The organism is Rhodococcus olei, assembly GCF_039540555.1.
Classification (GTDB): domain Bacteria; phylum Actinomycetota; class Actinomycetes; order Mycobacteriales; family Mycobacteriaceae; genus Rhodococcus_G; species Rhodococcus_G olei.
Map to the genome: position 1 here is coordinate 112658 of NZ_BAABFB010000075.1, position 57671 is coordinate 170328.

The following is a 57671-nucleotide window of genomic DNA, read 5'->3' on the forward strand; positions in this document are numbered from 1 at the left end:
TTGCGGCGATCCTCGCGCTGCAACTCGATGGTCACGACGTCGCCGTCCCTGCTGGTCCCGATCATGGATGTGACCGTACCGTCCGGAGCTGGCAGGCTGCCACCATGCACGAGTCCGTCGATGTCGCGGTGATCGGGGCCGGCCAGTCCGGGCTGTCCGCCGGGTACCACCTGCGCAGGCTCGGCGCCGACGCGGGCATCGGGTTCGTGATCCTCGACCACGCGCCCCGCCCGGGCGGGGCCTGGCAGTTCCGCTGGCCGTCGCTGACGCTGAGCACCGTCAACCGGGTGCACGATCTGCCCGGCATGCCGTTCACGGACGTCCTCGACGCGTCGGCCCCCGAGCAGGTCCCGGCGGCCGACGCGGTGCCGCGGTACTACGCCGAGTACGAACGGCGCTTCGCGCTTCCGGTGCGCCGGCCCGTCAACGCGCGGGTCGTGTGCGACGCGAACGATCGCAGTGGGCCGCTGACAGTGGAGACCGACGACGGGCCGCTGACGGTCCGCGGCATCGTCAACGCGACGGGCACCTGGGAACGCCCGTTCGTCCCCCGGTACCCGGGGGCGCAGCGGTTCCGGGGTCGGATGCTGCACACCCGCGACTACCGCACGGCCGACGAGTTCGCCGGCCGGCACGTCCTGGTCGTCGGCGGCGGCATCTCCGCGGTGCAGCTGCTCGACGAGATCTCCCGGGTCACCACGACGACGTGGGTGACGCGCCGGCCGCCGGAGTTCCGGGACACCCCGTTCACCGCCGAGGAGGGCCGGGCCGCGGTCGCGATCGTCGAGGACCGGGTGCGGCGCGGCCTGCCACCCGGGTCGGTGGTGTCGGTGACCGGGCTGCCGTTGACGCCGGCGCTGCGCGCCGCCCGCGAACGCGGGGCCCTGGACCGGCTGCCGATGTTCGACGAGATCACCCCCGACGGGGTGCGGTGGGCCGACGGCACCGTGCGGAGGGTCGACGTGATCCTGTGGTGCACCGGGTTTCGCAGCTCGCTCGACCACCTGGCCCCGCTGCGGCTGCGCGGTCCGGGCGGCGGGATCACGATGACCGGACGCCTGGCGACGCAGGTGGCCGCCGACCCGCGGGTGCACCTGCTCGGCTACGGCCCGTCCGCGAGCACGATCGGCGCCAACCGGGGCGGCCGGGCCGCGGCGAGCGAGTTGATCGCCCACCTCGCCGGTCGCTGACCGGAGGCGCCGCATCCGGCGTGTGGGTCAGCTCAGCAGTGCCACCCCGACGAACCACCCGATCGTCGCCAGGACCACCAGCAGAGTGGTTCCCAGGGCAACCCAGACCCAGGTCGGCCATGGCGCCGGGTCGGCGGACTCCGCCGCGACCGGCACCGCCGCGTCCACGGCCTCCGGCGTCGTTGCGTCCGAGGGAAATTCGGGTCCGATCACCGGCGAGGTCACGGCCTCGAGCGCCGCGACGACCTCGGCCGCGGTGACCTCCGCGGGCCCGGCAGCCCGCACGACGACGCCCGACAGTGCTGCAGGAAGGTCGGGCCGCGCGGCGCTCGGCGGCAGCGGCCGCCCGGGGCCGGTGTGATGCATGCCGGCGAGCAGTTCGCTGAGCACGGCGCCGAGACCGCGAACGTCCTGCCGGGCGGTCGCGTGCGCGGGCACCCCCGGGAACGCGAGGTACGTGATGCCGCCGTCGGTCACGCGCACCCGCCCGGGTTCGTCGACCGCGACGACGCCACCGTCCCGGTGCGCGTCGCGCACCATCCGAGCGAGGGCCGTCACGGACACCGCCGCATCCGACGGCCGGGCCGCCCTGGTCCGGTCGAGGGGCCGGCTCGCCTGCCACTGCGCGACGACCACGGCGCGCCCGTCGACCTCGATCATGTCGAGGATCGGGGTGAGGGCCTCGGACCGCACCCGGGACAGTCGGCCGGTCCGGGCGAAGAAGTCGGCGATGCCCTTCGAGGTGTCACCGCCGCGCAGGTCGGCGACGGTCAGCGCGACGTCGCGGGCCAGCGTCGTGTCGTGGGCGCGCCAGAACTCGGTCTCGGCGCTGCCCCCACACCGTTCGAGCAGCCGGTACCGGCCGGCCGCGAAGACCGAGCCCGGCATCATCTCCCACCCCGGTGGAGCGGTCTCGGCGCCGGGGGCGGGGGGACCGGACTCGACCCGGGCCACCGGCGGCACCGGCATCGGACGCAGCGGCGTCGCCGGGCCCGGCCGCGGACGAGGCGCCGCCGCACGAGGCGGCTTCGTCTCCGGCGACTTGGCAGTCGTCGGCTCGCTCTCGGTCCGCATGTGTCTCCACCCCCATTGTCGTCGGCCGTGTGCGACGCGCGTTCGGGCGGCGCGCCTCGGCTCGGGTCACCACCCCCTATCTTCGCACTGCGAAGTACCGGATGACCCGAACCAGCGGCGTCACACTCGTCACACAGGACTCAGCCGAAGTCGAAGGTCGCCGGGTCCGGTCCGAGCCGCGTGTCGGTGTCCAATGCCGCGATCGCGGTGAGGTCCTCGGCGTCGAGCTCGAAGCCGAACACGTCGAGGTTCTGCCGAATCCGGTACGGCGTCACGGATTTCGGGATCGCAACGGTGCCGGACTGGATGTGCCAGCGCAGCACCACCTGGGCGGCGGTGCGCTGGTGCTTGAGGGCGATGCGGGAGAGCACGGGATCGTCGAGCAGTCCCCTGCCCTGCCCGAGCGGGGACCACGCCTCGGTGACGATGCCGAGCTCGGCGTGCACGGCCCGCAACTCGGTCTGCGCGAAGTAGGGATGCAGCTCGACCTGGTTGAGCACCGGTGCGACACCCGTGTCGTCGATGATCGTCCGCAGCTGCGCGGGCTGGAAGTTCGAGACGCCGATGGACCGGACACGGCCGTCGGCCCGCAGCTCGGTCAGTGCCCGCCAGATGGTGCGGTAGTCGTCACGCATCGGCCGCGGCCAGTGGATCAGGTACAGGTCGAGGTGGTCGAGACCGAGCCGGTCCAGGGAGGCGTCGAACTCGAAGAACACCGCGTCCCGGGTCCACGGCTGCGCGGAGTTGTTCCACAGCTTGGTGGTGACGAACAGTTCGTCGCGCGGCACCCCGGACGCGGCGATCGCCCGCCCGGTGCCGACCTCGTTGCCGTAGACGGCGGCGGTGTCGATGCTCCGGTAGCCGATGCTCAGGGCACTGGTGACCGCGGTGAAGGTGTCGTCGTCGGGCACCTGCCACACGCCGAAACCGATCTGCGGGATGGTGTTGCCGTCGCTGAGGGTGACGTTCGGTATCGGGCTCACGGGTGTCATGCAACCGCCAACCGCTCCCGAACGGTGGTTGTTCCCGCCTCCGGCGTGTCGCGGCGCGATTGAGACAATCTCCTCCATGAGCGCCACCCTGCACGCCGCCGACGTCTCCGCCGCCCGCGGCGAGCGCACCCTGTTCACCGGTCTCGACCTGGTTGTCGCGCCCGGCGACGTGATCGGTCTGGTCGGCGCGAACGGCGCGGGCAAGTCCACCCTGCTCTCGATCCTCGCGGGCGATCACACCGCCGACGTGGTGGGGAGCGTCACACTCAGCCCGCCGGACGCGACGGTCGGGCACCTGGTGCAGGAACCGGAGCGGATCCCCGGCGAAACCGTGGAGGCGTACCTGGGCCGGCGCACCGGGGTCACCGCAGCCGAGGCGGAGATGAACGCCTCCGCCGAGGCCCTGACGGAACCGGGCGGCGACGACCGCTACGCGCACGCTCTCGAGCGGTGGCTCGGGCTCGGCGGCGCAGACCTGCACGAGCGGGCCGGGCAGGTCCTCGACGACCTCGGCCTGACCGTCGGCCTCACCGCCGACATGACGTCCCTGTCCGGTGGGCAGGCCGCCCGCGTCGGGCTGGCGTCGCTGCTGCTGTCCCGATACGACGTCATGCTTCTCGACGAACCCACCAACGACCTCGACCTCGACGGCCTCGAACGCCTGGAACGATTCGTCGCCGAGACCCGTACCGGGATCGTCGTCGTCAGCCACGACCGCGAATTCCTGGCGCGCACCGTCACCGGCATCGTCGAGCTGGACCTGGCCCAGCAGCAGATCGCGGTGTACGACGGCGGCTACGAGTCGTACCTGGCCGAGCGGGCCGTCGCCCGCAGGCACGCGCGGGAACGCTACGAGGAGTTCGCGGACACCAAGGCGGGCCTCGAGGCCCGCGCACAGATGCAGCGCAACTGGCTCGAACACGGCGTCCGGAACGCGCGCCGCAAGGCCAAGGGTGCCGACTCGGACAAGATGGGCCGCAAGGCGCGCGCCGAGTCCACCGAGAAGCAGGCCGCGAAAGCCCGTCAGACACAGCGCCGCATCGAACGGCTCGAGGTGGTCGAGGAGCCACGCAAGGAGTGGGAGCTGCGGATGTCGATCGCCGACGCACCCCGCAGCGGCGCCGTCGTCGCCACCCTGACCGGCGTCGTGGTTCAACGTGAAACCTTCCGGCTCGGCCCGATCAACGCCCAGATCGACTGGGGCGACCGCATTCTCGTCACCGGCCCCAACGGATCCGGCAAGACGACGCTGCTGCGGGTTCTGCTCGGCAAGCTGAGCCCCGACGCGGGGACCGCGAACCTGGGCACGGGAGTCGCCGTCGGAGAAGTGGATCAGGCCCGAGGGCTGTTCGAGGGCGATCAGACCCTCGCGGCCGCGTTCGGCGCCCAGGTGCCCGACTGGCCCGACGCCGAAGTCCGCACCCTGCTCGCCAAGTTCGGCCTCAGGGGCCACCACGTGCTGCGGCCCGCGAACTCCCTCTCCCCCGGTGAACGCACCCGGGCCGCGCTGGCCCTGCTGCAGGCCCGCGGGGTGAACCTCCTCGTCCTCGACGAACCCACCAACCACCTCGACCTGCCCGCGATCGAGCAGCTCGAGCAGGCGATGGACTCCTATCCCGGAACCCTGCTGCTCGTCACCCACGACCGGCGGATGCTCGACACGATGCGCAGCACCCGCCGGTGGCGGATGGACGGCGGCCTGCTCTCGGAGGACTGAGCCCGCGATCGGTGGGTCGTCACCGCAACTCGCTGCGTCGCAACGTCACCCGGTAGGTGTAGTGCTCGGGCAGGAAGTGGCTGACCGAGACCTCGACGACGGACCCGGACGTGTCCGAGTAGACGCGGTCGATCCGCAGCAGCGCGTGGCCCGGCTCGCATCCCAGCGCCTCCGCGACGGTCACCGACGCGGCGGCGACGGTGACCGACTGTGCGGCCTCCGCGATCGGCCGACCGAGGTGCGGCTCGACCAACCCGATGATCGTCGACGTGCCGCCGGCCCCGGCCGCCAGCTCCGGCGCCGCGGCGACGTGTGCGGCCACCGCCTCCGGAAGGTGTACCACGGTGTGCACGAAGGGGATGCCGTCGTGCAGCCGGCGGAACTCCACGGTGTGGACGAGGTCGGTGTCGGTGCGCAGCCGGGCGGCGGCGTCGATGTCGACCCGGCGGCGGATCGGTTCGAGCACCTCCATCGTGGTGTCGTGGGAGAGGTTGAGCAGGTCCTCGATCGACCCGTGGTGCCGCAGGTACCGACCGTGCTGCTCGGTCGCGAACGTCCCGCGCCCGGGGACGCGGTACACCCGGCCCTCCGACACGAGGTCGTGGAACGCGCGGCGAATCGTCTGCCGGCTCACCGAGAACCGCTGTTCGAGTTCGAGTTCGGTCGGCAACTGGACGCCGCCCGAGTATCGCCCGGCGTCGATCTCCGCACGCAGCGCGTCCGCGACACGCCGGTAGGCCGGTAGGCCGTCCTTTGCCCTGGTATTCACGATGTCGTCATGATAGCGGCGGCGGCGTGCCCTCGGCCGTCAGATCCCGCCCCGGGCAACCAGTTGCGAGGCGATGACGTTGCGCTGGATCTCGTTGGTGCCCTCACCGACGATCATCAGCGGCGCGTCGCGGAAGTACCGCTCGACGTCGTACTCGGTGGAGTACCCGTAGCCGCCGTGGATGCGGACCGCGTTCAGGGCGATCTCCATCGCGACCTCGGACGCGTACAGCTTGGCCATGCCCGCCTCCATGTCACAGCGGTCGCCCGCGTCGTAGCGTTCCGCCGCATAACGCGTGAGTTGGCGTGCCGCAGTGAGTTTCGTGGCCATGTCCGCGAGGTGATTGCCGACCGACTGGTGCTTCCAGATCGGCTGCCCGAAGGTCTCCCGTTGCTGCGCGTAGGCGAGGGAGTCCTCGAGTGCGGCCGCCGCAACGCCGAGCGCGCGGGACGCGACCTGGATGCGGCCCGTCTCGAGGCCCTTCATCATCTGCCCGAAGCCCGTGCCGGGTTCACCGCCGAGGACCGCGGTCGCCGGGATCCGGTAGTTGTCGAATGCGAGCTCGCAGCTCTCGACACCCTTGTAGCCGAGTTTGGGCAGGTCCCGTGAGACGGTCAGTCCCGGGCCGTGCTCGACGAGCACGATCGAGATCCCCCGGTGCCGTGGCCGCGCGTCCGGGTCGGTCTTGCACAGCAGCGCGATGACACCCGAGCGCCGGGCGTTCGTGATCCAGGTCTTCGCGCCGTTGATGACGAGGTCGTCGCCGTCGCGGCGGGCCACGGTCGTCATCGCCTGCAGGTCCGACCCCCCGCCCGGCTCGGTCAGCGCCATCGTGGCGCGCAGCGCCCCGGTCGCCATGTCCGGCAGGTAGCGCCCCTTCTGCTCGTCGGTTCCGAACAGCGTCAGCAGCTTGGCGACGACGGTGTGGCCGCCCATCGCCCCGGCCAACGACATCCACCCGCGGGCGAGTTCCTCCGTGACCTGCACGTAGCAGGGCATCGACACCGGTGTCCCGCCGAACTCCTCGGGCACCGCGAGACCGTAGATGCCGATCTGCTTCATCTGCTCGATCCACTTCTCGGGGTACTCGTTGGCGTGCTCGACCTCCTGGACGGTCGGCTTGACCTCGCGATCGACGAACTCGCGCACGGTCGTGACCAGGAAGGCCTCCTCGGCGTTCAGGTGGGCGGACATGGCACTCCTCGGGGCAACTCGATTTGTACGGCCAAATGTGTACATATGTCATACACCATCGTGCGGGCCCGGTGCACCGCCCCACGAGACGGCGACGGCCGGCGGACGCCGGACCCCGAGGGTCGTGCATCCGCCGGCCGCGTGTCGCCGACAAGACCGGTCGTGGGCGGTCAGGCCGCGAGCAACGCCTGCCCGAGGTACTCCCCCTCGCGCGCACCGGGCGGGATCGCGAACACCGCCGAGCCGATCGGCGTGGACCACGTGTTGAACAGGTCCGCGTCCGAAAGCCGTTGCTGCACCGGCACGAACTGAGCGACCGGATCCGCCTGGTACGAGACGAAGATCAACCCGGAGTCGGAAACCTCCTCCCCCGACGGTGCCTCGTCGTAGTTGAACGAGCGGCGGTGGAACCGCTGCCCCGGGTCCGCCGACCGCGCGAGCGCGATGTGCGAATTCGGCGCGATCACCGTCAACCCGCCGACACCGCGCGCGGCGAAGTCCGGCTCGTCGTGTTCGGCGTCCCCGGTCAGCGGCGCCCCGTCGGAAAGCCGCCGACCCATGACGATCTCGCGGCCCGGGCGGTCGAGCTCGTCCCAGCCGTCGAGGTCGAGACGGGTCCGGCGGATCACCACGGAGGTGCCACCGGCCAACCAGGACCCGTCGGCGATCCACACCAGGGCGTCGAAGTCGGCGGTCCCGGCGCGCGGGTTGACGGTGCCGTCCACCTGGCCCATCAGGTTGCGCATCGTGGTGCCGTCGGGCTCGCTGCCGCGGGCCCGACGGAATCCGCGCTGCGTCCAGCGCACCGTCGCGGCCGACCGGGCCCCCTTGAGCAGGACCCGCAGCGAGTGCGCGACCGTGACCGGGTCGTCGGCTCCGACCTGCAACAGCAGATCACCGTCGCTCCACCGGGATTCGAGGCGGTCGACACCGAACGGCGGCAGCGGCGCCAGCCACGGCGGCCGTCGGTCGCCGCGCCCGGTGGCCGCGAACACACCCGGCCCGAAACCGACCGTGACGGTCAGCGCGGCCGGCACCGTCGCCAGGTCCGGTTCGGTGTCGGCGAGCGCCGCCCGGCCCGCGGTCAGCCGGGCCGCGTCGTCCGTCCACACCCGCAGCAACCGGACCACCGCGTCCCGGTCGACGCCGGGACGCAGGTCCAGCCCGACGAAGGTGGTGTGCGCGGGCGGCGGCGTCGCGACGCCGGCCTGGTGGGGGCCGTGGAACGGGACCACGGCGACCGGAGCCGCGTCGGCCCGAACGCCCCCGGTCAGCAGGCCGGCGCCCCACCCGGCCGCGGCGCCGCCGACCGCGGCCGCACCGGCGCCGAGCAATCGCCTCCGGCTCAGCTCAGCCACCGTGCGCGCCTTCGTCGTACGACTCCCGGGCACCGGTGAAGTCGCGCACCTGGGAGGTGAACTCGACGTCACCGGCGTCCGCGAATCGGAACGTGAACGGCACCTCGCCGCCGGCCCGGATCGGGGCGGGCAGTTCGAACAGCATCACGTGGTCTCCGCCGGGCTCGAGCGTGTACGACCCGTGCGGCGGCACCGTGATGCCGCCCTGCTTGCGGCGCATGACCGTCGTGCCGCCGCTGTCCGCCATCTCGTGGAGTTCGACGCGCGGCGCGGCCGGGCTGCTCACCTCGGTGAGCAGCAGCTCGACATCGGAGCTGTTGTGCAGGGTGCCGAACATCGCGGTCATCCCGGAATCCGCCGCCTTCACCCACGACTCGTCGAGGGTGATCGCGGTCGCGGCCGAAACCGACCGGGACGGAGCGGTATCCGCGCCGTTCGCGCATCCGGCGACGGCGAGTCCGACGGCCGCAACGACTGCGGCCGCGACGCGGGAACGGGTGAACGTGGTCATGATGCGATCTCCTTCTGCGTGGGTGTCTTCGTCCGGGAACGGGAGACAAGTCCGAGGACCACGTCGACGGCCAGGAAGGCCGCGAGGGACAGGCCGAGCAGCGGCGCGAACAGGGCGACCGGCACCGTGATCACCGCGATCGCGAGGAGGGCCGGCCACGGCAGCGCGCGCAGGGCACCACGCCGCGGCAGCGGCCCGAACCGCACGCCCTCGGCGCGGACCGGGCGGCGCTGCCACCACATCCGGTAGCCGCGCACGATCACGGTGATCAGCGCGACCGCGAGGGCTGCGAGCACCACCTGGTTGGCGAGTCCGAACATCGTCCCCATGTGCAGGGCGATGCCCCAGGTCGTGAGTTTGGCGGCGAGGGGGACGTCGGCGAAGTCCACGCGGTCCACGACCCGCAACGTGTAGCCGTCGACGGCGATCGAGTCACCGCCGGTCTTCGCGGTCTCCTTCACCGTCCACGCCCGGGTGACGGGGGCCGGGATCCCCACCGACAGCTGCCCGGTCAACCCCTGAGCACGGGCCACGTGCAGGACGCCGTCGATCGCGGCGACGTCCACCGGGTCGGCACCGGCCGCCGCGGAGCCGCCGTGCCCGTCGCCGTGCCCGTCGTGCTCGCCCGCGGCGGCGGTCGAGCCGCCTGCCACCGCGGTGTTCAGTGCCGGGGCGTTCCAGCTCATCTCGTTGCGCAGCGACTTGATGTTCGCACCCGCGTGGTCGGACCAGGACAACCCGGTGGCCGAGAGGAACAGCAGGCCCAGCGCCGCCCACGCGCCGACCGCACCGTGCCAGTTCAGCGTCCTGCGGCGCCCCGTGACCGACCGGTCGACGCTCAGCAGGCGCGCCCGCCTCCCGCGATCCCGATCCCGGCGTGCCTTGTTCCACCACAGGAACAGGCCGCCGAGCACGATGACGAACAGCCACGACGCCGCCATCTCGGTGTAGAGGTTGCCGAGGTCGCCGAGGTGCAGGTTCTTGTGCAACGCGGACAACCAGGCCCGCAGCGGCAGATCACCGGAGTCGGTCTCCAGCGCGCCGAGCACCTTTCCGGTGCCGGGGTCGACGAACACGGTGGTCTGCCCGGACGCGACCGTCGGATCGGCGACGACCACGCGGGTGGTGCCGCCCGGTACCGCGGTCTGCAGGGACTGCACCGTCGCCGGGTCGAGGCCCTCGAGCGCGGCCTGCAGCTGGCGGGATTCCGGCAGCGGATCGGTGACGGCCGGCGCCGCGAGGTAGCGCCCGTAAACCAGCTTCTCGAGTGTCGGGGCGAACGCGTAGACGAAGCCCGTCAACGCGGCGATCAGGAGGAAGGGGCCCACGAATACGCCCGCGTAGAAGTGCAGTCGCAGCGCGAGAGCTCGCGGCGGCGCGGTCCGCGGGACGGTTGACGATGCCGGCGGCGAGGTTTCGCGCACGCCGGACTGGTCGGTGATGGTCATGACATCGCTTTCGTCGATCAGACAGGGCGAGGGGCCACGAGGCACCCTCGAGCAGCGGTGATCCCGGCACGGGAACCCGCGAAGGGAGCGCACGACCAAGACGGCACGTCCCCTCCCTCGGTGACTCACCCGGCGGGCGAGCGACGGCAGGCGCGGATTCCACCGGCACGACGGCAGGCGAGTGCGGCGTGCCGGATTCACCGAAACGGGATGTGGGGGACGCGAACCGGGGGCCGGTGCGCGTGAGATGAACCGATCAGACGAGAACGGGCGGACCACGCCGCGGCTCGGCGCCACGGCACACGGGTGCCGTCACCGGGTGTACGTCGGTTACGGGCAACCAGACTCGGGGCCGCTCGACGACGGGCGGTGTCGCGAGCAGTGCGGCGACGACGGCGCGCAGGGCGGCCTCGGTGCGTGGACCGACACGTTCGGCCGCGGCGATCAGCGCGGCGCACACGATGAGGGCCAGCGCGTGGGCGCCGAGCATCGGCGCCCACGCGGCGAGCGGACCGACCGCGGCGACCGCCGCGTGATGGCCGTGTCCGACCGCGAGTGCGAGGTGGGCGGCGAGCTGCCCGACCGCGAGCACCGGGACGAGCGCGATCACACCCCGGCGCAACACCGGTACCGCCGTCGTCAGACTCGCGAGAACCGTCGCGACACCGGCGAGCAGCAGCAGCGACGAACTGGTCGGCAGGCCGCCACCGGCGGCGCCGTGCGCGGCGATCGCGACCGTGACGGTGCTCGCGCCGACGGATGCGGAGCGCACGCGGCGAGAGAGCTTCTCTCCGGGTGCGGCGCGCATGCCCGAACGGTACTACGGGTGGTCGTACCGTCCGACGAGCACCCTCCGAGGTGGGGACGACTTGACTCATCGTTGGGTTTTCACAACACTTTGTTGCATGAGCCCGGTACGACGCGGGGAATCCCGCCCGATCTTCAACCGCATCGGGGTGCTGCGGGCCGAACGGTCACTGAGCCGGGTGCGGTTGGCCGAGCTGATCGAGGTCAACCCGCAGACGGTCGGCGCGCTCGAACGCGGCGACCACTACCCGAGCCTGGACCTCGCGATGCGGATCTGCGAGGTGTTCGGGCTGCCGATCGAGGCGGTGTTCTCCCGCACCGAGTTCGGGCCGCTGTCCACCGAGCTGTACCGCCGCGAACCACGACAGGAGGGCGACGAACGTGGCTGAGACGACCATCATCGAGCGCTACCAGGCCCGCCGCACCCGGAGATTTCTCGCCCACTCCGAGAAATGGGGGCGGATGCTGCCGGGCTGGCGCAGCCGTCGCCGCCGCCGGGCCCTGGTGCTGGCGCTCGGCGCGACGTTCGTGTTCATGCTCGGGGTCGGGGTGCTGTGCCACTTCTTCGACCGGGCGCCGATCCTGTGGCTGCCGGCCTGCCTGCTGTTCTTCCCGATCTGGACGTCGCTGCAGATCGTCTCCGGCCGCCTCGGCGACGCCCCGACGACCACCCTGGACGAGTGGGAGGTGCAACAGCAGAACGCCGCCCGGTCCGCGGGCCTGACGATCACGCAGTTCCTGGTGATGATCCCGGTGTTCTACCTGATCGTCGGAAGTGTCCTCGCCGACGGCGACGGCGCGCGGATCGCCTACGCCGGCGGGCTGCTGACCCTGACCACGCTGATGATCGGCGGCTGCTCGCCCGCCATGATCCTGGCCTGGACGCGACCCGATCCCGACCCCGAGGACCACGCCGAGGAGGCCGCGTGAACACACCGACCCTGACCATCGACCGGATCCGCAAACGCTACGGCGACGTCACAGCGCTCGACGACCTGAGCTTCGACGTCCGCCCGGGCGAGATCTTCGGCTTCGTCGGCAGCAATGGCGCAGGCAAGACCACCACGATGCGCATCGTGCTCGGTTACCGAACTGTTCCGAGAGGTGGTGTCCGGACGAGCACCGTGACCGAGCCCCACGCCCTAGCCCGGCACGCGCGATCGCCCTCGTCGCCGGGCGTGAGTTCAACGCCCAGGTCCACAAGCGCAGCTTCGTGATCAGCAATCTGATCGTGCTGCTCGCGATCGTCGGTGCGGTGGTCGGCTACTCGATCTTCTCCGCTCACGCCGACGCGGACGGCTGGACGGCCGCCGGACTGACTCCGACATTCGAACCCCGCTCCGGGCGCGAGCTGTCCGCCGCCGCCCGCCGGCTCCCGGGTGCTGCCACCGCGATCCCAGGCACGGCGTGAGGTGCACCAGTCGGCCAGTCACCGCATCGACAGCGGCCGCCGATCGTGAGTAGTCAGCACTTCTACGTGGCAGCCCTGGCCACCAGACTCGTCGCGCACCTCAGGCGCCTCACGGTCGAGACCGACGAGCTCGCCGCCGAGACCACCTCGCGGACCACCGCGCTGGCGCCGTCCTTGCTGGCCATCTGCGGATGCGGACCCCTGACAGCGGCCAAGTTGATCGGCGAGACCGCCGGCGCCGACCGGTTCCGCTCCAAGGACTCCTTCGCCCGCCACAACGGGACCGCACCGTTGCCGGTGTAGTCGTCGAACCACGCCCGACATCGTCTCTCGCGCACCGGGAACCGCAACATCAACGCCGCCATTCACCGTATCGTGCTCACCCAGGCCCGGTGACATCCCGAGGCACCAGCACTGCTGTCACGGCGCAAAGCCAACGGAGACGGCGGCATGGAAGCGCTGCGCATTCTCAAACGTCGGCTCTCCGACGTCGTCTACCGCGCCATGATCGCAGACCAGTCATCAGCCGCCGTTCCTACCGCTGCTTGACAGAGGAGCTAGGGACAGTCCCGGATTGGCCGGCCGATCGGGACCTTCCCATCGGTCAGCGTTCGGTCACAGGCACAAGCCTTTCAGGGGCCCGGTCATCTCGAAACCGACAGTGCCGCAACTTGGTCGGCGAAACTTCTGGTCGTCGGTCAAGAATGACTGAGCTTCGCGGCGGCTTCCCTGATCTCACGGATGAGGCGGTCTCGTTCGGCTTTGTTCACATTCGGTTGCAGCGGCCCGAGCTGGAGATCATAGACAGCGCGGTTGGTGTGATCGAAAATCGGCGCGCTCAGGTAGCTGACAGGTAATGGTTCGTCCTCGTCGAGAACACCGGATTCGTATGGTGGGCCGCCGAGTTCGCCGAGGAGATCGAGTGCTCTATTTCCCAAGGAGTCGCGTCGTGGGTGTTCGGCGAGTAGACCGACTACCTCACCTATCAAGCTGAGCACCAGCGGGTCGGTATGCCCCAGCTCGTAGACCACGACTCCGGCTTCCCGGGCCTGAGCCAGCGCCGCCTCGAACGACTCTCTTGTCTCAATCGGCGCGGTGCTGAGCCACGCCCGCTGCTGTGCCGCGGGACGGTGGGCGATCACAGATGTCCCCATCGGCGCACGCAGAGGTAGCCGCATGCCCACGCGCACGGCCGTGGCCAGGTCGTCCTCACCACGCGCGATGCCGACGAACGTAGCGTCTGTCACCCCGATAAGGGCAAGCGCGACACCGCATCCCGCCCGCTCCGCCAGCGTATCGAGCGCTCGGCCATAGTTGAGTACCGGATACTTGTCGCGGATCGCCTCGGTCACACCGATGAGACCCGACCCGAGCACATACCGGCGATCGGCCTGTCTGCTCACCCACCCCGCTCGCTCAAGCGACGTCAGGATCAGTGTCGTGGTCGACCGGCTGAGTTCGAGCTCCTCAGTAATCTCCTTGATCGTGATCGACGCTGACCTGCCGGCTAGCAGTTCAACGATCGCAACTACTCGATCGGTTGGTGGGGACCCGCCTCGATCGACTTCGTTTGGGGTATTGCCCTCAGTCATCGTCACCTCTAGCATTCCTCGACGCCTAATACCAGATACATCGCAACTAATATTAGACATGGTTGCACCCTGGTTGTGGTTGGCATCACTTCGATGCTGGGGCTGCGTGCAGGTCACCCAGACGCTGTCACACACCCCGACCGAACTGAAGGAGCGTGAAGAACCCACATGCCTGTTCCCCACCGAATCCACCAGCGCAGCGTGCGGCGCTCGATCGCGCGAATCGGATCCCTCGCTTGCGCGGTCACTCTGGTCACGGCCGCCGCTGGAACTGCGACGGCCACCGCGCAACCAAGTGTGCCGAAGGCCGAAAATCCCCTGGCCAGTACAGACATCATCGCGGTGATGAAGGAGGCTGAGAGCCTTATCGACACCCAAGTCGTTGGCGAAGCAAAACAGCAAGCTCGGCAGTACCTTGTCGGGACGCCCGCGGCAACTACCTACTCAGGCAAGGAGAAGAACCTCTCGGATCTCCCGCGCTACGTCGATGAGATGTCTCTCGCGCAGTGCATCCAGGTCGTCAACAGCGACCCTGACCGGCCACGGATCTCATCTACCGCAATGTTCGGAGCGCGGTACGCTCAGGACAATCCGGACACCGCCTACCGTGGCGCGGCACTCGCTGGCGATTCTGCGTACAAGATCCACGGAAAGCGAAACACCACAACGTACCTCGCCTTTCAGCTGGTCGACGGCATCTACGGCGAAAACGGGCAGACTCCAGCATCACTCGCGGTGATCGATGGGACGCAACTTGACGTGTCGCCGGACGGTACGTTCGACATCACGTTGGATGCGAGCCCGGCAGAAGGGCGGCGCAACCACATTCAACTCCCGGCCGACTCCCGCAAGCTCAAGCTCATTGTTCGCGACACGTACACCGACTGGAACGCCGTGCCGGCCGAGCTCACCATCGACCGCATCTCGGGCCCACCCAAGCAGCCCGAAGCCAGCAAGCAGGACAAGGCCCGTCGGTGCGCGGATCTGATCAGGGCAGCGACCCCATACTGGGACGGCTTCATGCAGCGCTTCCATGCGCCAGTGCCGGCGAACACCCTCCTTCCGATCCGCCCCAGCACGCCGGGAGGCCTCACTGGACAGACATCGACGGTCGGCCGGTTCGATCTCCGACCTGACCAGGCGTTGGTCCTGACCGTGGACCCGCATGGAGCCGAGTACATGGGATTCCAAACCGGAAGCGACTGGTACATGTCAATCAACTACGCGAATCACACCTCAAGCCTCAACAACAAGCAGGCTCGGCCGAATCCAGATGGGTCGATCACGTATGTGCTCTCGGCGTCGGACCCGGGCGTTGCCAACTGGATCGACACGGCCAACCACCCAACCGGGCTGACCCAGATCCGCTGGCACGGGCTTCCTCAGCCGATCCCCGCCGGGTACCAGCCGACGGCGCGGGTCGTGAACCTGTCCGAACTGTCCAGCGCACTGCCCGCAGACACCCCGACCACGACCGACCGGGCGGCGCAGATTGCAGAGCGCCAATCCCAGGTCAGGGCACGGTTTGACGGCATCCCCCCGCGGCTTGTCCCGTTCGACCTCGCGACGTTCGAACCCCTGCCCTGACTCCACCTTTCCAGGACTGTTCGAGTGTTGGGAACCCTGGACCGCATCACGTGTGCGCGTCGCAACGTTGTGTGCCTCAACGGCGGCAGGGCATCGCCCCGATGCCCTGCCGGGCGACCGCAGCCCGGCCGGCCCACAACATCCGAATGGGGCCGGCCGGCCGGGCCTGTTGTCCGGGGTCTTCGCTCGCGCCGTGTAGGGAGGGTCGGCCCAATACGAACTGCCTCAGCGAACCGCGCCACTGTCACAAATGCTTAGTGATTCGAGCACCCTCTCAGATGGCAGTTAATGCGGTCGCCGCTGCGCACGCACCGGACATCACACGTTGCGCACGCAGTCGGCGGGCGCTGTGCTCGAGGCACGCGCAGCGGCCAAGATCACGGCGGGCGGCGGGAATCTGCCGCAGCAGCAGCCTCGTTCGGCACAGGAGTCACCCTCCACCGTGACCTTCTCACCCACGATCCGTGGTGTCAGTCCCCCGCAGAGCATTACCCGAAAACATGTCGACCGTGCCGCGGAACCGAGGTTCACGGGCTCGATCCAAACCACGATCGGTGGCACCTGATGCTGACAGACAGGGGCACCTGTCCCCTTCTGTCTGAGCCGCCGACCCCGATGTCGGCACGAGTAGCCCACTGCCTGTTCTGAGCCCCCGGTGACGCGAGGGAGTATGCAGCGGCCGGGATGTGGTGGGCCGTGACAGTGGAACAGTGACCCGTTCGAGGACACGACACCGAATCGCCGCTGCTTGACCCGGTTTTGGAACGTTCGGCTCGACTACCACCCCAGGGAGACTCGACTGTATTAATACATCTGTGCAACAACAGGTTTAGCTGCTACGTAGCCGAAAGCTGCTCTCGACCCTGCGTCCCCTGCAGCTGCTGCGGGGGGCAAGATCATCGGCATCGGCATCGGCACCGTCGGGTTGCTGCAGCTGACCGCGTACGGGATCGCCGGAGTCACCGCCGGCGTCGTGACCGGGGTGCTCACGGTCACCGGGACCGCACTCCGGTGTTCGCCGGCACCGTCGGCTGGTTCGTCCTCGGTTTCGCGTTCTTCGCGGTGCTGTACGCGGCCGCCGGCTCGATGGTGTCCCGGCAGGAGGACGTCAACTCGACCGCGATGCCGCTGATGCTGCTGATCATGGCGATGTTCTTCACCGCCTTTTCCGCGGTCGGCAACCCGGACGGCACGGTGAGCAACGTGCTCAGCTGGATCCCGCCCTTCTCCGCGATCCTGATGCCGCTGCGGATCGCCGCCGGCGTCGCCGGCCCCGGACAGGTGCTCGCCACCATCGCGATCATGCTGGCCGCCACCGTCGCCGCCTCGCTGGTCGCGGCGAAGATCTACCAGCGGTCGATCCTGCGGGTCGGCAAGACGGTCACCTGGAAGGAGGCACTGGGCAGATAGGGTCGGCACATGGCCGCGCGACTGTCCGCCCACGACGTTCTCGACCTGGTGCTCGATGCCGGCAGCTACCGGAGCTGGGACACCGCACCGATCCCGGTGGACGCCGATCCCGCCTACCGCGCGGACCTCGCCGCCGCCCGCGCCAGGACCGGGCTCGACGAGTCCGTCGTCACCGGGGAGGGCACCGTGCGCGGGCGGCGCGTCGCGGTGATCGCCTGCGAGTTCGGATTCCTCGCCGGGTCGATCGGCGTGGCCGCCGCCGAACGCATCGTCAGCGCCGTCGAACGCGCGACCGCACAGCGGCTGCCGCTGCTGGCCTCCCCCACCTCGGGCGGCACCCGGATGCAGGAGGGCACCCTCGCGTTCGTGCAGATGGTCAAGATCGCGGCCGCGATCACCGTGCACAAGGCGGCCGGCCTGCCGTACCTGGTGTACCTGCGCCACCCGACCACCGGGGGCGTGTTCGCGTCCTGGGGGTCACTCGGACACGTCACGGTCGCGGAGCCGGGCGCGCTCGTCGGGTTCCTCGGGCCGCGCGTCTACCAGGCGCTGTACGGCGAGAAGTTCCCCGAGGGCGTGCAGACATCGGAGAACCTGTACGCCAACGGCGTCATCGACGGGGTCGTGGAACCGAAGTGGTTGCGCCACCTCGTTCCCCGCGCGCTGCGGGTCCTGACCGGCGAGGCCGACGAGTTCGTCGACGCGAACCCCGAACCCGCGGACATCCCGGACGTCCCGGCCTGGCAGTCGGTGATGTTGTCCCGGCGCGCGGACCGTCCCGGCATCCGGCAGCTGTTGCGGTACGCCGCGACCGAACAGGTGCCGCTGTCGGGCACCGGGCAGGGCGAGGCCGACAAGACGGTGCTGGTGTCGCTGGCCCGTTTCCGGGGCCAGCCGTGCGTGCTGTTCGGGCAGGACCGCAGCGGCCAGTCCCCGGAGACCACGATGGGTCCCGGTGCGCTGCGGGAGGCACGCCGGGCGATGAAGCTCGCGGAGGAACTGCGCATCCCGCTGGTGTCGGTGATCGACACGCTCGGTGCGTCGCTGTCGAAGGAGGCCGAGGAACGCGGTCTGGCACCAGAGATCGCCCGGTGCCTGGCCGATCTCGTCACCCTCGACACCCCCACCGTGTCCGTGCTGCTCGGACAGGGCACCGGCGGCGGCGCGCTGGCGCTGCTGCCCGCCGACCGGGTGCTGGCCGCGCAGAACGGCTGGCTGGCCCCGCTGCCGCCGGAGGGCGCCAGCGCGATCGTGCACCGTGACACCACCCACGCCCCGAGAATGGCCGAAGCGCAGGGGATCCGGTCACTGGACCTGCTGCGCGACGGTGTGATCGACGCGATCATCCCCGAACTCCCGGACGCCGCCGACGAGCCCATCGGGTTCTCCAAACGCGTCGGCGAGGCGATCGCCCGCGAACTCGTCGCACTCGCATCGGTTCCCGCCGACCGGCGTGCCACGACCCGCGCCGGCCGCTACCGCACCCTCGGCCTGCCGCGATGACCGCGGACCCGTGCGACCACGACTCGGCGGCCCTGGCGCGCTTCGAGTTGTTCCTCCTCGCGGCGGTCGCGACGGTCCTGATCACACGGGCCTACCTCGCCGCGACCGGCTATCCCCAGATCGGCGGCGGAGCGCTGCACGTCGCGCACGTGCTGTGGGGCGGGCTGCTGATGGCGGTGGCACTGGTGGCGGTCGAGATCGCCTACGGCACACGGGTCCGGATGCTGTCCGCCCTCGCCGGCGGCATCGGCTTCGGCCTGTTCGTCGACGAGATCGGCAAGTTCGTCACCGCCGACGTCGACTACTTCTTCCAACCCGCGATCGCGATGATCTACGTGGTGTTCGTGCTCTTCTACCTGGTAGCGCGCGAGGCGGTCACCCGGGCCGGACTACCCGACCGGCGACGGCTGGCGATCGGGGCCGGCGCGGTCACGGACCTCGCGTTCGGGCGTCTGGACGACGTCCGGCGCCGGGCGGTGCTCGCGGTGCTCGACGGGGTCGGCGATCCGGGACTGCACCCGACGGCCGCGTCCCTGCGGGACGCCCTCCTCACGCAGTCGGTGCCGCCGCGCGATCTCGGTTCCCGGGTGACGCGGGTGCGCGGGTCCGTCGCCCGGCGTGCCGATGCGGTGCTTGGCCATCGGGTGATGCGACGCATCGTGCTGACTCTGTTCGTGGTCCAGGCGTTGCTGACCATCGCGGCGGTGGTCACCGCGCTGGTCTCCGACAACGACAGCGCGGTCGACGACCTGTCCGACACCCTCGTCCAGGTGTCGAGCACGGTCTCCGGCGCGCTGGCCGTCCTCGGCGTGTGGTTCCTGTGGCGTGGCCCCTACCGCCGGGCACTGCGCCTGCTGCGGGCCTCGATCGTCGTCGATCTCCTCGTGACACAGGTCTTCCTGTTCGCGCAGGAACAGTGGGACGCCCTGGCGGGATTCGTGGTCTCGCTGCTGATGCTCGGCTGCCTGCGACTCGCGATCCGGGCCGAGGAGGGCGACGCCCCGGCGGTCGAGGTCGCGCCGCCCGACGCCCTCGAACGGCACTGAGCGCACTCGACTCTCGGCGCGACGGAGTCGAGCAGCACGCACGTCGCCGACCCCGCTGCACGGCGCGCGACCGGATGCGGCCTCGATCGAATTGTCGGAATCGACCGTTATGCTCTGCCACCGATGTCAACTAGAGCCGACGGCAGCAGCCGTCCATTCCAGGTACACCTCGGCGGGATCATCGAGTTGCTCAGCGCGAGCATCTACACCGGGCCGCAGGTTTTCATCCGTGAGCTCCTGCAGAACGGGTGCGATGCGATCTCGGCCCGACGCGAGCACGAGCCGGGCCACGTCGGCACCATCAGGGTGCTGCCCGCGGACGGGGCCGGGTCCGTGTTCGCGGTCGAGGACGACGGGATCGGCCTGACCGCGGCCGAGGTCGGTGACCTGCTCGCGACGGTCGGCCGCTCCTCCAAGCGCGACATCCTCGACCTGCCCCGCACCGACCGCCTGGGCCGGTTCGGGATCGGCCTGCTCAGCTGCTTCATGGTGAGCGACGAGATTCGGGTTCGATCCCGGTCGGCCACCGGCGCACCCGCGGTCGAATGGATCGGACGCATCGACGGCACCTTCACGGTGACCGAACTCGCCGGCACCGTCACGGCGACGGAGCCCGCCGGCGACCGGCCGGTCGGAACCCGGGTCGAGCTGATCCCCCGCCAGGCCGCCGCCGGACTCGTCTCGCCCGCGGGGGTGCGCGAGCTGGCCGACCGATTCGGCCGGCACCTGCCGGTGCGGGTGACCGTCGCCGGCGAGACGGTGACCCGGGCGGCACCGTTCCTCGAGCGGACGCCGGTCCCGTCGCCCGAGCTGCGCGAGCTGGGCCGGGACGTCGTCGGCGCCGAACCGTTCGCGACGATCCCGTTGCACGTGCCGTCGACCGGCACCCGGGGCACCGCCTTCGTGCTGCCGTTCCCGCTCTCCCCCGGCCAGCGCCAGTCGAGCCGTGTCTACCTGGGTGGGATGCTGCTGTCCGAACGCACGGACGACCTGCTGCCGGACTGGGCGTTCTTCGTTCGGGCCGTGGTGGACACCACCGGGCTGCACCCGACCGCCTCCCGGGAGGCCCTGATCGAGGACGACGCGCTCGAGTCGACCCGCGCGGAGCTGGGCGCGGCGGTTCGCCGCTGGGTCATCGGGCTGGCCGCTCAGACCCCGCACCGGCTGGCCGCGTTCCTGTCCGTGCACCACCTCGCCCTGCGGGCGCTCGTCGTCCACGACGACGAACTGGCCCGCTTCATCGTCCCCCATCTGCCGATCGAGACCACCGAGGGTCCGACGACCTTCGGTGAGGCCGCGCGCCGCGGCGTCGTGCGGTACACCCGAACCGTCGACGAGTTCCGGCAGTTGGCCGGCATCGCCCGCCCCGGCGCGCCGATCGTCAACGGCGGCTACGTCTACGACGCGGAGATCGCGGGCCGGCTACCGGAATTCGTGCCCGGCGCCGAGGTCGAGATCGTCACCGTCGCCGACGAGATCGACCACCTGGACGTGCCGCCGCTGGCCGAGCGGGCCGCCTCGCGCCGACTGCAGGAGCGCGCCGACGCGGCGCTGACGGACCTCGACTGCGCGACGGCGGTACGGGCATTCGAGCCGGAGAGCGTCCCGGCCCTGTACGTCGCCGACGAGGCGGTGCTCCGGAGCCTGCGCCGCGAGCAGGCGAGCGAGGCCGGAGGGTTCTGGGCCGACGTCCTCGGCCGCGCGGACGAGGCGGCCGCGGCCCACGGCACGGACACCGCGGGCCGGCTGGCCCTGAACTGGCGAAATCGGCTGGTGCACACCCTCGCCACGATCGACGACGAGGCCGTGCTGTCGCGGACGGTGCGGGTCCTCTACGTCCAGGCGCTCCTCGCCGGGCACCGGCCGCTGCGGGCGGCCGACCGCACGGCCCTGACCGACGCCATGACCGACATGGTTCACCTGTCCGTCGGTCTCGACGCACCCGTCACCACCGACTCCGAACTCCGACACCCCGCCCCCACCCACAAGGACGACCATGCCGAGTGAGACCACTGTCGCCGCATTGATCGGCGAGATCGACGCGACGCCGTACGGACCGGCCGAACGCGAACTCATCGAACGGGCGATCACCCTCGCCGAGGACACCGGCGACGACGCCGCCGCCTACGCGGTCCGGATGCGTTTGATCCAGTCCGCCTCCCTGACCGGGGACACGGACGCGCTGCTCACCGCGTTCGCGTGGTGCGTCGGACGGAACGCCGCCGATCCGGCCACCTTCCCCACCCAGATCGACGACCACGACCTGCTGTGGTTCCACAAGTGGGTCGCCGACGCGCTCGCCTCCAACCCGGTGTTCCCGCGGGCGACGATCGCCGAGTCGATCGAACAGATGGAGACCGCGTACCGCCAGGCCGGCGTCGGCCTGTCCGGGGTGGTGCAGACCCGGTTCTGGCAGGCGTTCGAGGAGGGCCGGATCGACCAGGCCGCCCGTCACCTCGAGGAGCTGGGCAGGACCCCGCGCGACGAGTACAGCCACTGTGAGGCGTGCGTGCGGTCCGAGGAAGCCCGATTCCGGCTCGCCACCGGGGATCTGGAGGCGGGGATCGCCCTCGTCCAGGAGATGCTCGACCAGGATCTGGAGTGCGCCGAGGAACCGGAACGGGCGATGGCCCACACGCTGGTACCACTGCTTCGGGTGGACCGTCCCGGGGACGCCGAGCGGATGCACGTGCGCGGCTACCGGCTCGCTCGCGGGAGCGCCGCCAAACTCGACATGGTCGGGCTGCACCTGATCTTCCTGTCCGTCACGGGCAACCACCAGCGGGCGCTCGAGCTGCTCGAGCGGCACATCGGCTGGCTGGCACACGACAACCTGAACGCGACCGCACACCTCGACGCACTGACCGCCTTCGCGGTGACGTGCACGGCGGCCGGGACGGCGGGGCTCGGTCACGAGCACGTCCGCGGCGCCGAGGGCGCACCGCTGCACCGATTCCTCGGTACCCGCCCGGACCGGTGGACCGTCGACGCGCTGGCGCAGGCCTGTTGGCGCGCCGCCGACGAGCTCGCGGCCCGCTTCGACGAGCGCAACGGCACCACCTGTCGCAGCGAAAGGGTTTCCGCTGCAAGAGTTCTCGCCGACCGACGCTGGGACCTGCCGATCGGCGTCGCACACCGCGTGCCGGCACCCCCGGTCGCCGTGGACCCGGCCGCGGCCGCGGCGTTCGTCGACGAGGTGGAGGACGCGCGGACACTCGCCGAGCGGGTCGACACGATCCGTGGCACCGAGGACGCGGACGCGGCACTGACCTGGGTCGAGGCCGAACTGGTCGCAGCGAGGGCGCCCGGCCGCCGCGCGGTGTTGCTGCGATTGCGGGCCCAGCTGCTGGCCGGCGGCGGCCGGGTCGAGGAGGCCCTGACGACCGTCGACGAAGCGCTCGACCTGGCGGTCGCGCACACGGCACGATCGCTCACCACGTCACTGGCCGCCCTGAGCGCCCACATCTGCGACGACCTCGGCCGGCTCGACGAGGCGGCCGGACGACTGAGGCTGGCGACCCGGGAAGCGGAACTGGGCGGCGCCGAATCGACCGTCCTCCGTTACCGGCTCGGCGTCGTGCTGGTCCGGTCCGGGCGCCCGGACGAGGCCGTGGACGAGCTCGTCACGGTCGCCGAGACCGAGGAGGCGCAGGACGCGACGGCCGCGGACCGCGCCCTGACCCTGTTGTGGCTCGGCTGCGCGAGACGCGACGCGGGCGAGCCGGGAGCGGCGTACGCGGCGTGGACCGAGGGTCGGGAACTCGCCCGGGCCGGCGAGAGCCACGACGTCGCCACGCGGATCGGCCGGGAACTCGGGCAGATGATGATGCGCTTCGACGACGACGAGGCCGTCGAGGTCCTCGACGAGGCGGTCGAGGACGCCCGGCGGCTCACCGATCGACCCGACATGCTCGCCGACGTCCTGCACACGCGTGGACGGGCCCGGTGCCAGTTCGGCGACGCGGGCGGGCTGGACGACCTGCGGGCCGCAGCCGAACACACCGACCCGTGGACCCGTGCGGACATCCGGGACTCGACCGCCCGCGCCTTGGCCGAACTGGGCCGGTTCGACGAGGCGGTACAGGTCGGGCTCGCCGCGTCCGACGCCTACGCCGCCGCCGAGGACGTCGTCGGTTCCGGCAGCACCCTGATCGTCGTCGCGCAGGCGTTGCTGGCGACCGACCGCCACGAGGAAGCCCTGGGCATTCTCGCCGACGCCGCGCCGCGCGTGTCGGAGGTGCCGCAGCTCGCGGCCCGGGTGGCGCTGATGGAAGGCGACGCCAACGAGGCCCTCGGCAGGCACGACGCCGCAGCTGCGGCGCGGGCACGCGTCGACAGGTGACCGAGCCGACCGGGGCAGGCCGTCACGGGCCCTGCCCCGGTCGGGATCCGATCACCCAGATCCGTTGGAGCGGAAGGCTGTCGAAGAAAATGCATGCCAGGTGTGGCTGGACGTGCCCGAGGAGAACGAGGGCGGTCGGCGCATGCACGAGCGGCACGGCTTCACGGTCGTCGCCGCGGTGCCCTTGGCGACCGATGTGCGCGAGATCGGGTTCTGGGTGATGACGCGACCGACCGCGGATCGTTGACCGGCCCTAGCTTCCCCCGGCCGCGACGGCGGGCACGATCACCGCGGCGATGACGGCCGCGTTGACCGCCTCGACGGCGTGCCGGACCGCGATGCCGGTCCACTCGCCCTCGGCGATCTGCTTGGCGCGCTTGCGAATCGCCTTCTTACCCGCATCGGGGAACACCTTCGGCGTCGCGTCGACCGCGGACAGCAGCGACACCAGGGCCGCCGTCCGCGGCTCCGGGGTCTCGCCGTCGACGAGGGCCGCCCACAGCTTCTCGCGCACCACCCGCTCGTGGGTCGCGTCCACCGCCGGCCACGTCTTCGTCGGGAAGATTCCGAGCACCTTGCCCTTCGCCTCGTGCACCCACCCGCGGTCCACGACGCGTCCGAGCACCGCCTCCTTCAACCCGTGACCGAGCTTCTCGATCGCCCGCTCCGGCTTCATCGGCTTCGACCCGCGCAGCTGCGCGACGGCGTGCGCCAGGATCGGGTCCAGTGGCGCGGTGCGATTGGTCAACAGCAGGCGGCCCTTCTTCACGTCCCCGTCACCGGTCGCGGGTTCGACGATCCCGTCCATCGCGAGATCCAGCAGTACCGCGCCGGACAACACCCGCGGCAGCGACGCGGCGTCCACCACGGGCTTGCCGGTGTCGTCGTCGAGCAGGAGCAGCAGCAGATCCTCGGCGAGCAGCGTCATGGCTCCCACGGTACGGCCAACCCCGCCCACGAAACCACGCAGCACGTCCGGCCGCTCACCGACGATTCACCACCGCCCGGCGCATCGCCCGGCAGGGCCCGCCTTCGCGGCCTGCGAACCCGGGCAGATCCCTTAGGGTGTAGTGCGCATCACAGCAGCGGGGGCACAGGGCACGAGAGGACACGAGTCGATGAGTTCAGCCGAGCACCGCAGCGGCGCCTACGCCGAGGCGTTCAGCGAGAGCATCGAGCACCCGGAACGGTTCTGGCTGAAGGCCGCCGAGGCCGTCGACTGGGTCGACGCCCCGACCAGGGCCCTCGACGACTCCGCGGCGCCGATGTACCGCTGGTTCCCCGACGCCCGGGTCAACACCTGTTTCAACGCTCTCGACCGGCACGTCGCCGCCGGCCGCGGCGACCAGGCCGCGTTGATCCACGACTCGGCGATGACCGGCGTCACCCGCACGTACACGTACGCCGAACTGCTCGACCAGGTGTCCCGGTTCGCCGGTGTCCTCGCCGCGCAGGGCATCACCGCCGGCGACCGCGTCGTCGTCTACATGCCGATGATCCCCGAGGCCGCGATCGCGATGCTCGCGTGCGCCCGGATCGGTGCCGTGCACTCGGTCGTGTTCGGCGGGTTCGCCGCCGCCGAGCTCGCCGCCCGGATCGACGACGCCGAGCCGACGGCGCTGATCACCGCGTCCGGTGGGCTCGAGCCCGGTCGCACCATCGAGTACCTGCCGATCGTCGAGCGGGCCCTCGGCCTGACCGACCGGGCGCCGGCGACGATCGTCGTCAAGGACCGCGCGCAGATACCCGGCAGCGCCGCCGACCACGACGGCTGGCTGGACTGGGACGCCGCGATCGCCGACGCCACCCCCGCCGACTGCGTCCCGGTCGCCGCGACCGACCCGCTCTACATCCTGTACACCTCCGGCACCACGGGTAAGCCCAAGGGCGTCGTCCGCGACAACGGCGGCCACGCGGTCGCACTGGCGTGGTCGATGCGCAACATCTACGACATCGGCGCCGGCCAGGTGATGTGGACGGCCTCCGACGTCGGCTGGGTCGTCGGCCACTCCTACATCGTGTACGGGCCGCTGCTGGTCGGTGCGACGACGGTCATGTACGAGGGCAAGCCGGTCGGCACCCCCGATGCGGGCGCGTTCTGGCGGATCGTCGCACAGCACGGGGTGCGGGCGCTGTTCACCGCTCCCACCGCGATCCGGGCGATCCGCAAGGAGGACCCCGACGCCGTCGAACTCGCCAAGTACGACATCTCGACGCTGACGACGCTGTTCGCGGCCGGCGAGCGCCTCGACCCCGACACCTACGAGTGGGCGTCCACCAAGCTGGGTGTCCCGGTGATCGACCACTGGTGGCAGACCGAGACCGGCTGGGCGATCTGCGCGAACCTGCGCGGACTCGAACCGATGCCGATCAAGGCGGGCTCCCCCACCGTCTCCGTACCGGGCTACCTGGTGCAGGTCGTGGACGCCGAAGGCACCGAGGTCGAGGCCGGCGCCGAGGGCAACATCGTCATCAGGCTGCCGCTGCCGCCCGGCACCCTGGCCGGGCTGTGGCGCGACGAGCAGCGCTACGTCAAGTCGTACCTGTCGACGTTCCCCGGCCACTACCTGACCGGCGACTCCGGCTACATCGACGCCGACGGCTACGTCTTCGTCCTCGGCCGCAGCGACGACGTGATCAACGTCGCCGGGCACCGGCTGTCGACCGGCGCGATGGAGGCCGTCGTGGCCCGGCACGCGGCGGTCGCCGAGTGCGCGGTCGTCGGCATCAGGGACGAACTCAAGGGCCAGCGCCCCAGCGGGTACGTGGTGCTCAAGGCCGGCGCCGACATCGACCACGAGGTGCTCCGCACCGAACTGGTGGCGATGGTCCGCGACCAGATCGGCGCGGTCGCCACGTTCCGGGACGTGACGGTGGTCCAGGCCCTGCCGAAGACCCGCTCCGGCAAGATCCTCCGCAAGACGATGCGCCAGATCGCCGACCACGAGGACTACACGGTGCCGTCGACGATCGAGGACCCGGCCGTCCTCGACGCCCTCGCGAAGCTCCTCGGTCCCGGCGCGTGACCGCGTGGGTGCCTGCCACCCCGCGGGCACCCACCGGGAGCGGGGCGGTTCACCCCCTTCGCCCGAAATCGGCCGTAACTCAAAGGAATTACACAGCTGCGCCTCAGCTCGGCGGCGTCGACCCGTCCTAGCGTGAGGGCATGACCACCACAGCCCGGACCCGCGGCGCACTGCTCGCCGCGGGCGCCGCCGTCACCGCCGCCCTTCTCGCCCCCGGCCTCGCGTCCGCCGACCCGGCACCGTCGAACCCCCTGCTCGACAGCACGTGCAGCTTCGCCCAGATCGATGCCGCGCTGCAGCAGACGGCCCCGAAGCTCGCCGCCCGTCTCGACAAGCACCCCCGTGCCGAGGCCGCGCTGACCGACCTGTTCAACCGGCCCGCCGACCAGCGTCAGCAGGCGATCGACCAGTTCCGTGCCGAGCACCCGAAGCTCGCCGCCCGACTCGACGCGGCCCGCACCGGCCCGCACGCCGACCGGATCCACGCCGAGCTCGCCACCGTCGCGGACACCTGCCACGACCACTGACCTGCGCCGAACCCGGATCAGGGCACAATGTCGGGGTGACCGAGACCGCATCCGCCACCGTCCTCGTAGTCGACGACGACGAGGACGTGCTGTCCTCGCTGCGTCGCGGACTGCAGCTGTCCGGGTTCACGATTCTCACCGCGTCGGACGGCGCGCAGGCGTTGTCGGTGGTCACGGACCGCTCCCCCGACGCCGTCGTGCTGGACATGAACATGCCGGTGCTCGACGGGGCCAGCGTCGTGACGGCGTTGCGGGCGATGGGCAACGACATCCCGATCTGCGTGCTCAGCGCCCGGTCGTCGGTCGACGACCGGGTCGCCGGGCTCGAAGCCGGCGCCGACGACTACCTCGTCAAACCGTTCGTGCTGGCCGAACTCGTGGCGCGGATCAAGGCGATGCTGCGTCGCCGGGCGGTCGCGACGCCGCCACCCGCGGCGGGAACGGCTCAGGGCGGCATCACCGTCGGGCGGCTGACCGTCGACGTGCCGGGGCGGCGCGCGCTCCTGGACGGATACGAGATCGAGCTCACCAAGCGGGAATTCGAACTGCTCGCCACGCTGGCCCGCAATCAGGGCGTCGTCCTGACCCGCGAACGCCTGCTGGAGTTGGTGTGGGGATACGACTTCGTCGCCGACACCAACGTCGTCGACGTGTTCGTCGGGTACCTGCGCCGCAAGCTCGAGGCACATGGCCACCCCCGCATCCTGCAGACCGTCCGGGGAGTCGGATTCGTCCTGCGGGACCCGGCGTGAGGGCCCGCCCGTGAGGGCGCGGCGGTCCTACTCGCTGCGCGCCCGGGTCGCGGCGGCGACCGCGCTCGGCGCCACCGTCGTCGTCGGCCTGCTCGGCATCTTCATCTCGCTCGCGATCTCGCGGAACAACATGGCGCAGTTGGATCGTCGCCTCGACACCGCGTCGAACGTGATCATCGCGAACGCACCGACCGCGGTGTCGTTCCTGCCGACCTTCGGCGACGGCGGCGCGTTCGCCGTCACCATCCGGTCGGTCGGCACCCGCGACGTCATCGCCAGCACCCCCACCCAGCTCCCGCAGCTTCCGCCCGGCGCCGCGACGGTGCGGGTGGACGGCACCGACTACCGGGTCGCGACCACCGCGATCGGCGGGTCGCAGCTGCTGTTCTCGCTGGCGGTCCCCGCGTCGGAAGCGCGGGACGTGACCACCGACCAGCGCAAGTGGGTGCTGATCGCCGGACTGCTCGCGGTGGCCGCCGCGACCGGGCTCGGCTGGGTCTTCGGCGGTCGCGCGGTCCGGCCCATCGTGCAACTGACCGACCAGATCGCCAGCGACGCACCGGAACCCGCGAAGGTGTCCGGGGTGCGCGAGGCCGAGGAGCTCGCGGAGGCGATCGCCACGATGCTCGGCCGGATCGCGGAGGCACAACGCCAGACCGGGGCCGCCCTCGACACCGCCCGCGATTTCGCGGCCGCGTCCGCGCACGAGTTGCGGACCCCGCTGACCGCGATGCGCACCGACATCGAGGTGCTCAGCACCCTCGAACTCGACGAGGCCCAGCGGACCGAGATCCTCGCCGACCTGGCCCGCACCCAGGGCCGCGTGGAATCCACCCTGCGCGCGCTCGAACGCCTCGCCTCCGGTGAGCTGTCCAGCGAGAAGGACCACGTCCCCACCGATCTCGTCGACCTGTGCGACGCCGCCGCACGCGACGCCGCCCGGCAGCACCCGGACGTCGCGGTGCGGGTGGAGGCCGACGAGTCCGTCGTCATCTCCGGCCTGCCCGCCGGGATGCGGCTGGCCGTGGACAACGCCGTCGCGAACGCGGTCCGGCACGGGCGGGCCACCGAGGTCGTGCTCGCGGTGCACCGGACCGGTGACTCCGTCCGGCTCACCGTCGACGACAACGGCCGCGGCATTCCCGAATCCGAGCGGGAGGTCGTCTTCGAACGGTTCCGCCGCGGCACCGGCGCGGCCGCCGGCGGCTCGGGCCTCGGCCTCGCCCTCGTCGCGCAGCAGGCCCAGTTGCACGGTGGCCGTGCCTGGTTCGAGGACGGCCCTCTCGGCGGCGCCCGCCTGGTGTTCGAGTTCCCGAACCGCCCCTGACCCCCGTCGCGGGGCGGGGCGACCGCAACGGCGAGGGCCCCGCATCCGTTCGGATGCGGGGCCCTCGCCGGGAACCTCTAGTTGGTGCCGAGCAGGTCGATGATGAAGACCAGGGTCTTGCCACCGAGCGGGTGCCCGGAACCGGCGGCGCCGTAGGCGAGCTCCGGCGGGACGGTCAGCTTCCGGCGACCGCCGACCTTCATCCCGGGGATGCCCTCCTGCCAGCCGGGGATCAGCCGGCCGAGCGGGAACTTCACCGAATCGCCACGCTGGAACGAGGAGTCGAACACGTCGTTCGTGTCGTACTCGACGCCGTGGTAGTGCACGTCCACGACCCCGCCGGGCTGGGCCTCGGCGCCGTCACCGACGGTGATGTCCTCGATGACCAGCTCGGTCGGCGCCGGGCCGGTGGCCGGCTCGACCGCGGGCACCGGCGGCGGCACCACGACGTCGTGGAGGTCGATCACGAAGATCAGGGTCTTGCCGGCCAGCTGGTGACCGGACCCGGCCGGGCCGTAGGCCAGCTCCGGCGGGATGACCAGCTTCCGGCGGCCGCCGACCTTCATGCCGGGGATGCCCTCCTGCCAGCCGGCGATCAGGCCGGCGAGCGGGAAGGTGATGGACTCGCCGCGCAGGAACGAGGAGTCGAACACCTCGCCGCTGTCCAGCTCGACGCCGTGGTAGTCGACCTCGACCTTCGAGCCGGGCGTCGCCTCGACGCCGTCACCGACGGTGACGTCCTCGATGACCAGCTCGGTCGGTGCGGGGCCCTCCCAGGGCTCGATCTCGGGTGCGTTGCTCATGATTTCCGGTTCCCCAGCTCGACGTAGTTGCGTTCGGTGTATCCGGTGTAGATCTGCCGCGGGCGGCCGATCTTCGTGGCCGGATCCTCGTGCATCTCGCGCCAGTGCGCGATCCAGCCCGGCAGCCGGCCCATCGCGAACAGGACGGTGAACATGCGCGTCGGGAAGCCCATCGCGCGGTAGATCAGTCCGGTGTAGAAGTCGACGTTCGGGTACAGCTTGCGCTCGATGAAGTAGTCGTCGGTGAGCGCGGCCTCCTCGAGCGCCTTCGCGATGTCGAGGAGCTCGTCGTCGCCGCCGAGCTTGCTCAGGATGCTGTCGGCGGTCTGCTTGACCAGCGCGGCGCGCGGGTCGTAGTTGCGGTAGACGCGGTGCCCGAAGCCCATCAGCTTCACGCCGTCTTCCTTGTTCTTGACCTTGCGGACGAACTCCTTGGTGTCGCCACCGTTCGCCTTGATCTCGTCCAGCATCTCCAGGACGGCCTGGTTCGCGCCGCCGTGCAGCGGACCCCACAGCGCGTTGATGCCGGCGGACACCGAGGTGAACAGGTTGGCGTCCGACGAGCCGACCATGCGCACCGTCGACGTCGAGCAGTTCTGCTCGTGGTCGGCGTGCAGGATCAGCAGCATGTCGAGGGCCTTGGCGATCTCCGGGTCCACCGAGTACGGCTCGGCCGGGAAACCGAAGGTCATGCGCAGGAAGTTCTCCACCAGAGACAGCGAGTTGTCCGGGTAGAGGAACGGCTGACCGACCGACTTCTTGTACGCGTACGCCGCGATCGTCGGCAGCTTCGCCAGCAGGCGGGTGGTGGACAGCTCGACCTGCTCCGGGTCGTCGGGATCGAGCGAGTCCTGGTAGTACGCCGAGAGCGCGTTCACCGCGGACGAGAGCACCGGCATCGGGTGCGCGTTGCGCGGGAAACCGTCGAAGAACCGCTTGAGGTCCTCGTGCAGCAGGGTGTGCCGCTGGACGCGGGTCGTGAAAGCGGCCAGCTCGTCGGCGGTCGGCAGCTCGCCGTAGATCAGCAGGTAGCTGACCTCGATGAAGGTCGAGCTCTCCGCGAGCTGTTCGATCGGGTATCCGCGGTAGCGCAGGATGCCCTTGTCGCCGTCGATGTAGGTGATCGCCGACTTGGTGGAGGCGGTGTTGACGAATCCGGGATCGAGGGTGGTGTACCCCGTCGCGGAAAGGAGCTTGCCCAGCTCGATGCCGTCATTGCCTTCGGTCGCTTTGGCAATCGACATCGAGTGTTCGCCACCCGGGTAACTGAGTGTGGGCGTGGTGTCATCGACAGCGGGCACGGAAGATCCCTCTCAAACTCGAGGCTTTGCGAGTTGCAATAGTCAGTCGCTTAGAGAACCTAGTCGCAGTTGCCCGCGGCTGCCCAGGGAGGTCGTCGTTCGCGCCCGGCCGCTCCCCGCCGAATTGCCCTGACCAGCAGGTTCCGTCACACCGTCCCGATACCCCAGGTGCCCGACCACTCCCCGTCCGGCGCCAACACGACCTGGTCGATGCCGGAGTTGAACGCGTCCGGCGGGCACGTCATCGGTTCGACGGCGAGCGCGCGGCCGCGCTCCGGGTAGCCCTGGCCGCGCGCCGGATCGGCGGTGAACACCTGCACCCACGCGAACCTGCGGTCGGTCCACAGCACCGTGCCGGACCCGTCCGGGGCGCGCAGCGTGTGCCGGGCACGCCCGTCCGGATCGGGGACGATCGAGCTGAACGGCGTGTCCAGCCACACCCCGTCCAGGGTGCGCGGCGAGGTGAAGTCGTACTCGGTGCCGAACACCGACCGGGAAGGCCCGCTCGGCAGCATCCGTTCGGGGTCGAGCGGCAGCCGGGTGCCTGCGGTCAGGTGCAGCGTGCACTCGTCGAGCGGGACGTCGCCGACCCGCAGGTACGCGTGCACCCCGAGCCCGAACGGGGCCGGCATCGCGCCGATGTTGGTGGCGGTGTGGGTGACGACGAGCCCGTCCGGCCCGAGTTCGTGGACGACCCGCAGCTGCAGCGGATACGGCCACCCCTTGTGCAGCCCGACGCGGATGGTCTGCTCGACCCGGTGCTCGTCGTGCGCGACGAGTGCCCAGATGTCGCGGCGGACCAGTCCGTGGATGGCGTTCTCGCGGGCGGGTTCGGTCAGCGACAACTGGTGGTCGACGCCGTCGAAGCGGAACCTGCCGTCGCGGATCCGGTTCGGCCACGGCGCGAGGACCAGGCCGGCGGACAGTGGCGGTTCCTCCTGCGCGGGCCACGTCTCCGTCAGGGCCCGACCGCCGCGAGTGAGTGCGCGCAGACCGGCCCCGCGCGCCACCACCTCGGCCTTCCAGTCACCGAACCGAATTTCGTACCCGGGCACACGCATGGCGCCCAGTCTCCACGAATCACGAAATCTGGCAAGTGCTTTCGCACTCAGACTTTGCCCACCCGGTAGCGCAGGAACGTCGGGAACACGAGGCACGCGATCGCGACGCCGACGACCACGAGCACCCCGCCGCCGGCGGCGGCGACCGCGGTGCCGAACGCGTAGGCGGCCGCGCCGTGCAGCACGTCGCCGATCCGCGGGCCGCCGGCGACGACCACGATGAACACGCCCTGCAACCGGCCACGCATGTCGTCGGGGGCGACCTGCTGCAGCATCGTCGAGCGGAACGCCGCCGAGATCATGTCGACGGCGCCGCCGAACGCGAGGAACGCCAGCGCCACCCACAACAGCAATCGCCCGCCGCCCCCGCCGCGGCCGAACGGGCCACCCGGATCGGCCAACCCGACCGCGACACCGAAGCCGATCATCGCCAGCCCCCACAGCGCGATGCACACCACGACCGCGCGCCCCTGATACCGGACCCGGGGCAGCCATCCGGAGAACACGCCCCCGATCACCGCACCCGCGGACATCGCCGCGAACAGCAGTCCCAGCGCCACGCCCCCGGACGCCGGGTCTCCGAACGTCTCGTTCGCGATCTGCGGGAACAACGCGCGCGGCATGCCGAACACCATCGCCACGACGTCGACGACGAACGACGCCAGCAGCACCTTCTGGGTGGACAGGTACGCGAATCCGTCGAGCACCGACCGCAGCCCCGCGCGGGTGGTCGGCCCGGTCGGCGGCAGCACCGGCAGCCGCAGCACCGCCCACAGCGTCGCCAGCAGGGCGATCGAGTCGATCAGGTACAGGCTCGGCAGGCCGATGGTCGGGATCAGCACCCCGGCCAGCAGCGGGCCGGCGATCGCCCCGAACTGCACGACGGTCATGTTCAGCGAGTTCGCCGCCGGCAACTGCTCACCGGGCAGCAGTCGCGGGATGATCGCCGCCCGCGTCGGCTGGTTCACCGCGAAGAACGCCTGCTGCAGCGAGAACAGCCCGAGCACCAGCCACACGTTGCCGACACCCGCCGCGGCCTGGCCCCAGAACAGCAGCGACGTCACGACCAGACCGACCGTGGTGATCGTGATCAGCCGCCGCCGGTCCATCACGTCCGCCAGCGCACCGCCCCAGAGCCCGAACACGACCAGCGGCACCAGGCCGAACACACCGGTCAACCCGACGTACGCGGAACTGCGGGTGATCTCGTACACCTGCTGGGGCACCGCCACGACGCTGAGCTGGGCACCGATCACGGTCACGATCCCGGCCACCCACAGTCGCCGGTAGTGCGGTTCGCGCAGCGGTGTGGTGTCGGCCAGCAGCCGCCGCCTGTGCACCGTCGCCTCGGGTCTCGCGCGGTTCGCGTCGGGCCTCGTGTCGGTCACGGTTGCAGTCGCTCCGCGGTCCATCCCGTCGCGGTGCGGGTCACCAGCACCCGGTTGTGCATGCGGTTGGCGCGGCCCTGCCAGAACTCGACGGTGCTGGGCCGCAGCAGGAAGCCGCCCCAGTCCGGCAACCGCGGCACCCGGTCCAGGTCGGCGAAGCGTTCGGTGACCTCGACGAGTTGCGCGTCGAGTGCGGCACGCGAGGAGATCGGGGTGGACTGCGCGGACGCCCACGCCCCGAGCTGCGAGCCGCGCGGCCGGGTGCGCCAGTACTCCTCGGTGACCTCGTCCGGCACCCGCGACACCTCACCGCGGACGGTGACCTGGTGTGCGAACGCCGTCCACGCGAACGTCGCCGAGGCGTACGGGAAACGTTCCAGGTGCCGGGCCTTGTTCGAGCCGTAGTTCGTGTAGAAGACGAGACCGTCCTCGGACAGGCCCTTGCACAGCACGGTGCGGGACGCCGGCCTGCCGTCGGCGTCGACGGTCGCCAGCACCATCGCGTTCGGTTCCGCGGTACCGGCCGCGGAGGCCTGGTCGATCCACCGCTGCAGCAGCGGAAGCCAGCCACCGGCGACGGTGCTCACGTCCAGGTTCAGTTCGTGCGCAGGAGAATTCACCTCCTGCACGGCATACGCCACCCGCATCGCGGCCAGGTCGACGGGTTCCACGGTCGGGGGTTCGGCATCGGGCGACACAGGCGAACACGTTACTCCCGGGTATGCCCTGCTCACGTGCGACGCCGCACGGGATAGAGTTCTCGAGTGACCGCGGCGACACGTGCCTGCACCACACGCACGCGCGCCCGACGACGGTGATGGCTAGTGCGGCCCGGACCGGCGGCACTCGGATGAGGAGAATCCACGAGAAATGGCATCGAGCGCGGCAGTACCCGAAGGTTTCGTCAGTGGACTCGAGGGCGTTGTCGCCTTCACCAGTGACATCGCCGAACCCGACAAGGACGGCGGCGCGCTGCGTTACCGCGGTGTCGACATCGAGGACCTCGTCGAGCAGGGCGTGACCTTCGGCGACGTCTGGGCGCTGCTGGTCGACGGCGAGTTCGGCCAGGGCCTGCCGCCCGCCGAGCCGTTCCCGCTCCCCATCCACACCGGCGACGTCCGCGTCGACGTCCAGGCCGGCCTCGCGATGCTCGCCCCGATCTGGGGCTTCGAGCCGCTGCTCGACATCGACGACGAGACCGCCCGCGAGAACCTCGCCCGCGCCGCCGTGATGGCCCTGTCCTACGTCGCGCAGTCCGCGCGCGGCATCTACCAGCCCGCGGTGCCGCAGAAGCGGATCGACGAGGCGAAGACCGTCACCGAGCGGTTCATGGTCCGCTGGAAGGGTGAGCCGGATCCGGCGCACGTCGCGGCGATCGACGCCTACTGGGTCTCCGCCGCCGAGCACGGCATGAACGCCTCCACCTTCACCGCCCGCGTCATCGCCTCGACCGGCGCCGACGTCGCGGCGTCGCTGTCCGGCGCGGTCGGCGCGATGTCCGGCCCGCTGCACGGCGGCGCCCCGGCCCGCGTGCTGCCGATGATCGAGGAGACCGAGCGCACCGGCGACGCCCGCGCACTGGTCAAGGGCATCCTCGACCGCAAGGAGAAGCTGATGGGCTTCGGGCACCGCGTGTACCGCGCGGAGGACCCCCGGGCCCGGGTGCTGCGCAACACCGCCAAGCGCCTGAACGCGCCGCGCTACGAGGTCGCCGCCGCGCTCGAGCAGGCCGCACTCGCCGAGCTGCGCGAGCGTCGCCCGGACCGCGCCATCGAGACCAACGTCGAGTTCTGGGCCGCGGTGATCCTCGACTTCGCCGAGGTTCCGGCCGCGATGATGCCCGCGATGTTCACCTGTGGCCGCACCGCGGGCTGGTGTGCGCACATCCTCGAGCAGAAGCGCCTCGGCAAGCTGGTCCGTCCCGCCGCCATCTACACCGGCCCCGAGCCGCGGACCCCCGAGTCCGTCGCCGGCTGGGACAAGATCGCCCGCTGAGCCACCCGCGCACGGCGCCGGCACACGTCCGGCGCCTGGGGCCCGGGCCCTCCGGCCCATCCGCACGTCTCGTCACATCAACGCAGAAGGACACCCGATGAGCACCCCGATCATCCCCGCCGACCTCAAGCCCGTGGACGGGCGTTTCGGTTGCGGACCCTCGAAGGTCCGGCCGGAGCAGCTGCAGTCGCTGGTGGAGGTGGGCGCCTCCGTGTTCGGCACCAGCCACCGCCAGAAGCCGGTCAAGGACGTCGTCGCGAATGTGCGGTCCGGCCTGCGTGAGCTGTTCTCGCTGCCCGACGGCTACGAGGTCGTGCTCGGCAACGGCGGGTCGACGGCGTTCTGGGACGCCGCCGCGTTCGGCCTGATCCGTGAACGGTCGCAGCACTTCACGTACGGCGAGTTCTCGTCGAAGTTCGCGTCCGTCGCCAAGGGCAACCCGTTCATCGGCGACCCGGTCGTCGTCTCCGCCGACCCCGGCAGCGCGCCGGAGATCGTCGCGGACCCGTCGGTCGACCTGATCGGCTGGGCGCACAACGAGACCTCGACCGGTGTCGCGGTGCCGGTGACCCGTCCGGCGGGGTCGGAGAACGCGCTCGTCGCGATCGACGCGACCTCCGGTGCGGGCGGTCTGCCGGTCACGATCACCGACGCGGACGTCTACTACTTCGCCCCGCAGAAGTGCTTCGCCGCCGACGGTGGCCTGTGGATCGCGCTGATGAGCCCGAAGGCGCTCGAGCGGGTCGCGGAGATCAAGGAGTCGGGTCGCTGGACGCCCGAGTTCCTGTCGCTGCCGATCGCGGTCGACAACTCCACCAAGGACCAGACCTACAACACCCCGGCGCTGGCCACGCTGCTGATGTTCGCCAACCAGATCGACTGGATGAACGGCAACGGTGGACTGGAGTGGACGACCGCCCGCACGAAGGACTCGTCGTCGCGGCTGTACGAGTGGGCCGAGGCGTCCGAGTACGCCACCCCGTTCGTGACCGACCCGGCGCTGCGCTCGCAGGTCGTCGGCACGATCGACTTCACGGACGCGGTGGACGCGGCGGCGGTCGCGAAGGTGCTGCGCGCCAACGGCATCGTCGACACCGAGCCGTACCGCAAGCTGGGCCGCAACCAGCTGCGCATCGGCATGTTCCCGGCGATCGACCCCGAGGACGTCAGCCAGCTGACCAAGTGCATCGACTGGGTCGTGTCGCAGCTGGGCTGAGCCCTTCGCCGGCACGACACCGCTGACACGACAACAGCCCCCGATCGCAGGATCGGGGGCTGTTGTCGTGTGCGTGGGTCAGCTGCCGAACTGGCCGAGCAGGCCCGCGAGGAGCCCCTGCACGGATCCCAGGTCGCTCGAGCCGCCGTCGGTGGCGGCCCCGCCGGTGACGGTGACCCGGACGGGCTCGATCGGGTCCTGGTAGTCGGTGTCGCCGTCCTCCTTGCACTTGGTCCGCACCTGGTACTCGCCGTCCTCGAACGTCTTCGAGGTGCCGGTGCCGGAGGCACCGGTCAGCACCTGGCCCGCGACCATCGACTCGCCCAGCACCAGGTAGCTCTCGCCGACCTTGGTGGTCTTGTCGAGGACGGTGGCGTCGCCGCGGTAGACGGTGCCCTCGCACTTGACGAAGGGCTTCGTGGTGGCGAGGCCGGTGATCGTGGTCGTGATGGTGCCCGTGCCCGGGTTCGCGACGACGGTGGCGCCGCCGGTGACGGTCGCGGAACCGACGGCCGGGTTGGCGAGCAGTCCGAGTGCGGTGAGGCCCGCGACGGTGGCGACGCCGGCCATGCGACGCGCGGTGGAGGTGGATGCCACTGGTGGGTCCTGTTCTCGAAATTGGTAAGCCTGCCCTTGTTTAGGGCGGCCTTAGTAAATACTTTTACCAAGGAAGAGTCAAAAATCGGTTTCGACCGCGGGGCGGGGCCGCACGCGCGACGAACCGCGGGAGACAATCCTGGAGTTCGGCCACATGGCGGCGAAAAGTGTGCGCTACTGTCGTTCACAGACACATGCCAGGAAGAAGGTTGCCCGATGACCGCCGACCATCTCGACGTCCTGATCGTCGGAGCCGGCCTGTCCGGCATCGGCGCCGCCCACCACGTGCAGGACGCGTTCCCGGGCCGGAGCTATGCGATCCTCGAGGCCCGCGAGGCGATCGGCGGCACCTGGGATCTGTTCCGTTACCCCGGGATCCGCTCCGACTCCGACATGCAGACCCTCGGCTACCGGTTCCGGCCGTGGACCGACGAGAAGTCGATCGCCGACGGACCCGCGATCCTCGAGTACGTGCGCTCGACCGCCGCCGCGGCCGGCATCGACAAGCGAACCCGATTCGGGCACCGCGTGATTCGCGCCGACTGGTCGTCCGCGGACCGACGGTGGACGGTGACGGCCGAACACGGCGGCGAGACCGTGACGCTGACCGCCCGATTCCTGTACACGTGCACCGGGTACTACCGCTACGACGAGGGCTACACCCCACACTTCGAGGGCACCGACCGCTTCCACGGGCGGATCGTGCACCCCCAGCACTGGCCGGAGGACCTCGACTACGCCGGCAAGAAGGTCGTCGTGATCGGCAGCGGCGCCACCGCGGTGACGCTGGTGCCGTCGATGGCGGCCGACGCCGGACACGTGACGATGCTGCAGCGCTCCCCCACCTACATCGCGTCGCTGCCGGCGAAGGACCCGATCGCGAACTCGCTGCGCCGTGTGCTCGGCAACCGGCTCGCGTACCCGATCACCCGCTGGAAGAACGTCGCGTTCTCCACGGCCACCTATCAGCTCAGCCAGCGCCTGCCGGGACTGGTGAAGTCGGTCCTGCGCAGGGCCCAGGAGCGGCAGCTGCCCGCCGGTTACGACATCGACACCCACTTCACGCCGCGCTACAACCCATGGGACCAGCGCATGTGCCTGGTCCCGGACGGCGACCTGTTCCGGGCCATCCGCCGCGGCACGGCGTCCATCGTCACCGACCGGATCGAGACGTTCACCGAACGCGGTCTCGCGCTCGAATCCGGCGCGGAACTCGACGCCGACGTGATCGTCACCGCGACCGGCCTGAATCTGCTGGCGTTCGGGGGCATCGAACTGTGCCTCGACGGGACGCCGGTGTCGCTGCGGGACACCCTGGCGTACAAGGGAATGATGCTCGGCGGCGTCCCGAACTTCGTGTTCACGATCGGCTACACGAACGCGTCGTGGACGCTCAAGGCCGACCTGGTCGCCGAGTACTTCTGCCGGCTGCTCGCCCGCATGGACGAACGCGGCGAATCGGTGTGCGTGCCGGTCAACGACGACCCCACCCTGACCACCCGGCCGCTGCTCGACTTCGACGCCGGGTACGTGCAGCGCTCGCTCGACGCGTTCCCCCGCGCAGGCGCCCGGGCGCCCTGGCAGCTGGGGATGAGCTACGTCCACGACCTCGTCACCCTGCGGCACCGCTCCCTCGACGACGGGGCGATGCGGTTCAGCTCCTGACCAGCGGGGTCCCGAACCGGACCACGCCGCCGCGGGGAAACGGGTCGGCCCCCGACGACACGTCGGGGGCCGAGCTCCGGCAGCTGCGGGGCTCTACTCCGCGACGATCGCGTCGGCCTCGATCTCGATCAGCAGGTCGGCGTCGATGAGCTTGCTGACCTCGAGAATGGTGGTGGCCGGGCGGATCTCGCCGAACACCTCGCCGTGGGCGAGACCGGCCTCCTCCCAGCGGCTCATGTCGGTGAGGTACATGCGGGTGCGGATGACGTCCTCGGGCGCGGCGCCGGCCTCGGCGAGTGCAGCGACGATGCGGCGCAACGCCTCCCGGGTCTGCTCGGCGAGGCTGTCGCCGCCGACCGGGCCGTCCGGGCCCGACGCGGTGGTTCCGGACACCGACACCTGCTGCCCGATACGGACGGCACGCGAGTACCCGATCTTCGCCTCCCAGTCGGAGCCGGAGGAGATGTTGTTTCGATTCGACATGGCGACGATTCTGTCAGGCCCCGCCGCCCGTCAGGGACGGGCGTGCTCTTCGGCGACGAAGCGACGGAACGGCTCGAGCGCCTCGTCGCCCAGGTACGGTCCCCCGACCTCGACCACGGCGTCCGCGGACGCGATGACATCCGCGCAGCCCAGCGCGAATCGTGGTCCGCCGCTGAGGATGTCACCGAACTCCGCGGCCGCGGCCGCGAACACGACCCGCCGCACCCCGGCCCACACCATCGCGGCAGCACACATCGGACACGGCTCTCCGGACGCGTACACCGTCGCCCCGACCAGCCGGTCCGTGTTGCCCTCCGTGCACGCGGTCGTGATCGCGTCGAGCTCGGCGTGCTCGGTCACGTCGCCCGAGGTTGCCACCGAATTCGCACCCTCGCTGACGACCGACCCCGACGCGTCGACGATCACCGCACCGAACGGCCTGTTCCCCGCGTCCCCGGTCTCGACCGCCAGCGTCAGCGCCCTGCGCAGATACCGCTCGTCGTCCGGGCCCAGCTCGGTCACGCCGCCACCTCCGTACTCGTTTCCTTGTTGCGCAGCACGATGTCCGATGCGACACCCGCCACGATGAAGGCGATCCCCACCCATGTCGGGGCGCCGTCGAGGACCAGGGTCACGATACCGATCGGGACCAGCCAGGTGGTCAGCGGCGCGAGCAGGTCCAGCCACCCGGGCACCGGCTCGGGCGGTGTCGTGCCGGCGCCGCGCGCCCGCGCCACGTCCGAGTACCACTGTGTGAACTGCAGGGCGCACACGATCGCCGCGGTCGGCAGCACCCACGCGGTCCACATGTTGTCGCTGTCGCTCAGCACCGCGTCGCCGACGAAGCCGACGACGGCGGCGACGAGGAACGCCAGTGCCCACGCCCCGGTGATCACCTGGTTCACCCGGAGGAACTGCGGATCGGCCCAGTACTGCTCGTCGACCTCCTCGCGCGCGTACTGCAGCGTGAACGGTCTCCGGACCGCCATCGACCCGACGGCGATCAGGAACAGCGTGACGTTGGCGATCTCCCCGATCCAGGTCTCCATCCAGTCCTGGCCGGCCGGAGAGAGCGCGAAGTGCAGCGCGACCAGCCCGCCGAAGAACACGACGTCCACGACGCCGAGCAGCTTGAGGGACCGCCCCCGCGCCAGGTCCACGGCGAGGAACAGCACCGAGATCGCGAGCGCGACGCCCGCCGCCAGGACCAGCCGGCCCGGACCTTCGAGCACGGCGAGCACGATCCACGGCGCCAGGCCGGTGAGGGGACCGTCGAGCAGCGCCGCGAACGCCTCGAACGCGCGGCGTGCCGGGGACCCCGGCCCCGATCTCGCGGTTGCGGATTCCTCGGTGGTTCCGTCGGCGTTCTCGACCATCGCTCTGCCCTCGCAGCGTCGACCACTCGGTCCGTCGATCGTATCGCCGCAGGGCAGGGATACACGCGCGATCGCAGAGAGGAACCCTCAAGAAGAACTAGAGACTATAACCCGCAGCCATTCCGGTACCACCACCCGCCGTGGCGTGTCGCCGCCACATGGCATCACGGGTCCATTACAGTCGGCGCGGGCAAGGTCGCGAACTCGACGCGATGAGGAGGTCAATGTGCGAGAACTCTCCGTGATCGGACTCGAGCCCGGCGGAACGCACGTGGTGTGCGCCGACACCGAGTCCGGCGAACGGTTCCGGATCGCCGCCGACGACAAGCTGCGGGCCGCCTCCCGCGGCGACGTCGCCCGCTTCGGCCAGATCGAAATCGAATCCGAGAGCCAGCTCCGACCCCGCGAGATCCAGGCACGCATCCGCGCCGGCGCGACCGTCGAGCAGGTCGCCGAAGAGGCGGGGATGCCGCTCAAGCGTGTCGAGCGCTTCGCCCACCCGGTCCTGCTCGAACGCGCCCGAGCCGCGGAGATGGCCCAGGGTGGCCACCCGACTCGGGAGAACGGCCCGACCGTGCAGACGCTCGCCGAGATCGTGACGATGGCCTTCCGGGCACGCGGCCACAATCTCGACGACGCGGACTGGGACGCCTGGCGCGACGACGAGGGGCAGTGGGTCGCGCAGCTCCAGTGGCAGGCCGGGCGGACCCGCAACGCCGCGCACTGGCGATACCAGCCGGACGCCCACGGCGGCACGATCGTCGCGCTCGACGCCGCCGCAACCGATCTGATCGACCCCGACTTCGGCCGCCCGCTGCGCGGCCTGGCACCCCTCGCCCTCGACTCCGCGGTCGCCGACGAGCGCGACGAGATCCCGGACGAGGGCTCCGCCGACGCCGGGGAGCGCATCTCCGCCGACGTCGACGGTGACGACCCGGACGACGACCCGGACGCCCTGCAGCCGAAGCAGGCACCGCAACAGCAGGGCAGCAAGGACAAGCGTGGCAAGCCCCAGTTGCCGTCCTGGGACGACGTCCTGCTCGGCGTCCGCAGCAGCGGCCGCCGGTAGCCGCTCGTCGAGGGCGGCCCGCGCGTCGAGACACCCCTTACAGTAACCTTCAGTAACACCTACTGAGGATTGTATTCGCACAGGGGGACGCACGTTGCTCACTCTCGACTGGACCCGACTGGCCGCCGGCCTGCCCACCCTCGACGACCTCGGGACCGCCGCGCGCAACGCCTGGGCCCTGACCTTCGGCGACGGCGTCGCACCGCCTCACCGCACGGCTTCCGAACTGCTGTCCGAGGGACCGCACCGCGACCTGTACCGGTTCGGCCCCCGGCCCACGGCGGGCACCCGGCCCGTCCTGCTGGTGCCGCCCCTGGCCGTCCCCACCACGTGCTACGACCTCCGTCCCGGCCAGAGCCTGGCCGCCCACCTCGTCGACGGCGGCCACGCGCCGTACCTGCTCGACTACGGCACGATGGCCCCCGCGGACCGCCACCTCGGGTTCGAGGCGTGGGTCGACGACATCGTTCCCGAGGCGGTGCGTCGCGTCTCGGACCTGCACGACGGCGCCCCCGTGGACGTGGTCGGCTGGAGCCTGGGTGGGACCATCTCCCTGCTCACCGCCGCCGCGCGCCCCGAACTGCCGATTCGTTCACTGACCGCCGTCGGCACCCCGATCGACTACACGCGGATCCCGGTGATCACCCCGCTGCGGGCGATCGGCCGGATCACCACCGAGCGTCCTCTGACCGCCGTCACCTGGGCCCTCGGCGGACTCCCCGCGCCGATCGTCCAGGCCAGCTATCGCGTCACCGCACCGCACCGGGAACTGCTCAAGCCGTGGTTCGTCGCCCGCAACCTCCGCAACACCGACGCCCTCGCCCGGATGGAGGCGATCGACCGGTTCATGGCCGAGATGCCCGGCTACCCGGCGCGGTTGTTCCACCAGATGTGCACCCAGTTGATCCTCGGAAACTCGCTGGCCACGGGAGAATTCCGGCTGGGTGGTCGGACCGTCGCGCTCGCGGACGTGACCGCCCCGGTGCTCGGGGTCGGCGGCACCACCGACGTGATCGCACCGGCCGCGTCGGTGGCCCCGGTCGCGACCCTGCTGACCGGGTCCCCCTACGTGCGGTTCGAGGCGGTGCCGGGCAGCCACCTCGGCCTCGTCGCCGGACCCGGCGCCCGCGAGACCACGTGGGCGATCCTCGACGAGTTCCTCGGCTCCGTCGACACCGACCCCGCACGGTGCGTCGACGAGAAATCGGACGCGTGCGTCGTACCCTCGTAGCACGGCGACGAAGGCGGGGTGTCCGGTGGGGGCGACAGCATCAACGATCTGGTACGTCGACGCCCCCGACCCCGCCGCCGTGCTCGCGCAACACCCCGAACCCGACGCCGATGCCGCCTTCGCGCTGGCCGGTCGGATGTACCCCGAAACGGTCGCGGTGCCACTGCAGTCCACATCGCTGGCCGATTCCGCCGGACCGGCCGGCCGCGACGTCTACATCGGCAGCTATCCGGGGCTGACCGTCGTGTGCGGCACCAACCTGGCCCGGCCCAAGCCGTCGACGATCGACGAAACGTGGACCAGGCCACTGGCGTCCGAGCGCACGTACCTGGTCTGCACCAATTCGGCCCAGCCGTGGGGCGCGTTCGCGTACTGGGACCGCGGAGCCCTGCAGCGGTCGTTCAGCGCGACCTCGTCGTTCATCTTCGAGAACACCGGGCTCCCCCTGGTGTGGGAGCGTCCGTTCTGGGCGGGCGAGCACCCGGCGCGTCACTCGGCCGACACGCTGCCCGACCCGCAGTCGCTGCCGTTCGATCCCACCGAGTTCGCCGATGCCGCGAACGCCGAGTGGCTCGGCTTCCACTACGCGGACCCGGGCGCGGCCGACCGGACCGCCGCCGCGGACATCGCGGTGTGCGGGTTCCGGTTGTACCGGTCCGGCGAGGAACCGCCCGTCGAACCCGACCGTCCGCAGACCCGCGGGCTACTCCGGTGGTGGCGCCGACTCGCCGGTTGACCGTGCAGCGGTCACCGCGCCCCGAACAGCAGCGCCACCCAGCCGGCCACGACCCCGACGAGCGCGCCGTAGATCACCCAGCGCCACACCGGAACCGCCCGCCACTGCCACACCGTCGGCGCGACCCCGGCGACGACCACCACGTTCACCACCAGGGCCAGCAGCGGGTGCACCGCCACCATCGCGGCACCGAAGGCGATCACCGCCACCGTGAACAGCACCGCCGAGAATCCCGCGACGACGAGTGCCGGGCCGCTCACCCGGCCAACCTGACCCGCTCGTAGAACGCCATCGCCGCCGCAGTCGCCACGTTGAGCGAGTCGGTGCCGGGGGCCATCGGGATCCGGGCCCGCACGTCGGTCCTGCGCATCGTGTGCTCGGACAGCCCGGGCCCCTCGGCCCCGAGCAGCAGGGCCACCTTCTCCCCCGTCATCGCCTCGGCCAGGGTGACGGCCGAGGGGTTCGGGGTCAGCGAGATCAGCTGGAATCCCTTGTCCTGCAACCGTTGAAGACCGTACGGCCACTCCGGAACCCGGGCGAACGGAACCCGGAGCACATGCCCCATCGACACGCGGACCGCACGCCGGTACATCGGGTCCGCACACCGGTCGCCGAACAGCACCGCGTCCACTCCGAGACCGGCCGCGTTGCGGAACATCGATCCGATGTTCTCGTGGTCGTTGACGCCCTCGAGGACCGCGACCGTGCGGGCCCCGTTCAGCACGTCGTCGAGGTCCAGGGCCGGCGGGCGGTGTGCCGCCGCGAGCACACCGCGGTTGAGGTGGAACCCGACCACCTCTGCCATCACCTCCGCGGACGTCCGGTAGAACGGCACCTCCACCCCCGCGAGGTCGTCGGCCAGTTCGCCGAGACGCCGGTCCACGCCGAGCAGGCTGATCGGCTCGAACCGCGACGCCAGCATCCGCTGCACCACCAGCACGCCCTCGGCGATCACCAGCCCCTTGCCGTCGGGGAGGTCGGGGCGGCGGTCCGAGGAGTTCAGGTCCCGGAAGTCGTCCAGCCTGGGATCGGCGGGATCGTCGATGTCGATAACGTCAGCCACGCGACCATCTTGCCGCACGGGTGTCCAACTGCCCGCGGCCCCGCACGCCGTGCGGAGCCGGGCAGGACATGTCAATCGGAGTTGGTGACCATGCCGCCGATGATGTCGATCGACTGGCGCAAAACCTCGAGCTGCTCGTCGTCGAGCACCGCCAACTGGGCGGTCATCCACTTCTCCCGTGCACTGGTCTCGTCCGCGAGGAGAGCGTGACCCGCGTCGGTCAGCGACACGATGATCTGCCTGCCGTCGGTGGGGTGCGGCGTCCGCGCCACCATGCCTGCGTCCGCGAGCGACGCGATGACCCGCGTCATCGACGGCGGTTGCACCCGCTCCTTGGCCGCGAGCCCACCGGGCGTCATCGGCCCGTGCTCGTCCAGACTGGCGAGCGCGGACAGCTGCGTCAACGACACCGGGGAGTCGGCCCGGCGGCCGCGGAGATGTCGCGACAGACGCACGACGGCCAGGGAGAGATCGCTGGCCAGTGAGCGGGTATCCAAGGTCACGTCCGGAGAATACGACACCGGGTGATCACTGGTTCAGGTAATCGCGTCGGTAATCGGGCCTACAGCAAAATACGCGACAAACAGACCGGCCACCACCCACAGCAGCGGATGGATTTGCTTGGCCTTGCCGCTCGCGGCACCGAGCACCACCCAGGTGATGAAGCCGACACCGATACCGTTCGCGATCGAGTAGGTGAACGGCATCACCACGATCGTGAGGAACGCGGGCAGCGCGACGTCGAAGCGGGTGAAGTCGATGTCCCGGACCTGCCCGATCATCAGGGCACCGACCACGACCAGCGCCGGGGCCGCCGCTTCGATCGGCACGATCTCGTACAGCGGGGTCAGGAACATCGCGGCCAGGAACAGCGTGCCGGTCACGACGTTCGCGAGGCCGGTCCGTGCGCCTTCGGCGATGCCCGACGCCGACTCGACGAACACCGTGTTCGACGACGCCGAGGCCGCGCCGCCGACGATCGCGCCGGTGCCCTCGACGACCAGCGCCCGGCCGATGTTCGGCAGGGTGCCGTGTTCGTCGGTGAGGTCGGACTCCTTTCCGAGGCCGGTCATCGTGCCCATCGCGTCGAAGAAGTTCGCGAGCACCAGCGTGAAGACCAGCAAACTCGCGGACAACACGCCGATCCGGGTGAACGCGCCGAACAGGCTGACGTCGCCGACGAGGGACAGGTTCGGCATCTGCGCGAGGACGCTCGGCAGCTGGGGCACGCTGAGGTTCCAGCCCTTCGGGTCGACGCCCTTGGACGGCCCGACGTGGAAGACGGCCTCGAGGACGGCCGCGAACACGGTGGTCGCGACGATGCCGATGAGCAGGCCGCCGCGAACCTTCCGCGCCACCAGGACGCCCATCAGCAGCACACCGAACACGAACACGAGCGTGGGCCACGACGCGATCGAGCCGCCGATGCCGAGGCCGACCGGCACCGAGGTGCCTGCGACGTCGGGGATGCGGCGCACGAATCCGGCGTCGACGAATCCGATGAACGCGATGAAACAGCCGATGCCGGCGGCGATCGCGGACTTGAGCGCGTCCGGGATGGCGTTGAACACCGCGGTGCGGAATCCCGAGATCGCCAGCGCCACGATGATGATGCCGTCGATCACCACCAGCCCCATGGCCTCGGGCCAGGTCACCTGCGGTGCGATCGTGACCGCGAGCAGGGTGTTGATGCCGAGGCCGGCGGCGATGCCGAACGGGTAGTTGGCGATGATGCCGAACACGATGCTCATCAGCCCCGCGACCAGCGCGGTCACCGCCGCCACCTGGCTCACGGGCAGGATGTTGCCGAGCACGTCCTTCTTCGCGACCGCGTCGTCGGCGGAGAAGCTGCCGAGGATCAGCGGGTTGAGCACCACGATGTAGGACATCGCGACGAAGGTGACGAGACCGCCGCGCACTTCCCTGCTCAGAGTCGAGCCGCGCTGGGTGATCTTGAAATAGTTGTCCAGAATCCGGGAAGTTCCGGCCATGTGCCCGTCCTCGTCGCCAATCGTGTGCTGTGCGCACAGCACCCTATGGCACGCAGCCCCGCGGTGCGCACGGCCCGGGTAGCGTGGTCGCGGTGAGCGAGTCCCCCGACCCCCGGATCCCGGCCCGGCTGACCGACCCACGACCGGTGATCGTCATCGGCACCCTGGCGTGGCTCGTGGCGACCGGCGTGGTCCTGGCCTCCGGCGACCGGTGGGCGTCCGCCCTGCCGATCTGCTGGGCCGGACTGGCACTCGGGGTCCTCGGCTCGCTCCTGTTCGTCGTCCAGCGCCGCGCCTCCCGCCGGGGACGCCGCACCGCGCAGCGCGGGCTGTAGCGCACCACCTCCCGGTCACCCCCCGGTCCCGTCCGGCGACGGTCGGGTCAGCCGTGCAGCTGGGCCGCCCAGACGACGTGGTCGTCGCCCGGGGCGCTGACGCCGAGCGTGACGGCGTCGGACATCGGCAGGGCCGCGGCGAGTTGCATCGACATCGTCCGGTCGCCGCCGGCGATGAAGCTTCCGGCGTTGGTGCGGCTGCCGTCGGCGCGCTGCAGCCAGACGTTGTACGTCCTGCCCTCGGGGAGCCCTGAGACGTCGAGGCTGATCCCGGTTCCCCACGCACGGTTCTCCACCCGGGCCGACGCCTCGACCCCGGCGGACGCGACGGCGACCGCCACGGGCCGACCCGCGGGGCCGCCGGCGACGACGCCGCGGAGGACGAAGCCACCGGTGACCAACCCGACCGCCAGCACCGCGGCGGCGGCCAGGACCGCGACGCGGCGATACCGGCGCCGCACCCGTTCCCGGCCGATGCTCGCGGCGATCGCGTCGGGCAGGGTCGACGGCGGGGCCGGGACGTCGCCGAGCCGGTCCGGGTCGGCCTGGTCGAGCGCCGCCGCGACCGAGGCGAGGTCGCGGTACTCGGCACGGCACCGCGGACATCCGTCCAGGTGCGCGCGCAACGCGATGCCCTCCTGGTCGCCGAGGCGTCCGAGGGCACCCATCCCCAGCAGGGGACGCATCTCACGGCATCGATCACCGGTCACCGTGCCACCCCATCTCCTCCAGGACGAGCCTGAGCGCCTTCAGCCCGTAGTACACGCGGCTGCGGACGGTCCCGACGGGAACCCCGAGTTCGGTCGCGACCTCGGTCGCGGGTCGATCGCGCAGGTGAACCTCGACCAGCACGGTGCGATGCTCGTCGGACAGCCGACGCAGCGCCTCCTCGACCTGCAGACCCACCAGCAGCTGTTCGAGGGGGCGTTCGGGCGCCGGGACCTCGGGCAGGTCGGCGTCGGCGAGCTGCGGACGGGCCGCGCGGGCGCGGGACGCATCGATCAGGACGTTGCGGCAGATCGCGTACAGCCACGTGCGCAGCGTCGATCGCTGCGGGTCGTAGCGGTCGGCGCCCCGCCAGGCGCGGAGGAACGTCTCCTGCACGGCCTCCTCGGCGCGGCCACGATCACCCAGCGAGCGGTACGCGAGGACGAACAGTTCGCCGCCGTGCTCGTCGTACGCGGCCCGCACCGCCTCGTCGTCCAGGCCGACGGGCAGCTCCTTGCGCGACTTCCGTAGCCGCACGGCTCCACCTCCCGAATGCACCCGGCCGTCGGCTCACCCGACGCCCATGGAGGAGTACGGATGCCGACCCGGAAGCGTTCACCGCCGGCTCCGGCCGGATCCGGGTGGAGGTGCGGTCACCGGTGAACGCCGGCGGGTCCGGGCCCGTACTCCCCTGAGGTGCCCGCCCACCGGGGCGGCACGAGTTCGCAGACCGACGGATGGAGACGAAGATGGCAACGAAGTCGATCCTGGCCCTCGCCGCGCTGGGTGCGGCGGTCACCCTGGCCGGCGGGTGCGGCGCCGACGCCGGGGAACCGGAGGCGACGGCCCATCCGACGCCGGCGGCGGCGTCCGGGGCCGGCATGCCGGCCCCGGAAGTGGAACTCGGCACCCGCGGCACTGCGCTGGGAACGGTTCTCACCGACGGCGCCGGGTTCACGTTGTACCGGTTTGACGAGGACACCCCCACCGAGATCCACTGCACCGGACCCTGCGCCGAGATCTGGCCGCCGTCGATCGGCACACCGCACGGCGACGGTCACCTGCCCGGGACGCTCGGCACGATGACCCGGCCGGACGGCGCCGCGCAGGCCACCTACGACGGCTCCCCGCTGTACCGGTTCGCCAAGGACACCGCGCCCGGGCAGACCACCGGCGACGGGGTCAAGGGCACCTGGCACGTCGTGACCGTCGACGCCGCCCACGGCTGACACCGGCCGTCCCGGGCGGGTCCACGCCGGTCCCGCCCGCCGGTCACACCGCCGCCGAGGTTCCCGGCCCTCGGCTGTCGGGAACCGGTGGTGGCGTGCCTAGTACGACGGGACCGGGAAACGCTCGGTGACCGGGTCGGGGTCCGGGTCGGGGTCCGGGTCGGGGTCCGGGTCGACCCGGTGGCGACCGCGCCACCAGAGTGTCAACGCGACCGAGCCGACGACCAGCACCACCAGGACCGCGATCGCCAGCCAGAACCGCGGTCCCCAGTAGCCGACGAGCGACATGCGAATCGCGTTGCGGGCGTACGTCAGCGGCATCAGGGCGTGCAGCCACCGCAGCGGCGCAGGCATCTGCTCGATCGGGAAGACCGCACCGAACGCGAAGACCTGGATCATCAGGGCGCCGAGCCCGACGAACGTGCCGTTCACCGGACCGAACACGACGGTGAACAGCCGCGCGGTCGCGACCGCGGCGGCCCCGACCAGCAGCAGGACCACGAACAGGGCGAGCGCGCTCGGCGGTTCGGCGTTCGCGACGGTCACCGACAGCACCGACATCAGCAGCGCGGCCACGACCGTGACCGCGGCAGGCACCCGGTACCGGCGCAGGCCCTCCCGCACGATCGACTCGTGCCGTCGCTCGTGGGGCCCGCGCGGCGGCCGCACCACGAACCAGGTCAGGATCCCGACCAGGAACAGCACCACCGACGCCAGCGCCGGGATCACACCCGGCCCGAACCCGACGGCGGGCTCGATGTTCGTGGCGGTGACCGTCACCGGCGCCGACATGACCCCGGCCGTGGTCGCGCGCTCGGCGTCGGTGAACCGGGGCACCTGCTGCGCACCGTCGGCGAGGCCGGTGGCGAGTTCGGCGCTGCCTGCGTCGAGCTGCCCGACACCGTCCTTCAGCTGACCGAGCCCGTCCCGGAGCTGACCGCCGCCGGCGTCCAGTTGTCCGAGTCCGGTGGACAGCTCCCGCGCGCCCGCGTCGACCTGGTTGGCGCCGTCCGCGAGTTGCCCGAGCCCGGTGTGCAGTGTCGCGGCGCCCGCCGCGGCCGCCTCGAGCCCGCCGCGGTACTCGGCGTTCGGGTCGGACAGTTCGTGCGCGATCTGCTTGGCCCCCTCGCGCAGCTGCCGCAGCTGGCCGACCAGGTCGTCGTCGGCGACCGGGAGCCCCGCCGCGACGACGGCGTCCACGAGCGGGCCGACGACGGTGTCGATGGCCTCGCTGATCTGGGTGGCTCCGGCACCGAGCTGGTCGGTGCCCGCGACGAGCTGCCCGAGCCCGTCGGCCAGTTCGTTCGACCCGGCGACCGCCTCCCCGGCTCCGGCCGCGAGTTGCCCGGTGCCGTCGGCCAGCTCGACGCTGCCCGCGTGCGCCTGGTCCAGTCCGGTGGCGAGTTCGGCGCTGCCTGCGGCGAGCTCGGTGGTGCCGGCGAGCGCCTCGCCGGTGCCGTCGTTGAGCAGGCGCGCTCCGGTCGCGGCGTCGGACAGGCCCTTGCCGACGTCCCCGAGACCGAGGAGCACCTGGTCGACGGACTGTTCGCCGATGGTCTCGGAGACCGCCGACCGGACCTGCGCCATCACCGACTCGCCGACCGGGGTGGCGACGAGGCTGTTGTGGTCGTTGTAGACGACCTCGAGCCGGGCCTTGCGGCCCTGTCCGCTCGCGGCGCTCGCGATGTCGCGGCTGAAGTCCTCGGGAATCACCACCGAGAAGTAGTAGCGGCCGTCCTCGACCCCCTCGCGGGCCTCGTCGAGGCCGACCTGCTGCCAGTGCACGTCGCCGCCGTCGAGCAGCGCCGCGGTGACGTCGGCCCCGGCGGTGAGCCGGGTGCCGTCGAGGTCGGCGCCGGTGTCCGTGTCGACGATCGCGACCGGGAGCCGCGAGACGGTGTCGCCGGGATTCCACAGCGCCCACATGTAGAAGCCGACCAGCGCCAACGGCGCGATGACCAGCACCGCGAGCGCGATGCGGGTCAGGTGGACTCGTTTCGACGCCATGCGGGCCGCCCTCCTGGAACCGGTGTTGGACAGATGTCCGAATCGGGGAGCCTAGAGAGTTCCGCCCGGATCTGTCCGCGATTCGCCGGAATTCGCCTCGTCCTCGCGCGCGGGCCGGTCGCCGACGCGCGCGGCTCCCCAGATCCACAGCGCCGCCCACCCGGCGCCGAGCAGCCACCCGGCGACGACGTCGGTGAACCAGTGTGCGCCCAGGTACACCCGCGACAGCCCGATCGCCAGCGTCCACAACGCGAGCGCGCCGAACAGCACCGGCCCGCGCCGGCCCGTCACCCGGACCACGGCGGCGCCGAGGACGCACACGAGGATCGCCGACATCATCGCGTGCCCGGACGGGAAGGAGTGGGTGGCCTCGTCGACGAGACGTTCCGGGTACGGCGGGCGCTCCCGGCCGAACACCAGCTTCAGCCCGCTCATCAGCAGGAACCCACTGACCATCGCGCCGGCGACCATGACCGCCTCGACCGGTCGCCGCCGGACCCACAGCGCGATCACCACCGCGGTGGTGATCACCGTCGCGACGACCGTGTCACCGAGATGCGTGACCACGGTGACGACATCGGTCAGCCACGGCGTGCGCCACTGCACCATCCGGTCGAGCACCGACTGATCGAACGAATCACCGGCCATCGGCCACCCCCTGCCCCATCCCGCGCACGTCGACGTGCGTGCGGCCCGACTCGTCGACCCACCAGGGCACCTCGACCTCCGCGCGCACGGCACCGGTGAGCCGCACGGTCAGCTGTTCGTGCACGACGACCGCGCCGACCGGCAGCGGCCGACCGGACACCACCGACGCGAGGACCGCGGACGGCTCGCTCGCCCAGTCACCGGCCCGCCCGGGACCGGTGACCTCGCCGTGCACGGCCTCCGACGCCGGCGGCAGGTCCAGCAGGTCCGCCAGCGCCGCCGCCGACGCGAGGTCGCCGACCACGAGCCGGTCCGCCGGGATCGCCGCGGCGTACCACGGACGGTCCAGCACCAGGGCGTCCGACGGATCGGCCACCGTGCCGTCGACCGCGCGCACCCGCGCGGGCGGCGACAGTGCGTCGAGGTCGAGACCGCCCGCCGCGGTCGCCTCCGCGAGCAGCCGGTGCGTGCGGGCGATCACCGCCGGGGTCGGGGTGCGGCCGCGGTCCGCGAGCCGATCGAGGAGGAGTTCGGCCATCGCGGTGGAGTCGACCCGCTCCCCGGCGAGCGCGCCCGCGAGCGCCGCCGCGTCCGGATGGTCCAGCGGGTCGAGCAGTCCGGCGAAGGTGCCCTCGTCCGGGGCGCGCAGCGACCCCAGCGGGACGCCGTCCACCCGGGCGTGGCGGCGCAGCCACCACGCGGTGTACCCGTCCCGGTCGGTGAGCAGCCCCGCGGTCTCCGGGTCGGACGCCAGCAGCCGCAGCGCCGCCGGCCACGCCTCGGGGTCGACCAGATCGAGGTCACGAACCGCGACCAGCACCTCGGGGTCGTCGGACAGGGTTGCCCACCAGTCGGTTTCGTCGGCGAGGTCGTGCTCGGGGCCGGTCGGCAGCTCGGCCCGCAGCACCGCGAACCCCCACCCGACACCGAGCGCGCGCAGTGCCCCTGCACCGTGCTCGTCGACCACCCCGCCCGCGACGGTGCCGAACGGCGAGTCGGGCACCAGCACCGCCCGCAGCGGCGCGTCCGGCAGCAGCAGTTCGTCGGCCGCACGCAGCTCACCGGTGTCGTCGGGCAGCGGCAGCAGACCCAGCCATCCCGGCAGTGGCCCCGTCGCGGCCGCGACCAACGGCAGCACCGTGTCGGCGAGATCGGCTGCGGTGGGGTCGTTCTCGTCCTCCCACTCGTCGACGTCCTCGATCCGCCGGCGCAGCGCCGGATCGGCGAGCACGTCGAGCGCACCGACCGAGCCCGCACCGAGACGGGTCAGCAGCGGATGCGCGGCGTCGGGGTGCACCAGGCGCATCCAGTCGACCCCCCGCCCGGCCGCGCCGAGATCGTGCCCGAGCACGACGGTCCGGGGCCCGGTGACGGTGCGCCCGTCGGTCAGCGGCACCGGGATCGCGGCCAGCTCCTCGACCGCGAGAGCGTCCACGACCAGCGGAGTCAGCGCGTCGTACAGTCGCGCCCACCACGCCGGGTCGCGCTCGATCCCGGACAGCTGGTCGGCGAGCCTGGCCAGACCGAGCCGGTGCACACCGACCGCCGCCAGCGCCCGGGCACCGGCCGGACCCGACAGCGCCGGCACCAGCAGTCCCGGCACGACGTCGACCAGCAGGTCGGCGAGTTCGTCGGTGAGCCCGGGCAGCACCGCCGCCTCCGGCGGCCGCAGGTCCCGCCCGGCGCTGCCCGGCAGCCACGGATGCCCGGCGAGGTCGCGCAGCACCGCCTCCCGCAGCTGCTCGTCCACCTCCCCCTTCGCGAACCCGGGCAGCGGGACCAGTGCCAACCTCTCCGAGATCGGCAGTGCAGCAACGAATTCCGCGTACCCGTAGGCGAGGTGACCGATCGCGGTCCCCGGCATGATCCGGCGCCGGTCCGGCTGCAGCTCGGTGTCCGCGACGACCAGTGCCGGCAACGAGAGCTCCTCGTCGGACCGGGTCGGGGCGCGCAGCACGTCGCCGCCGACGGGCTGCACCGCGCCCGCCGACACCGGAACGAGCCATCGCGCCGACGTCGCCGCGTACTGCCACCACACCCGGTCCCCGACGGCGACCTCCGTCAGCCCGCCGTCGAGTTCCCGCCCGGTCCGGACGAACTCGCGATCGCCGATCCGGATCGACTGCAGCGCAGGGAGTTCCAGCAGCAGATCGACGGCCTCGGCCGTCATCGCCGTCAGCAGCGCACCGCCGTCGACCTCGGGTCGCAGGGTCAGCACGACCTCGGTGTCGTACCCAGCGGCCGGTGCCTCCTCGGTGGCCCAGACCAGCCGCAGCACCGGGACCCCGTGGTCCGGTTCGGGCAGGCCGGTCCGCTCGATCTCGGCCCGGGTCCGGGCCGCGGAGAACGCAACCGAACCGGAGCTCGAACGCACCTCGATCTCGTCGCTCACCGACCGCACCGCGGTGAACCCGACGCCGAACCGCCCGACCCCGTCGGTCTTCCCCGACACCCGCAGCGCCGAGAGCGCGTGCACCCCGGATTCGTCCAGGGGCGCGCCGACGTTGGCGACGGACAACCGGTCCCCGTCGAGCTCGACCCGCAGCCGTCCGGCGACCGACGTCCGGGCCGCCGCGTCGGCGGCGTTCTGCGCCAGCTCGGTGAGCACGCGGTCCCGGTAGCCGCCACGCACCAGGTCCGACTCGGTCGCTGCGTCCTCCCGCAGCCGGGTCGGCGACGTGCCCCACGCGAGGAGGGTCGCGTCCCGCAGTGCCGACGTGCCGAAGGGGTCGGCTGCCGTCACTCGGTCGATGCCGCGTCCGATCCGTCTGCGTCCGCGGGCGCGTCGGCCGGAGCCTCGGCGGTCTCGGCCGCCACGGTCACGTCCACATCGGTCACGTCGACCTCGGTGGGCTGTGCCGGGGCCTGCTCGGCGGACGCGGTGTCGGCGTGATCCTCGGGACCGGCCTGCTCCTGCGGGGCGGGCTCGGCCTCGACCGGCTCGGGCCGCACGGTCGGCGGCAGGGTCACGACCTCGACCGCGCCGTCGTCGTAGGCGTCGAACCGGGGGGTGCCGCCACCGCCGGGCAGCTCGACGTCCGAGTGCGCGCCGCAGCCGTACTCGGCGTCGACGACCTGTCCGTCCGCGGACATCTCGTTGCCGCACACCCCGAACGCGGCGCCCAGCGACCCCGCCAGCGGCAGATAGAACCCGCACCGGGCGCAGATCGACGGAGCGGCCTTGGCCATCTCCGAGTCCGGACCGTGGTCACCGTCGTGCCAGCGCTGCGCCGCGTCGAGCCGGCCCTCGAGGCTCATCACCTTCTTGCGCCCCAGCCCGACCTCGCGGGCGAGGTCGTCGACGACCGGATCGCCGGTCGCGACGTACCCGGGCACCAGCCGCGGGTCGTCCGCGCGGGGAGCCAGCAGGTCGCCGGGGGTCAGGTCGCCGGCGCGGATCCGCTGGTCCCACGGCAACCACTCGGGTGCGACCAGCGCATCCGGTCCGGGCAGCAGCGCCGACTCGCTCACGGTCACCCGATCGGAGTCCGGCAGGGCCGCCAGCACGACCGCCCACTGCCATCCGTGGTAGCCGGGCAGGGTGGCCTCGAACCGGTGGGTCGCGGAGCACTCGTCCTCGGCGGTGACACCGAGGTGCGCACCGACCTGGACCTCACCGAGGTCGGCCAGTGCCCGGCGGGCAATCACCACGGCCTCGGCCAGCAGCGGACGCACGGGGGCAAGCTCGGGGGCAGATTGGGCACTCACACCCTCATTTTGCCGTATCGCCGCCACACCGCACCCGCTCGGGCTGCCATGCTTGCGACCGTGACCCGGTATCGCGCCTTCAGCCTCGTGGCCGCCGTGACCGCCCTGACGGTGGGCGGGTGCGCGGCAGGCTCCGTCGACACCGGATCTGCCGGGTCCGGATCGCTGACGTCGAGCTCGGTGCCGCGGCTGCACGTCGAGGTGCTCGGCACCTCGCCGCACGACCCGACCTCGTTCACGCAGGGTCTCGAGGTGTCGGGCGCGGAGTTGCTCGAGGGTACGGGTCTGCTCGGCCGCTCGCACATCAGCGCGCGCGACCTCGGCACCGGTGTCGAGCGGGTTCGGGTCCCGCTCCCCGACGACGTGTTCGGGGAGGGGCTCACGGTCGCCGGCGACACGGTGTGGCAGCTGACGTGGCGGGACCACGTCGCGTTCGCGCGGGACCGCGACACCCTCGCCGAACGCGCCCGCGTCACCTACGACGGCGAGGGCTGGGGTCTGTGCGCACAAGCGAACCGGCTGGTGATGAGCAACGGCTCCGACACCCTGACCTTCCGGGACCCGGTGACCTTCCAGCCCGTCGGCAGCGTCGCGGTGACCCTCGACGGCAAGCCCGTCGACCGGCTCAACGAACTCGAGTGCACCCCGGACGGCATGGTCTACGCGAACGTCTGGCAGACCTCGGACATCGTCCGGATCGACCCGGCCACCGGCAGAGTCGTCGCGATCGTCGACGCGTCCGGTCTGCTGACCGCCGAGCAGGAGAAGGGCGTCGACGTGCTCAACGGCATCGCCGCCGTTCCGGGCACCGACCGGTTCCTGATCACCGGCAAGCTGTATCCGTTCGTGTTCGATGTGCGCTTCGTCTCCTGACCTGGCCGCGACATCGGTCGGGGGCCTGTGGTTCATCGGCCCGCTCCTAGGACAGAATTGAACCCGTGACCGCACCGCGCCAACCCTCCGACCCCGACGGGCGTCGCGCAGCAGCCGACGGCGGTCACGACGCGGTCCACCCGGGTTACGCGAACTACCCGCCGCCGCGCCGTGCGCCGGGTCGCAGGCAGCCGCTGCCGCCGCTGCACCCGACCGGTCCCACCCCCGGCTCCCGACCGTCCGACGCGGAGTCGGCGCCCCCGCGTGACGACGCCGCCGAGCAGCGCACCGAACAGCTCCGCGGCGCGAAGACGCGGGGCCCGAAACCGCCGCCGATTCCGCGCAAACTGACCGTCACCCGGGTGGCGGCGATGCGCAGCCGGGAGCTGACCAACCGTGGCATCGCGACGTTCCACCGTGCCGCGACCGCCGACGGCGCCGACAAGTCCGGCCTGACACATCTGACGTACGCGGTGATGGCGAACTTCGCGACCGACGCCACGGTCGCGGTCGCGCTCGCCAACACCCTGTTCTTCTCCGCCGCCACCGGCGAGGACAAGACCAAGGTGGCGCTGTACCTGCTGATCACGATCGCGCCGTTCGCG

The 57671-nt window shown here is 71.2% G+C and carries 56 protein-coding genes and 3 pseudogenes (2 of these 59 running past the window's edge); 28 read left to right on the forward strand and 31 right to left on the reverse strand.

Going from position 1 to position 57671, the window contains the following annotated elements:
- Positions 1-65 carry the start of an enoyl-CoA hydratase gene (locus ABD951_RS25220; protein ID WP_345352076.1) on the reverse strand. Its footprint begins 667 nt before the window's first position, so the window shows 65 of its 732 coding nt (coding positions 1-65); it begins with the start codon at positions 63-65; its stop codon lies beyond the left edge, outside the window.
- Positions 66-104: 39 nt separating this feature from the next.
- Here ABD951_RS25220 and ABD951_RS25225 point away from each other — a divergent pair, with 39 nt between their 5' ends.
- Complete coding sequence (locus ABD951_RS25225) at positions 105-1190, forward strand: NAD(P)-binding domain-containing protein (RefSeq protein ID WP_345352079.1); 1086 nt, start codon at positions 105-107, stop codon at positions 1188-1190.
- A 27-nt stretch (positions 1191-1217) separates the two neighbouring features.
- Here ABD951_RS25225 and ABD951_RS25230 read toward each other — a convergent pair whose 3' ends face one another.
- Positions 1218-2264 (reverse strand): protein kinase family protein, encoded by a 1047-nt coding sequence (locus ABD951_RS25230; RefSeq protein ID WP_345352082.1) that lies wholly within the window; start codon positions 2262-2264, stop codon positions 1218-1220.
- Positions 2265-2404: 140 nt separating this feature from the next.
- Positions 2405-3256, reverse strand: coding sequence for an aldo/keto reductase (locus tag ABD951_RS25235; protein WP_345352085.1), 852 nt, complete (start codon positions 3254-3256; stop codon positions 2405-2407).
- Positions 3257-3332: 76 nt separating this feature from the next.
- On the opposite strand from ABD951_RS25235, the gene ABD951_RS25240 reads away from it, so the two are divergent.
- Positions 3333-4973, forward strand: a complete 1641-nt coding sequence (locus tag ABD951_RS25240; protein WP_345352088.1) for an ABC-F family ATP-binding cassette domain-containing protein — start codon at positions 3333-3335, stop codon at positions 4971-4973.
- A gap of 19 nt (positions 4974-4992) precedes the next feature.
- Here the strand turns inward: ABD951_RS25240 and ABD951_RS25245 are convergent, their stop codons facing one another.
- The 6 genes from ABD951_RS25245 to ABD951_RS25270 all read right to left on the reverse strand — a co-directional run bounded on the left by ABD951_RS25245 (position 4993) and on the right by ABD951_RS25270 (position 11061).
- Positions 4993-5742: a GntR family transcriptional regulator gene (locus ABD951_RS25245; RefSeq protein WP_345352091.1), complete on the reverse strand. Its 750-nt coding sequence runs from the start codon at positions 5740-5742 to the stop codon at positions 4993-4995.
- A 39-nt stretch (positions 5743-5781) separates the two neighbouring features.
- Positions 5782-6936, reverse strand: a complete 1155-nt coding sequence (locus ABD951_RS25250) for an acyl-CoA dehydrogenase family protein (protein WP_345352094.1) — start codon at positions 6934-6936, stop codon at positions 5782-5784.
- Between the two features lie 170 nt (positions 6937-7106).
- Complete coding sequence (locus ABD951_RS25255) at positions 7107-8294, reverse strand: Dyp-type peroxidase (protein ID WP_345352097.1); 1188 nt, start codon at positions 8292-8294, stop codon at positions 7107-7109.
- The gene (locus ABD951_RS25260; protein ID WP_345352100.1) at positions 8287-8805 is read right to left on the reverse strand and encodes a copper chaperone PCu(A)C; all 519 of its coding nucleotides are present in this window, start codon (positions 8803-8805) and stop codon (positions 8287-8289) included. Before ABD951_RS25260 ends, ABD951_RS25255 begins: the two co-directional genes overlap by 8 nt.
- Complete coding sequence (locus tag ABD951_RS25265; RefSeq protein WP_345352103.1) at positions 8802-10253, reverse strand: PepSY-associated TM helix domain-containing protein; 1452 nt, start codon at positions 10251-10253, stop codon at positions 8802-8804. Before ABD951_RS25265 ends, ABD951_RS25260 begins: the two co-directional genes overlap by 4 nt.
- Before the next feature lie 256 nt (positions 10254-10509).
- The gene (locus tag ABD951_RS25270; RefSeq protein WP_345352106.1) at positions 10510-11061 is read right to left on the reverse strand and encodes a hypothetical protein; all 552 of its coding nucleotides are present in this window, start codon (positions 11059-11061) and stop codon (positions 10510-10512) included.
- Between the two features lie 97 nt (positions 11062-11158).
- Here ABD951_RS25270 and ABD951_RS25275 point away from each other — a divergent pair, with 97 nt between their 5' ends.
- The 5 genes and pseudogenes from ABD951_RS25275 (at position 11159) to ABD951_RS25295 (ending at position 12774) form a co-directional block, all read left to right on the forward strand.
- Complete coding sequence (locus tag ABD951_RS25275; protein WP_345352109.1) at positions 11159-11449, forward strand: helix-turn-helix transcriptional regulator; 291 nt, start codon at positions 11159-11161, stop codon at positions 11447-11449.
- Positions 11442-11990, forward strand: a complete 549-nt coding sequence (locus tag ABD951_RS25280; RefSeq protein WP_345352112.1) for a hypothetical protein — start codon at positions 11442-11444, stop codon at positions 11988-11990. The genes ABD951_RS25275 and ABD951_RS25280 overlap by 8 nt, the downstream gene beginning before the upstream one ends.
- A pseudogene (locus ABD951_RS28755) lies at positions 11987-12175 on the forward strand (ATP-binding cassette domain-containing protein); the annotation flags it as partial. The gene ABD951_RS25280 and the pseudogene ABD951_RS28755, both read left to right, overlap by 4 nt.
- A 98-nt stretch (positions 12176-12273) precedes the next feature.
- A complete protein-coding gene (locus ABD951_RS28760; RefSeq protein WP_425569959.1) occupies positions 12274-12471 on the forward strand; it encodes a hypothetical protein in 198 nt (65 codons plus the stop codon).
- A 45-nt stretch (positions 12472-12516) separates the two neighbouring features.
- Positions 12517-12774, forward strand: coding sequence for a transposase (locus ABD951_RS25295; RefSeq protein WP_345352118.1), 258 nt, complete (start codon positions 12517-12519; stop codon positions 12772-12774).
- A gap of 395 nt (positions 12775-13169) precedes the next feature.
- Here ABD951_RS25295 and ABD951_RS25300 read toward each other — a convergent pair whose 3' ends face one another.
- The gene (locus ABD951_RS25300; protein WP_345353227.1) at positions 13170-14063 is read right to left on the reverse strand and encodes an IclR family transcriptional regulator; all 894 of its coding nucleotides are present in this window, start codon (positions 14061-14063) and stop codon (positions 13170-13172) included.
- A gap of 168 nt (positions 14064-14231) precedes the next feature.
- Between ABD951_RS25300 and ABD951_RS25305 the strand changes: the two genes are divergently transcribed.
- From ABD951_RS25305 to ABD951_RS25335, 7 genes and pseudogenes are all read left to right on the forward strand, one after another.
- Positions 14232-15650, forward strand: coding sequence for a DUF1214 domain-containing protein (locus ABD951_RS25305; protein WP_345352121.1), 1419 nt, complete (start codon positions 14232-14234; stop codon positions 15648-15650).
- Positions 15651-16501: 851 nt separating this feature from the next.
- Positions 16502-17060, forward strand: a pseudogene (locus ABD951_RS25310) (ABC transporter permease); the annotation flags it as partial.
- Positions 17061-17069: 9 nt separating this feature from the next.
- The gene (locus ABD951_RS25315; protein ID WP_345352124.1) at positions 17070-18563 is read left to right on the forward strand and encodes a carboxyl transferase domain-containing protein; all 1494 of its coding nucleotides are present in this window, start codon (positions 17070-17072) and stop codon (positions 18561-18563) included.
- Positions 18560-19609 carry a hypothetical protein gene (locus ABD951_RS25320; protein WP_345352127.1) on the forward strand — a complete coding sequence of 350 codons (1050 nt, stop codon included), beginning with the start codon at positions 18560-18562 and terminating at the stop codon, positions 19607-19609. Before ABD951_RS25315 ends, ABD951_RS25320 begins: the two co-directional genes overlap by 4 nt.
- Positions 19610-19732: 123 nt before the next feature.
- The gene (locus tag ABD951_RS25325) at positions 19733-21616 is read left to right on the forward strand and encodes an HSP90 family protein (RefSeq protein ID WP_345352130.1); all 1884 of its coding nucleotides are present in this window, start codon (positions 19733-19735) and stop codon (positions 21614-21616) included.
- A complete protein-coding gene (locus tag ABD951_RS25330) occupies positions 21606-23951 on the forward strand; it encodes a hypothetical protein (RefSeq protein WP_345352133.1) in 2346 nt (781 codons plus the stop codon). Before ABD951_RS25325 ends, ABD951_RS25330 begins: the two co-directional genes overlap by 11 nt.
- Before the next feature lie 100 nt (positions 23952-24051).
- Positions 24052-24198: an N-acetyltransferase gene (locus tag ABD951_RS25335; RefSeq protein ID WP_345352135.1), complete on the forward strand. Its 147-nt coding sequence runs from the start codon at positions 24052-24054 to the stop codon at positions 24196-24198.
- 6 nt (positions 24199-24204) lie between these two features.
- Here the strand turns inward: ABD951_RS25335 and ABD951_RS25340 are convergent, their stop codons facing one another.
- Entirely contained in the window at positions 24205-24879 is a 675-nt protein-coding gene (locus ABD951_RS25340; protein WP_345352138.1) for a GOLPH3/VPS74 family protein, read from the reverse strand.
- A gap of 190 nt (positions 24880-25069) precedes the next feature.
- Between ABD951_RS25340 and ABD951_RS25345 the strand changes: the two genes are divergently transcribed.
- The 4 genes from ABD951_RS25345 (at position 25070) to ABD951_RS25360 (ending at position 29583) form a co-directional block, all read left to right on the forward strand.
- A complete protein-coding gene (locus ABD951_RS25345; protein ID WP_345352141.1) occupies positions 25070-26977 on the forward strand; it encodes a propionyl-CoA synthetase in 1908 nt (635 codons plus the stop codon).
- A 140-nt stretch (positions 26978-27117) separates the two neighbouring features.
- Entirely contained in the window at positions 27118-27504 is a 387-nt protein-coding gene (locus ABD951_RS25350) for a hemophore-related protein (protein WP_345352144.1), read from the forward strand.
- A gap of 35 nt (positions 27505-27539) precedes the next feature.
- Positions 27540-28256: a response regulator transcription factor gene (locus ABD951_RS25355; RefSeq protein WP_345352147.1), complete on the forward strand. Its 717-nt coding sequence runs from the start codon at positions 27540-27542 to the stop codon at positions 28254-28256.
- Between the two features lie 10 nt (positions 28257-28266).
- Entirely contained in the window at positions 28267-29583 is a 1317-nt protein-coding gene (locus ABD951_RS25360; protein WP_345352150.1) for a sensor histidine kinase, read from the forward strand.
- Positions 29584-29660: 77 nt separating this feature from the next.
- Here the strand turns inward: ABD951_RS25360 and ABD951_RS25365 are convergent, their stop codons facing one another.
- The 6 genes and pseudogenes from ABD951_RS25365 to pdxH all read right to left on the reverse strand — a co-directional run bounded on the left by ABD951_RS25365 (position 29661) and on the right by pdxH (position 34834).
- On the reverse strand, positions 29661-30014 hold the full coding sequence (locus ABD951_RS25365; protein ID WP_345353229.1) for an FKBP-type peptidyl-prolyl cis-trans isomerase: 354 nt from the start codon (positions 30012-30014) through the stop codon (positions 29661-29663).
- 18 nt (positions 30015-30032) lie between these two features.
- A pseudogene (locus tag ABD951_RS25370) lies at positions 30033-30386 on the reverse strand (FKBP-type peptidyl-prolyl cis-trans isomerase); the annotation flags it as partial.
- Positions 30383-31687 carry a citrate synthase gene (locus ABD951_RS25375; protein ID WP_345352153.1) on the reverse strand — a complete coding sequence of 435 codons (1305 nt, stop codon included), beginning with the start codon at positions 31685-31687 and terminating at the stop codon, positions 30383-30385. The gene ABD951_RS25375 and the pseudogene ABD951_RS25370, both read right to left, overlap by 4 nt.
- 146 nt (positions 31688-31833) lie before the next feature.
- Positions 31834-32748 (reverse strand): aldose 1-epimerase family protein, encoded by a 915-nt coding sequence (locus ABD951_RS25380; protein ID WP_345352156.1) that lies wholly within the window; start codon positions 32746-32748, stop codon positions 31834-31836.
- Between the two features lie 47 nt (positions 32749-32795).
- Positions 32796-34088 carry an MFS transporter gene (locus ABD951_RS25385; RefSeq protein WP_345353231.1) on the reverse strand — a complete coding sequence of 431 codons (1293 nt, stop codon included), beginning with the start codon at positions 34086-34088 and terminating at the stop codon, positions 32796-32798.
- Positions 34089-34132: 44 nt separating this feature from the next.
- Positions 34133-34834 carry a pyridoxamine 5'-phosphate oxidase gene (gene pdxH, locus ABD951_RS25390; RefSeq protein ID WP_425569960.1) on the reverse strand — a complete coding sequence of 234 codons (702 nt, stop codon included), beginning with the start codon at positions 34832-34834 and terminating at the stop codon, positions 34133-34135.
- Positions 34835-35006: 172 nt separating this feature from the next.
- Between pdxH and ABD951_RS25395 the strand changes: the two genes are divergently transcribed.
- Both ABD951_RS25395 and serC read left to right on the forward strand, forming a co-directional pair.
- Positions 35007-36131, forward strand: coding sequence for a citrate synthase 2 (locus ABD951_RS25395; protein ID WP_345352159.1), 1125 nt, complete (start codon positions 35007-35009; stop codon positions 36129-36131).
- 97 nt (positions 36132-36228) lie between these two features.
- Positions 36229-37347, forward strand: coding sequence for a phosphoserine transaminase (serC, locus tag ABD951_RS25400; RefSeq protein ID WP_345352162.1), 1119 nt, complete (start codon positions 36229-36231; stop codon positions 37345-37347).
- A 78-nt stretch (positions 37348-37425) separates the two neighbouring features.
- On the opposite strand, the gene ABD951_RS25405 is transcribed toward serC, so the two are convergent.
- A complete protein-coding gene (locus ABD951_RS25405; RefSeq protein ID WP_345352165.1) occupies positions 37426-37944 on the reverse strand; it encodes a hypothetical protein in 519 nt (172 codons plus the stop codon).
- 216 nt (positions 37945-38160) lie between these two features.
- Between ABD951_RS25405 and ABD951_RS25410 the strand changes: the two genes are divergently transcribed.
- Complete coding sequence (locus tag ABD951_RS25410) at positions 38161-39609, forward strand: flavin-containing monooxygenase (protein WP_345352168.1); 1449 nt, start codon at positions 38161-38163, stop codon at positions 39607-39609.
- A gap of 93 nt (positions 39610-39702) precedes the next feature.
- On the opposite strand, the gene ABD951_RS25415 is transcribed toward ABD951_RS25410, so the two are convergent.
- From ABD951_RS25415 to ABD951_RS25425, 3 genes are read right to left on the reverse strand one after another with little or no spacing between them, the layout of a single operon-like run.
- Entirely contained in the window at positions 39703-40092 is a 390-nt protein-coding gene (locus ABD951_RS25415) for a RidA family protein (protein ID WP_345352171.1), read from the reverse strand.
- Positions 40093-40122: 30 nt separating this feature from the next.
- Positions 40123-40614 (reverse strand): nucleoside deaminase, encoded by a 492-nt coding sequence (locus ABD951_RS25420; RefSeq protein WP_345352174.1) that lies wholly within the window; start codon positions 40612-40614, stop codon positions 40123-40125.
- Positions 40611-41468 carry a DUF3159 domain-containing protein gene (locus ABD951_RS25425; protein ID WP_345352177.1) on the reverse strand — a complete coding sequence of 286 codons (858 nt, stop codon included), beginning with the start codon at positions 41466-41468 and terminating at the stop codon, positions 40611-40613. The genes ABD951_RS25420 and ABD951_RS25425 overlap by 4 nt, the downstream gene beginning before the upstream one ends.
- 226 nt (positions 41469-41694) lie before the next feature.
- Here ABD951_RS25425 and sepH point away from each other — a divergent pair, with 226 nt between their 5' ends.
- From sepH to ABD951_RS25440, 3 genes are all read left to right on the forward strand, one after another.
- A complete protein-coding gene (sepH, locus tag ABD951_RS25430; RefSeq protein ID WP_345352180.1) occupies positions 41695-42537 on the forward strand; it encodes a septation protein SepH in 843 nt (280 codons plus the stop codon).
- A 94-nt stretch (positions 42538-42631) separates the two neighbouring features.
- A complete protein-coding gene (locus tag ABD951_RS25435) occupies positions 42632-43768 on the forward strand; it encodes an alpha/beta hydrolase (RefSeq protein ID WP_345352183.1) in 1137 nt (378 codons plus the stop codon).
- Between the two features lie 25 nt (positions 43769-43793).
- Positions 43794-44504 (forward strand): DUF6928 family protein, encoded by a 711-nt coding sequence (locus tag ABD951_RS25440; protein ID WP_345352185.1) that lies wholly within the window; start codon positions 43794-43796, stop codon positions 44502-44504.
- A gap of 11 nt (positions 44505-44515) precedes the next feature.
- Here the strand turns inward: ABD951_RS25440 and ABD951_RS25445 are convergent, their stop codons facing one another.
- From ABD951_RS25445 to ABD951_RS25460, 4 genes are all read right to left on the reverse strand, one after another.
- Positions 44516-44764, reverse strand: a complete 249-nt coding sequence (locus ABD951_RS25445) for a DUF2537 domain-containing protein (RefSeq protein ID WP_345352188.1) — start codon at positions 44762-44764, stop codon at positions 44516-44518.
- Entirely contained in the window at positions 44761-45567 is an 807-nt protein-coding gene (locus ABD951_RS25450; RefSeq protein WP_345352191.1) for a TrmH family RNA methyltransferase, read from the reverse strand. Before ABD951_RS25450 ends, ABD951_RS25445 begins: the two co-directional genes overlap by 4 nt.
- Positions 45568-45638: 71 nt before the next feature.
- Positions 45639-46070, reverse strand: a complete 432-nt coding sequence (locus ABD951_RS25455) for a MarR family winged helix-turn-helix transcriptional regulator (RefSeq protein ID WP_345352194.1) — start codon at positions 46068-46070, stop codon at positions 45639-45641.
- Between the two features lie 33 nt (positions 46071-46103).
- A complete protein-coding gene (locus ABD951_RS25460) occupies positions 46104-47558 on the reverse strand; it encodes an NCS2 family permease (RefSeq protein ID WP_345352197.1) in 1455 nt (484 codons plus the stop codon).
- 92 nt (positions 47559-47650) lie between these two features.
- On the opposite strand from ABD951_RS25460, the gene ABD951_RS25465 reads away from it, so the two are divergent.
- Positions 47651-47893: a DUF2530 domain-containing protein gene (locus ABD951_RS25465; protein ID WP_345352200.1), complete on the forward strand. Its 243-nt coding sequence runs from the start codon at positions 47651-47653 to the stop codon at positions 47891-47893.
- A 47-nt stretch (positions 47894-47940) separates the two neighbouring features.
- Here ABD951_RS25465 and ABD951_RS25470 read toward each other — a convergent pair whose 3' ends face one another.
- Together ABD951_RS25470 and ABD951_RS25475 are read right to left on the reverse strand one after the other, a co-directional pair.
- Positions 47941-48603, reverse strand: coding sequence for a zf-HC2 domain-containing protein (locus tag ABD951_RS25470; protein WP_345352203.1), 663 nt, complete (start codon positions 48601-48603; stop codon positions 47941-47943).
- The gene (locus ABD951_RS25475; RefSeq protein ID WP_345352206.1) at positions 48593-49138 is read right to left on the reverse strand and encodes a sigma-70 family RNA polymerase sigma factor; all 546 of its coding nucleotides are present in this window, start codon (positions 49136-49138) and stop codon (positions 48593-48595) included. Before ABD951_RS25475 ends, ABD951_RS25470 begins: the two co-directional genes overlap by 11 nt.
- A gap of 212 nt (positions 49139-49350) precedes the next feature.
- Here ABD951_RS25475 and ABD951_RS25480 point away from each other — a divergent pair, with 212 nt between their 5' ends.
- Entirely contained in the window at positions 49351-49830 is a 480-nt protein-coding gene (locus ABD951_RS25480; RefSeq protein ID WP_345352209.1) for a COG4315 family predicted lipoprotein, read from the forward strand.
- A 99-nt stretch (positions 49831-49929) separates the two neighbouring features.
- Here ABD951_RS25480 and ABD951_RS25485 read toward each other — a convergent pair whose 3' ends face one another.
- Genes ABD951_RS25485 through ABD951_RS25500 form a run of 4 tightly spaced genes read right to left on the reverse strand, consistent with a single transcriptional unit; the run spans position 49930 to position 56211 of the window.
- Positions 49930-51837, reverse strand: coding sequence for a YhgE/Pip family protein (locus ABD951_RS25485; RefSeq protein ID WP_345352212.1), 1908 nt, complete (start codon positions 51835-51837; stop codon positions 49930-49932).
- Positions 51838-51888: 51 nt separating this feature from the next.
- Positions 51889-52485 (reverse strand): phosphatase PAP2 family protein, encoded by a 597-nt coding sequence (locus tag ABD951_RS25490; RefSeq protein WP_345352215.1) that lies wholly within the window; start codon positions 52483-52485, stop codon positions 51889-51891.
- Positions 52475-55228 carry a sacsin N-terminal ATP-binding-like domain-containing protein gene (locus ABD951_RS25495; protein WP_345352218.1) on the reverse strand — a complete coding sequence of 918 codons (2754 nt, stop codon included), beginning with the start codon at positions 55226-55228 and terminating at the stop codon, positions 52475-52477. The genes ABD951_RS25490 and ABD951_RS25495 overlap by 11 nt, the downstream gene beginning before the upstream one ends.
- Positions 55225-56211: a DUF3027 domain-containing protein gene (locus ABD951_RS25500; protein ID WP_425569977.1), complete on the reverse strand. Its 987-nt coding sequence runs from the start codon at positions 56209-56211 to the stop codon at positions 55225-55227. The genes ABD951_RS25495 and ABD951_RS25500 overlap by 4 nt, the downstream gene beginning before the upstream one ends.
- A gap of 30 nt (positions 56212-56241) precedes the next feature.
- On the opposite strand from ABD951_RS25500, the gene ABD951_RS25505 reads away from it, so the two are divergent.
- Both ABD951_RS25505 and ABD951_RS25510 read left to right on the forward strand, forming a co-directional pair.
- Positions 56242-57066, forward strand: coding sequence for a glutaminyl-peptide cyclotransferase (locus tag ABD951_RS25505; protein WP_425569961.1), 825 nt, complete (start codon positions 56242-56244; stop codon positions 57064-57066).
- A 65-nt stretch (positions 57067-57131) separates the two neighbouring features.
- Positions 57132-57671: the 5' portion of an MFS transporter gene (locus tag ABD951_RS25510; RefSeq protein WP_345352224.1), read on the forward strand. It continues 1164 nt past the right edge of the window; only the first 540 of its 1704 coding nucleotides appear in the window; it begins with the start codon at positions 57132-57134; its stop codon lies off the right edge, out of view.

Coding starts and splice junctions, on each gene's coding strand:
- ABD951_RS25265 (WP_345352103.1), bottom strand. CDS start 10,253: ATGACCATCACCGACCAGTCCGGCGTGCGCGAAACCTCGCCGCCGGCA.
- ABD951_RS25300 (WP_345353227.1), bottom strand. CDS start 14,063: ATGACTGAGGGCAATACCCCAAACGAAGTCGATCGAGGCGGGTCCCCA.
- serC (WP_345352162.1), top strand. CDS start 36,229: ATGAGCACCCCGATCATCCCCGCCGACCTCAAGCCCGTGGACGGGCGT.
- ABD951_RS25425 (WP_345352177.1), bottom strand. CDS start 41,468: ATGGTCGAGAACGCCGACGGAACCACCGAGGAATCCGCAACCGCGAGA.
- ABD951_RS25230 (WP_345352082.1), bottom strand. CDS start 2,264: ATGCGGACCGAGAGCGAGCCGACGACTGCCAAGTCGCCGGAGACGAAG.
- ABD951_RS25485 (WP_345352212.1), bottom strand. CDS start 51,837: ATGGCGTCGAAACGAGTCCACCTGACCCGCATCGCGCTCGCGGTGCTG.
- ABD951_RS25350 (WP_345352144.1), top strand. CDS start 27,118: ATGACCACCACAGCCCGGACCCGCGGCGCACTGCTCGCCGCGGGCGCC.
- ABD951_RS25225 (WP_345352079.1), top strand. CDS start 105: ATGCACGAGTCCGTCGATGTCGCGGTGATCGGGGCCGGCCAGTCCGGG.
- ABD951_RS25330 (WP_345352133.1), top strand. CDS start 21,606: ATGCCGAGTGAGACCACTGTCGCCGCATTGATCGGCGAGATCGACGCG.
- ABD951_RS25410 (WP_345352168.1), top strand. CDS start 38,161: ATGACCGCCGACCATCTCGACGTCCTGATCGTCGGAGCCGGCCTGTCC.
- ABD951_RS25460 (WP_345352197.1), bottom strand. CDS start 47,558: ATGGCCGGAACTTCCCGGATTCTGGACAACTATTTCAAGATCACCCAG.
- ABD951_RS25380 (WP_345352156.1), bottom strand. CDS start 32,748: ATGCGTGTGCCCGGGTACGAAATTCGGTTCGGTGACTGGAAGGCCGAG.
- ABD951_RS25275 (WP_345352109.1), top strand. CDS start 11,159: ATGAGCCCGGTACGACGCGGGGAATCCCGCCCGATCTTCAACCGCATC.
- ABD951_RS25250 (WP_345352094.1), bottom strand. CDS start 6,936: ATGTCCGCCCACCTGAACGCCGAGGAGGCCTTCCTGGTCACGACCGTG.
- ABD951_RS25395 (WP_345352159.1), top strand. CDS start 35,007: ATGGCATCGAGCGCGGCAGTACCCGAAGGTTTCGTCAGTGGACTCGAG.
- ABD951_RS25305 (WP_345352121.1), top strand. CDS start 14,232: ATGCCTGTTCCCCACCGAATCCACCAGCGCAGCGTGCGGCGCTCGATC.
- ABD951_RS25325 (WP_345352130.1), top strand. CDS start 19,733: ATGTCAACTAGAGCCGACGGCAGCAGCCGTCCATTCCAGGTACACCTC.
- ABD951_RS25480 (WP_345352209.1), top strand. CDS start 49,351: ATGGCAACGAAGTCGATCCTGGCCCTCGCCGCGCTGGGTGCGGCGGTC.
- ABD951_RS25270 (WP_345352106.1), bottom strand. CDS start 11,061: ATGCGCGCCGCACCCGGAGAGAAGCTCTCTCGCCGCGTGCGCTCCGCA.
- ABD951_RS25315 (WP_345352124.1), top strand. CDS start 17,070: ATGGCCGCGCGACTGTCCGCCCACGACGTTCTCGACCTGGTGCTCGAT.
- ABD951_RS25240 (WP_345352088.1), top strand. CDS start 3,333: ATGAGCGCCACCCTGCACGCCGCCGACGTCTCCGCCGCCCGCGGCGAG.
- ABD951_RS25345 (WP_345352141.1), top strand. CDS start 25,070: ATGAGTTCAGCCGAGCACCGCAGCGGCGCCTACGCCGAGGCGTTCAGC.
- ABD951_RS25340 (WP_345352138.1), bottom strand. CDS start 24,879: ATGACGCTGCTCGCCGAGGATCTGCTGCTGCTCCTGCTCGACGACGAC.
- ABD951_RS25320 (WP_345352127.1), top strand. CDS start 18,560: ATGACCGCGGACCCGTGCGACCACGACTCGGCGGCCCTGGCGCGCTTC.
- ABD951_RS25235 (WP_345352085.1), bottom strand. CDS start 3,256: ATGACACCCGTGAGCCCGATACCGAACGTCACCCTCAGCGACGGCAAC.
- ABD951_RS25490 (WP_345352215.1), bottom strand. CDS start 52,485: ATGGCCGGTGATTCGTTCGATCAGTCGGTGCTCGACCGGATGGTGCAG.
- ABD951_RS25260 (WP_345352100.1), bottom strand. CDS start 8,805: ATGACCACGTTCACCCGTTCCCGCGTCGCGGCCGCAGTCGTTGCGGCC.
- ABD951_RS25415 (WP_345352171.1), bottom strand. CDS start 40,092: ATGTCGAATCGAAACAACATCTCCTCCGGCTCCGACTGGGAGGCGAAG.
- ABD951_RS25505 (WP_425569961.1), top strand. CDS start 56,242: ATGCTTGCGACCGTGACCCGGTATCGCGCCTTCAGCCTCGTGGCCGCC.